Source organism: Streptomyces lanatus, assembly GCF_014655715.1.
Taxonomy (GTDB): Bacteria; Actinomycetota; Actinomycetes; order Streptomycetales; family Streptomycetaceae; genus Streptomyces; species Streptomyces lanatus.
In genome coordinates this window covers 1-47,136 of the sequence record NZ_BNBM01000032.1, presented here as the reverse complement: position 1 = coordinate 47,136, position 47,136 = coordinate 1, and the positions used below count along the sequence as shown (strand labels likewise).

Genomic DNA, 47,136 nt, shown 5'->3' with positions numbered 1-47,136 from the left:
GGCCTCGCGACCTGCCTGATCACCCACCGGCACGTCCAACGCCTTTGTTAGGACCTCTAAGGCCGGAATCGACTGAGGCCGGCCGACTGGAGGCCGATCCCGACAGACAGTGCCCGTCCGTTCGCCCGATCGCGACGGCTGGACACTGGCCCTCAGGTCTGCGGCGTCGAGCCGCTGGCTTGTTCACCGTTAGCTGCCTCGGCCGCGGACTCCTTACCTGTTCTTTGCCAGTGCGAGGTCCCTAGTGCTCTGCCAGAACCGAGAAGTGAGACAGACATGACCAGTAGAGAAGCGAGCCCGACGGATGAAGTTCATGTCGAGGTCGCGGACAACCCCGACGGACGCTTCTACGAGTTGCGCTACGGGGACCAGGCAGCAGGCCTGCTCGTCTATGAGACGGCCGGCTCGCGACGTGTGCTGACCCACACGACCATCCGGGACGAATACCGTGGTCAGGGCTGGTCCAAGCTCCTGATTCGTTTCGCTCTCGACGACCTCGCCGCCAAGGGAGCGACGATCACCAACTACTGCCCGGTGGTCGACCGGTTCATCGAGGCAAATCCCGGATACGAGCAGCTGATCGACCCCGACCACCCTGGCAACTGGGGCCGGTCCCGGGGCTAGGAGTGCGGCGAGACAGCCCCCGCCGCCTGCTCGCCACTTGGCTCCAGCCCGGTGGTTGGCCGCCCGGGTGACTATGCCGGATAGACGCCTCGTCGACACCACGCGGCTTGAATGACCCGCATCCGCCGCGCCGTCATCGAGGCGTCGGCATCGAGATGCCGCCGGGATCCGATGGCATGGAGGCCATGATGACTTCACCAGATGATTTCTCGTCCTACCAGGAATCCAACCCACTGCGCTCGCAGGAGGAGTACGACGAGGACGAGCTGGGTGAGGACGTGCTGGACCGGGGCTACTCACCCGCCAACGCACCCCTCGCCGTAAACGACTGGGGCGTCACGGCGAGGGAGGGCGCCTCCCACGAGGACCTGACGCATCGGCTCAGGCGCGAAGTGCCGGACACCGGTGTACCGGACGAGGGTGACGGGCTGGGCGACACCATCGGCACGGACGGAGAGCTCATCGACGACCAGGTCGGCGACGAGCGCGCGGGGCGCCTCATCAGCTGGGACACCGACGTTCTCGTCGAAGGCTACGACGGCGACGACTACTGGGCGCGGGACGTAGGCATCGACAACGGCGCCGCCTCCGCCGAGGAGGCGGCTGTCCACGTGGTGCCTGACAGCCCCCAGGACTCCTGAAGGACCGCCTGCCCCCTCAGGGTCGTAAATACGCCGGAAACCTTTTCCGTGAATTCTCGCGGTACACGCCTGGCGAAAAGCAGAAACGGCGACTTCGCGTAGACGGCCTGTAGATGGTGCTGTGTTTGGCTTATCCGTACGAGATGACCTGGGGATTGAGAGCCATGCACTCTGCGGATAAGGTTCGAGGGCAACTGGATCCGGAGTCCGCTGCCTGGGTAGACGCGCTCGAACGCGGCCGTGGGCCGCAGTACGAGCAGGCCTGCGCGCGGCTGCATGAAGTGCTGGTGCGGATAGCCATGGACGAAGTGTTTCGCCGGGGTCCACGTTACCGAATTTCCGGACCCGAGCTGAACGACATCGCCCACCAGGCGGCTGCCGACGCTCTGATGAAGATCGTGCAGAAAGTTCAGGAATTTCGCGGTGATGCCAGGTTCACTACGTGGGCATTTCGATTTGTCGTACTTGAAGTGTCCAGCAAACTGGGGCGGCATTTCTGGCGGGTTTCGAATGCCCGATTCGACTCGGAAGAATGGGCGCAAGTTCCCGACCGCTCCGGCATGGACCCTGTCAGCCACTGGCAGGCGCGAGAGCTGGGCGAGGCCGTACGCGACGCGGTCGAGACGGCACTGAGCGCCCATCAGCGGCAGGTCTTCACCGCCGTCGTCAACGGGGTCCCTCTGGAAACGCTCGCAAGCGAACTGGAGACGAACCGGAACGCCCTCTACAAGACAATGTTTGATGCCCGCAAGAAACTGCGAGCCAGACTGATAGCCGGTGGACACCTCAGCGGCGCAGCCTGATCCGGCAGCGACCACGCCGGCACCTGCACCGCTGACCTGGGGGCCCCACATCGCGGCCACACATCGCTGGGGCATCCGGTGGCCACCCCCGGGAGGACATGAGAGGCTGCAATGCCAGGAGCTCACCTTCCCGCTGCAACCCGGTAAGAAGTCGCCTCTTCAGGGCGCTCACCACTGAAAGGGCCCACAGCGGCCGCACTGGACGAAACAAGGACGGCGAGCATGGCGTTCATCTCGCGCGGGTTCCACGGCCGAAGGCCGTCGGCAGGCACGAAACTGCCGCCGGGGCAGTACGAGACGACTGGCTTCCCGGTGCTGTCCGCCGGGCCCACTCCCCGCATTCGAAAAGACGACTGGCAGCTGTCCGTGACCACGGAAACCGGAAAGCGGCATGTGTGGGACTGGGCAGGCCTGATGGCGCTCCCGGCAGACTCCCCGACCGTTGACCTGCACTGTGTGACGAAGTGGTCGAAGTTCGGCACCCAATGGCAAGGCGTGTCCCTGGACGTTCTGCTCGCGGACGTGGAAACGTCCGCGGAACACGTCCTGGTCACCTCGTACGGGGGCTACACCACGAACGTCCCCCTCGCCGACCTGGTCGACGGCAAGGCATGGATCGCCTACGGCTACGAAGGCGGCGATCTGGCTCCCGAACACGGTGGCCCGGCTCGGCTGCTTGTCCCGCACCTGTACCTGTGGAAGTCCGCGAAGTGGGTGAGCGGGATCGAGCTGCGGCAGAGTGACGTGCCCGGCTTCTGGGAGACCGCCGGCTATCACAACTACGGAGACCCATGGCGAGAGCAGCGGTACCAGGGAGACTAGGCGACCGGCTCCGGTGGCGGATCGCCGAGGTAGCAGGTCGGCGCGTCGAGTCGGCGACGGCCGTCACCCTGACACTGGAAATCCCGGACTGGCCCGGGCACCTGGCCGGCCAGCACGTGGACGTCAGGCTGACCGCGGAAGACGGCTACAGCACCCAGCGCAGTTATTCGATCGCCTCGGCCTCCAACGGCCGGAGCCTCGACCTGACAGTGCAGCGTACGTCCGGCGGGGAAGTGTCGCCCTACCTCGTGGACGAGCTGGTTCCGGGGGACCAACTGGAGCTGCGCGGCCCTGTCGGCGGCTGGTTCGTCTGGAGGCAGCAGCAGACGGAGCCGGTTCTGTTGGTGGCGGGCGGCTCAGGACTCGTACCTCTGATGTGCATGATCCGTACGCGGGAGGCTGCCGGGAGCCGTACTCCGTTCCGGTTGCTGTATGCGGTGCGGAGCCCGTCGGACCTGCTGTACGGCTCGGAGCTCCGCCAGGGGGCGCCGGGGCTGGATACGACGTATCTCTACAGCAGAGAGGCCCTGAAAGACTCAGCGCGCCCACCGGGGCGCATCACCCCCGAGGACTTGGCCCGCGGCGGCTGGCCTCCAGACTTCGAGCCGACCTGCTATGTCTGCGGGCCCACGGCGTTCGTCGAGAAAACGGCTGCCTACCTGGTGCTCCTGGGACATGCGCCTGAGCGAGTACGTACCGAGCGCTTCGGCTGACATTGGAGGTTGAGATGACGTCCGTAGAGCCGGGCGGCTCAGAAGTGAACGACACCGACGCCGGGTATGTCGACGGCAACGCGCTGGCAGGGCCCTTGTCCGAAGTCTTCGCCGTCGATGTCACCACCGCGACGAGCCGGTGCGCCAACTGCGGTTGCACAGGCCCCCTTGCTCGCCTGCGCGTGTACAAGCATGCACCGGGCCTTGTAGCACGCTGCCAGCAGTGCGGGAGTGTCATGCTGCGTGCGACGCGGACGAGGGACGCGGTATGGCTCGACATGAGTGGCGCGGTCTCGCTGGCAATTCCAGTGGGAGAGACCTGAGTTCCCGCGTGCCGCTGGCCTGAGGTATTCGCAGAGGAACGTCGCCAGACTTCGTCTGATTACGCGGCAACTTACACGGCAACTCCCGGGAGCAGCCCAGTTGCTCCCGGGAGTTGCCGTGGTGCTCTTTCAAGGGAGCAGCTTTTCCACGCCGGCCGCGCCCTCTTCGTCGAGAAGGCGGCGTGCTTCTTCCAGCCTTTCCGGTGTGATCTCGTGACCCGATGCCAGAACTACGTCTTCCGGGTCGGGCAAGTGTTCCGCGCCGGTGTGGAGGACCACATCTGGGGTTGGCTCTCCCCACTCATCGTCTTCAGCGCCTTCAGACATTGCGTCTCCTTTGTTCGAACGGTCATGCAACTTCACTGATCGCGCGGACCCTCATGCTGATTCGCGGACCAGGCGAAAGCCTCTGCCAGGTCCTTCAAGGCCGCTGCGACCGCTCCATGATCCTTGTGCTCCTTCTGCTGCCGCGCTTGGGACGCGATGGCCTCGAAAAGCGCCACTTGAGCGTTTCCTTGCGGCGTAGAGTCGGCATTGCCCACGATGTTCTCCAAACTCCCGTCCAGGCACAGAATTCAGACTTGGCCTCACGCTGGCTCGCTGTTGCAACCGACGCACCGGGAAGGGGCGAGTCAACGCCGGGCCGATCAATACGTTGCTTCTCGGAGAATGGTATTGCTGCTGTGATCTACGGCTCATCTATGCGAGATCGGCGTCCATAGATAGGTAGCCGCGCCGACGTCTACTGCAGCGACAGCCACTCACTCTGCAACGCCGGCCCCTCGAACGCACCGCGCCTCGTCGACGTGCCGCCGGCAAACGTCGTTCTCGGCGGAATCCCCGCCTCTTTACGGAGTCGTCCATTTCGACGAGCCTGCCCGGCTGCCCCGAATGTTCGAGGTTGAAGAAGGCAGTCCTGTCGCTGGCGAGTGCAGCTTGCGAGCGCCGATGCCGGCTCATCCATCAGCAACACCTCGGGCGGACCATGTAGTCCGGAGCGTACGAGCGGGCTCAGCCTGTGGGCAACTGCCGTGGCGATGGGGCGGGGCCGGACTGATTCCTCGCAGAATTCCACCGCGACCAGCGGAAACGGATGGGGTGGACCGCAGAACCGGTGGACGTCTCGGCGTGAAGGGTTCCTCTTCTGCTCACCGCAAGAACACTCCGCTGGAGCTCGTCATCAGGTTCTCGGGTGCTCGTCGGCGGTTGGCCGACGCCCCAACGCCTCATGTTGTCGGCCGAGTCCGCATAGCGCTTCGAGTCGGTTGCGAAGTGTCTCTGCGAGGCTGGATAGTGGACTCTAGGGACCCGTTAGGGACGGGCGCGCCTGCTGGTTTGGCCTGCCGTGGCACAGACAGACGGTGAGGTGCCCGTGCGAAGGGGCGATGGTCGGCTGCCCCACCGTCGATCGGTGCATCAAGCGGCGCACAAGGTATGCCGACGTCCATCGATCCGAGTCACCCGGGCATCTGGTTCGGCTCCGCGGCCGGCGCCCCCCGGCCTGACTTCCCCAGTTGCGCCGAGATCTCGCCGAAGTTCACGCCTGAAGGAGAACGCACACACATGTTCAAGCGCATATTGGTCGCGGTCGATTCGAGCCCTTCCCGTCTGGCTTCCGTACGTATGGCTGGTGACTTGGCCCGGCTGACCGGTGCCCGCGTTCGCGTTCTGCATGTCGTCGCGGCCACCACCACGTTCGACACCGTGGTGCGCCTGGAGGATGACGCCGAAGCCAGGGCGATCACCGATGAGGCCGTCGCCGTTCTGCGAGGCGAGGGCATCGAGGCGGACGGCACACTCGCCAACGGCTTGCTCAACGAAGTGCCGGCACTCATAACGGAAGCAGCCGAGCAGTTCCCGGCGGATCTCATCGTCCTCAGCCCGCACCACCGCGGAGCCGTCGCCGCCCTCTTCAATCCCCGCGTGAGCGACGCCGTCACCCACGCCAGCCACGCGGCCGTCCTCCTCGCCCCGGAGGGACCCGAGACCGCGAGCAGCTGAACCAGGTCGCGGCGAACGCACGAACCCGTCTGCTCCACGAACCGGCCCGGCCCCGCACGCCGCGAGACCGGGCAGCCCGGTTTCCTCAACGGACCTCTCAGTCCAACCTGAGTCACAAGGCCGCTGCAATGTGACTAGGTAAGCGTCATACTTGGACTCTAGAGTCCGAAAACCGTGGCCGTCCGAGTATGCGGCGTAACTACAAATTGGAGAGTGAGCCGATGAGCAGCGAGGAACAGGTGCCGGAAACCGAGCAGCTGATCGACAACACTGATCAAGGTCGCTTTGAGCTCTACCGCGACGGTGACCTGGTCGGCTGGCTGTACTACACCCACTTGAGGCCCAACCGGTATGCCCTCAAGCACACTGAAGTCGAGTCGAGCCATCAAGGTCAGGGGGTTGGGGGCGCGCTCGTACGGCGTGTGCTCGACGAGGTCCGCACCCGTGAGGGCACAATCACCGCGATCTGCCCATTTGTGGTCGGCTACCTCTCGCGAACAACCGCCTACGCCGATCTGGTCGACACTCGACACCCGGGCTACTCCGATCGTGCTGCTGCCGAGTCGGCGCTGGCGAACGGTCGCTGAACTACCGGGTGGCACTTAGTAGTCCCCTTGGACGAACACCGATCCCGAGTAGCCTCGCCAAGTGTGGTGAGTGCGAGCCCCGATGAGCTCACGCCTCCTTGACCGCTCACGTGGCATCAAGACAAGGGTAAGAAGTGGATCCCCGCCCGGCACTAACCCCTAAGCCGACACGCGCAAGCTGGCTCTGACTGCACGAATTGGGCGTCCGACTGAAGCCTGCCGGCTCAGCCGGAGATCGCAGATGCGGCCCAAGTGAACGTGATTAGGGGAAAGACTGATGAAGGCAATGGTTGGGCGGACCGTCGTGGCCGAGGCTGAAAGCGAGGCCGTCGTCAGTATCGAGGGCAACGTCTACTTCCCACCGGATGCGGTCGCAGTCGGCGCGCTGCGCCACAGTCCGACCCCTTATACCTGTCCCTGGAAGGGAAGGGCGCAGTATCACGACGTCGTGGCAGGCGAGACGATCCTCAGGGACGGGGCTTGGTCTTATCCGAACATCAAGGAGTCGGCGGCAACTCGTGTCGGCTACGACTTCAGCGGCTACGTCGCGTTCGATGCACGCCAAGTCAGGATCGAGAACTGATGACCACTTGTCGGGACCATCGATCGCCGCTGTGGAGATTAACCTGGAGTACGCCGACCTCATTGGTCTTAAGTGCTCGAGAGCGGCTAAAGGCTGCACCCGTTGCCTTGGACTCACCGATTGACTCCCCGACAGAAAGTGTGACAACGATGATTAACTTCGAGACCGAGGCGTCCGCCCGTGAAGAAAACAACGCAGCGCTCATCGCCGCTTTGGATGAGGCAGGTCGTAGCGAGATGGATTCCAGCTGGGCGCTGGATGTACTCAACGACGCGGAGCATGGCCGCTGGATCGCCGCTCTCGGTGATGACGCGATCGGCGAGCTCTCGTACCGTTTCGTAGGCGGCCGCGTCGTGCTGCTGACGACCTGGGTCGACCCCGCCTACCGCAAACACCGGGTGGCTACGGAACTCGTCTCACGCGTGTTGGACGAGATCCGCGAGAGCGGGAAGAAGATCACCATCATCTGCCCGGTCGTCGGTGAGTTCATCGACCGCAACCCGCAGTACACCGACCTCATCGACAAGGTCCATCCCGGCGTCGGCGCCTACCCCAAGCATGAATCCGCGGAAGGCGGCGATGACAAGGAACTCACCGCGATCGAGCGAGACCTTGCGTAGATCCCGCAGAGCGACGGCAGGTTGCCGCGGCGTCAACTTCTTCCGCCAGGACGCGGCAAGCGGCAACACGCGGTCCTCTGAAGGGGGTCATCCAGGCGGGCCCCGACGCGGTGAGCACATCAGCAACTGCATGATCATTCCGCCGGCCCATGGTCTTCCTGCCCGAATGCGCTGCGGCAGCGTTCAACATGCTCGGTCACCCGGCAACACGTGCCGAACGCATTGGTTGTCGACCTACGAGCAGAGGGAATCATGCGTGAGATCGTGATCATCGGGGGCGGCTATGCAGGCTTTTACACCGCATGGCGCCTGGAGAAGTCACTTCGCAAGGGCGAGGCACGGGTCACGGTCGTCGACCCGCGTCCCTATATGACCTACCAGCCCTTCCTCCCCGAGGTGGCGGCGGGGTCGGTCGAGGCACGTCATGCCGCTGTGTCGTTGCGACGGCATCTGCGCCGTACCCGGCTGATTGCCGGACGCGTGACCGGGATCCGGAGTGCGGTTCGGACGGTCCAGATCCGACCTGTGCAGGGCGCGGAATACGAACTGCACTATGACGTCCTTGTGGTCACGACCGGTGCCGTGACGCGTACGTTCCCCATTCCCGGGCTCGCGCAGCAGGCGATCGGTCTGAAGCACGTGGAAGAGGCGGTCGCCGTTCGCGATCGGTTGATGACCAATTTCGACCAGGCCGCATCACTGCCCCCGGGCATCGAGCGGCGCAAGCTGCTTACCGTGACGGTCGTGGGCGGCGGGTTCTCCGGTGTCGAGGGCTTCGGCGAGCTGCTGTCGCTGGCGACAGCGATGCTCAGGTCCTACCCGGAGTTGGTCATGGACGATCTGTCCTTCCACCTGGTCGAGGCCCAGGGCCGGATTCTGCCCGAGGTGGGGGACAAGCCCGGTGCCTGGGTGGTGGGCTCGTTGGAACGACGTGGTGCGCGTGTGCATCTGAACACTCAGCTCGTCTCCGCCGAAGGCGGACACGTCGTGCTCTCCAGCGGAGAGGAGTTCGACTCCGCGCTGATCGTCTGGACCGCGGGCAATGCCGCCAACCCGGTCGTGCACAACCACACGGATCTGCCGGTCGACGAGCGGGGCCTGCTCGTGGTCCGAGCCGATCTTCGCGTGGGCACGGACAGCCAGCCCGTGACGGATGTGTGGGCGGCCGGCGACGATGCGGCCGTCCCTGACCTGGCGTCGCCGGTGCCGGGAGCACACACGGTGCCCAACGCTCAACACGCGGTACGGCAGGGCAAGCGGCTCGCGAAGAACATCGTGGCCGACCTGCGGGGCGGCCGAGTCCGCCCCTACCGCCACGACAGCCTGGGGGTGGCAGCGACGCTGGGGATGGGGCGCGGCATCTTCCAGTACAAGCGCATCGTGATCAAGGGATTTCCCGCCTGGCTTTTGCACCGGGGCTATCACGTCCTGGCCGTGCCGACCTGGGAGCGGAAGGTTCGTGTTCTCGCCGTCTGATTCACGGCCGCCCTGTTCGGGAGGGACCTCGTGTCCTTGCTCTCCGTGCAGCACCCACGGGAGGCGTTTGTCACGAACGGTGACCTGGAGCGCGAGGACGCGAGCCGTTCGATCGACAAGGTCACCTGAGCAAAGGCTCCGATTTCCGCCAGTCGGGCCGCAGCCCGGCGAACCAGCCGACAGGACAAGTCGCAAGAGGCGACGCAACGATCGTGTCGCGAAGGACGTGTCCCTCGTAGTGGATTCGAGGGAACTCGGTGAGTCGAAGGCAACCCTTCCGAAGCCCTTACCGAAGCCGCGCAGGAATCCGACTCACTACGTCACCTACACCATGTCGATTTCGTCAGGTAATAGACGCCCTATGCAGTCGCCTCAGCCCTGGTGAAAGACAGCCCCGGCGCTTTGTCGGCGGATAGCCGTGCCACGTCGCTTGCCCGAAAGGTGACGACGAGGGCGTCCTCCAAGGCGGCGGAAGGAGCCTCATGGACAGCCCATCACAGCAGCAGCGCATCGTGGTCGGAATCAACGGATCACTCAACAGCCTCGTCGCACTGCAGAGGGCCGGCACCGAGGCGCGGCTCACCGGACGCCGGCTCCTGGCAGTCCTGGTCTGGCGGCCCTGCGACACGGACCCACCTTCCGGGACCAATCGATCACCGCTCAAGGGCACCAGAACCGCAGCCATGGGCCTGCTGAAGGACATATTGAACGATGTCTTCACCGCCACCGATGACGCCGTTCCCATCAGTGGGCTCGTTATCTCCGGCACCGCAGGCCGAACCCTCGTTCAGATCGCCAACAAGGAAACCGACCTGCTGGTCATCGGCGGAGGGCACCACGGGAGACTCCGCCGCTGGCGATCCCCCGTCGCCCACTACGGCCTCACCCACGCCACCTGCCCGGTCCTCGCCGTCCCACCGCCTACACTCCAGCTCGACCTCGAAGCCCTCACCCGCAAGAAGCGACTCGGCCTGGTCTGAGGTGGGTGAGCCGGCTGATCACGAGGAGCGCACCGGCGGCGAGCAGCCGTAGTCAGTGCTCGATGCTGTGCGTGATCTCTTCCTCGTTGTGCCGCACCTCTTCCCTGGTCGGCTTGGCGACCTGTGCTGACGGCTCGAAATAGCCGCGAGACAGACGCGTCCTGAGCCGCTCGCGGCGGGAGAGCTGGTGCGGTATGCCGTTGGCGTCCTCGGCTGGCCCGGGGTCGAGGGGCTTGTACTGCTCGTGGACGGTCAGGGTGCGGCGTTCCGCGGGGGAGAGCGGCTGGTGCACCTCGACGTACTCGCCGTGGGGCAGACGACGAATGGTGCCCGTCTCCTTGCCGTGGAGGACCTTCTCCTTGTCGCGGCTCTGGAGAGCGAGGCAAATGCGTTTGGTGATGAGGAACGCCGCCAGGGGGACCACGAACAGCGCGATGCGGATGAACCATGTGACGGTGTTGATGGAGAGGTGGAAGCGGGTGGCGAAAAGGTCGTTCCCGCCGCCGATCAGGAGGAGGAAGTACACGCTGAGCCAAGCGACACCGAGACCGGTACGCACTGGCCGGTTCCGCGGCCTGTCAAGGAGATGGTGCTCGCGCTTGTCGCCGGTGATCCAGCTTTCGAAGAAGGGGTAGAGACCGATGGCCAGCAGGATGGTCGGGAACACGATCAGGGGGATCAGCACACCGAGGTTGAGGGTGTGTCCAGCCATGTTGATTTCCCACCCCGGCATCATGCGGATGAGACCTTCGGAGAACCCCATGTACCAGTCCGGCTGGGCGTTCGTCGACACCTGGTCGGGGCGGTAAGGACCGTAGGTCCACACGGGGTTGATGGAGGCGATGGCCGACATGGCGGCGATCACCGAGGCGACGAGGAAGAAGAAGCCGCTGGTTTTGGCGAGGTAGACGGGCAGGAAAGGCGTGCCTACGACGTTGCGGTTGGTCTTGCCGGGGCCGGGCCACTGAGTGTGCTTGTGGTAGACGAGCAGGAGCATGTGGACGACTATCAGCGCGGCGATCAGAGCGGGGAGCAGCAGGATGTGTACCGAGTAGAGCCGCGGGACGATTTCGGTGCCGGGGAACTCTCCGCCGAAGAAGAACATAGCCAGGTTAGACGTCATCTCATTTGGATCGGTAGGCTATCGATCGTGGTCTCGATCGTTGAGCGACTGGTGCCGGATGAGTTGTGGGAGCTGTTCCAGCGGGTGGTCCCGGAGGCTCCGTCGCGGCCTCAGGGTGGCGGCCGACGCCGACACGGTGACCGGGAGGTGCTGGCCGCAATCGTGTTCGTGGCCACGTCGGGCTGCACCTGGCAGCAGTTGCCGTCCGCGTCGTTCGGCCCGTCGGGAGCGACGGCCCACCGGCGCTTTACCGAGTGGACGAAGGCCCGCGTGTGGGCCAAGCTCCACCGCCTGGTCCTCGACGAACTCGGCTCCCGCGGCGAGCTGGACTGGTCCCGCTGCGCGATCGACTCGGTGAACATGCGGGCACTGAAAAGGGGGAGCTGACAGGTCCGAATCCTGTGGATCGGGGCAAGTACGGCTCGAAGATCCACCTGATCACCGAGCGGACCGGTCTGCCCCTGTCGGTCGGGATCTCCGGGGCGAACCTGCACGACAGCCAGGCGCTGATCCCGCTGGTGAAGGGGATACCCCCGATCCGCTCCCGGCGCGGACGCCGTCGGCGCAGGCCGCAAAAGCTCCACGCCGATAAGGGGTACGACTACGACCACCTGCGGCGATGGTTACGCGGACGCGGCATCAGGCACCGCATCGCACGCAGGGGCATCGAGTCCTCGACCCGACTGGGACGCCACCGTTGGACCATAGAACGCAATATGTCCTGGCTCGCTGGATGCCGCCGGCTGCATCGCCGCTACGAGCGCAAAGCCGAGCACTTCCTGGCCTTCACCAGCATCGCCTGCACCCTCATCTGCTACCGCAGATTCACCAAATGAGATGGTGACTAAGTGCCGATGATGGGCACGGAGAGGATGGCGCCTTCCACGAAGCGAAGTCCCGTGCCGGAGAGCAGGTCGTCGGGGAGGGAGTAGCCGACGAATCCCTCGAACATGCCCAGGACCAGCATGGTCCAGCCGAACATCCAGTTCACTTCGCGGGGCTTGCGGAATGAGCCCGTGAAGAAGTGGCGCATCATGTGGATGAACATGCCCGCGACCATGATGAGGGCGGCCCAGTGGTGCATCTGGCGGATGAGCAGGCCGCCGCGCACGTCGAAGGAGATGTCGAGGGTGGAGGCGAAGGCCTCAGATGTGGTGATGCCGTTGAGTGGCTTGTAACTGCCTTGGTAGACGATCTCGTTCATCGACGGATGGAAGAAGAACGTCAGGTAGATCCCGGTCAGGACCAGCACGACGAAACTCCACAAACACACTTCGCCCAGCATGAACGACCAGTGGTCAGGAAAGATCTTCCGCATGTTGGCCTTGGCGATGGCATATAGGCCAAGCCGGGAATCCGCCCAGTCTGCCAGTCGCTCTCCCCGAGGCGAGTCGCGTTGGTCTCTGAGATTGGTGATCGTCACCTTGAGCTCTTCTCTCCGGACTGTGTGATCAGTTCAGGGCCGGGAAGTCTGGTTGGTTACGAGGGGCATCCCGAACAGCCATGTCGTTTACGGCAATTGCCCCCGAACTGCCGCCAGATCCAAACGGCGCATTGTTGACGCCTGGGTGAGTTTCAGCTGTCGTCTACAGCGGCAACCCCCGACCACCGGCGGATACGGCCATCAGGCACGAAAAAGGGAGGCATCTCAGCTATGCCAGGCATGTCATTTCTGCGGGTGCATAACCACCCACAGACGATCGATGAGTGCCGAATCCTCGAAGCGCAAGGTTCAGCAGGAGCCGGCGCTCGTTGAATAGGGGCGTCAGTGGATCGACGCAGGCTCCGGGGTCGGCCTTGCCGCCAGTTGGCCGGCAAACCACGGCCACTGTGCGGTCCGGCCCGAGCGACGCGTCGTAGGTTTCTGTCTCCGCGTCCTTGGCCACATGGATGTCGAGGTTTGTGTACTTACCCTGTCCACGTCATGACAGCGTCACGGAACAGATGGTTCTTACTCGTACGAATTGCTGTCCTTGTCAGCGGCTGATCTTGGTCGACCCCGGCTCCTACAACTGCTTACCAAGCGCAGCCGCGTGCTGCTGCATCACCGGGGCGAATCGGTCACGGAGTTCATCGACGGTCACACGGGAACTCGACGCGCTGACCGAGATGGCGGCGACGAGCCGACCGGACGGATCGTGGACCGGTACGGCGATGGAGAGCAACCCGACTTCGAGTTCCTCGGAGGTGATGGCCATGGCGGTGGCTCGGGCAGCCCGGACGCGATCTTCGACCGCGGTTGCCGTGGTCGGGGTCTTCGGGGTGCGGGCGGGAAACGGAGCGGCGGCGAGGTAGTCGGCCAATTCGGTCGAGTCCAGGGCGCCGAGCAGAACCTGTCCCGTGGAGGAGGCGTAGAGGGGGAGCCGTGCGCCGACACGTATGCCGGTGTTGATGATCCGGCTGCCTTCACTTCGTGCGATGAACAGTGATTCGTTGTCGTACCGCACGGCCATTGAGGCGGACTCGTCGATCGCGTCGCGGATGGCGGCGAGGTGTGGCTGAGCGAGTTGGGGAAGCGGAGCGGACTCGCTGTACGCGGCGCCGATGCGCAGTATGCGAGGCGTCGGGGCGAAGAACTTCCCGTCGAAGGTGACGTAGCCGAGCTCGGTGAGGGTGGTCAAGCAGCGGCGTGCCGCGGCCCGGCTCAGGCCGGTGGCGCGGGATGCGTCGCTGATGGTGAGCCGGGGCGCACCGTCCCCGAACGCTTCGAGGATCGCAAGTCCTTTGGCGAGTCCTGCCATTCCTTCAACAGCCATGTGTCCCCCTCTTGACAGGTGTGGCCACTGGCAAATCTACTGGCGAAACGTTCGGAAAACAATCATATGTTCGCTTACCGAACGCAGGCTGTCAAGTACCTGGAGGTGGAGGCATGAGTGCACGGAGCACGGGGGTGGGTGTGCCGGCGCGGGCCGGGGTCCAGGAGCGCAGTTGGCCCGAGTCTCTGACCGAGGTGCCGTACTGGGTCTTTCAGGCCGAGGACGTATACCGGGCCGAGCAGGAACGGATCTTTCACGGACCGACGTGGAACTACCTCTGCCTCGAGGCCGAGTTGGCTGAACCAGGCGACTTCTGCGCCACCTTCATCGGCGAGCAGCCCGTGCTCGTGACCCGTGACCACGACGGCCAGATCTACGCATTCGAGAACCGGTGCGCCCATCGAGGCTCCCTGATCGCCATGGAGCACTACGGCCACACCAGGGACTTCACCTGCGTCTACCACGCCTGGACGTACAACCTGCAAGGCGACCTCACCGGCGTCGCCTTCGAAGAAGGCATCAACGGCAAGGGCGGTATGCCGCCGGAGTTCTGCAAGGCCGCGCACAGCCCGCGGCGGCTACGGCTGGCCAGTGTGCACGGTCTGGTCTTCGGCAGCCTGGACAACGACGTGCCGCACATCGAGGAGTACCTCGGCCAGGAGATCCTCGACCGGATCGAGCGGGTCCTCGGCGGCCGCAAGCCGGTCGTGCTGGGCCGGTTCACCCAGAGCCTGCCGAACAACTGGAAGCTGTACATGGAGAACGTCAAGGACTCCTACCACGCCAGCATCCTGCACCTGTTCTTCACCACCTTCGGGCTCAACAAGCTGAGCCAGAAGGGCGGCATCATCGTCTCGGAGGACGGCGGCCACCATGTGAGTTGGTCGGCCATCGACCGAGAGGCGGAGGCTGGGGAGCACTACAAGGACCAGAAGATCCGCTCCGAATCCGAGTACCAGCTCCAAGACCCTTCCCTGGTGGACGGCTTCAGCGAAGTCGGGGACGACATCACGCTTCAGATCCTGTCGGTCTCACCCGGCTTCGTACTCCAGCAGATCCAGAACTCCGTCGCCGTACGCCAGGTGCTGCCGACCGGGGTCGACTCGACCGACCTCCATTGGACCTACCTCGGCTTCGAGGACGACACCGAGGAGCAGCAGTTGATCCGCCTCAAGCAGTCCAACCTGGTGGGTCCGGCCGGCTACGTCTCCATGGAGGACGGCGCCATCGGCGGCTTCGTGCAGCGCGGCATCGCAGGGGCCGGTCAGGAGTTCGCGACCGTCCAGATGGGCGGCGACCAGGCGGTATCCAGCGAAAGCCGGGTTACCGAGGCCTCGATCCGCGGCTTCTGGAAGGTCTACCGCGAGGCCATGGGCTTCGCTGTCGGTGCGGGCAGGGGAGTGCATGCCTGATGGACGCACACAACCTGATCAGCCGGGCCCAGGGACGCTACGTCCACACCATCGACGACGGGTTGATCGAGGACTGGCCGGAGTTCTTCGCGGACGACGCCTTCTACAAGGTCACCACCGCGGACAACCACCGGCGCGGACTGCCGGCCGGGATCATCTGGGCGCACAACAAGGCAATGCTCAAGGACCGGGTCTCCGCGCTCAAGGAGGCCAACATCTACGAGCCGCACACCTACCGGCACATGCTCGGCCAGCCTTCAGTACTGGAGGAGAGCGAGGCCGGTGCGACGAGCGAGACGTCATTCCTCGTCATCCGCATCATGGGGAACGGGCCGACCGATGTGTTCGCCAGCGGACGCTACCTCGACGAGTATGTCTTCGACGACGGCAGGGCTCTGATCAAGAAGCGGATCGTCGTCTGCGACAGCTCCCGTATCGACACACTGCTGGTGCTGCCGCTGTGACCGGGATGCCCAGGCTGCTGCTCACCATCGGCGATCCGAACGGCATCGGGCCGGAGATCGCCGTCGCGGCAGTCGCTGAACTCGGTGACCGGGCGCCGGTCGTGGTGGGCGACCGCCATGTCCTCGAACCGTACGCCGAACGCGAGGGGCTCTCGCTCCGCACGGCACAACCGGGTGCGGCCGCCGAGCGCGGCGTGTGCGACCTGGTCGACGTCGGTGCCCTGGCCCCTGGTGACCTGGCCGTTGGTCAGGTGACCGCGCCCGCTGGCTTCGCCACCATCGCGTATGTCACCGCGGCGGTACGGCTCGCGATGGACGGTGATTACGCCGGTGTGGTCGCCTGCCCGCATTCGGAGACCGCCGTCCACCGGGCCAGGATCGCCTTCGCCGGCTACCCGCCGCTGATCGCGGAGCTAACGGGCACTCCGCTCAAGAAGGTCTTCCTGATGCTGGTCGGCGGCGGTCTGCGGATCGCGCACGTCACACTGCACGAGCGGCTGGCCCATTCGCTGGCGCGACTCACTCCCGAGCTGGTCACCGACGCCGGGCTGGCACTGCACAGGGCGCTGCGCGACATCGGCATCGCCGATCCCCGGATCGGCGTCTTCGGGATCAACCCGCACGCCGGCGAGGACGGCCTGTTCGGCGACGACGACAGGCTGATCACCGAGCCCGCGGTAGCCGCCCTGCGCGAGCGCGGCGTCACCGCCGAGGGCCCGACCGGAGCCGACATCCTGCTCGGTGGCGGCCGCGACCACGACGCGTACCTGGCGATGTACCACGACCAGGGCCACATCCCGGTGAAGGTCCTGGCGGGACGTACCGCGGCGGCGGTCACCATCGGTGCCGGTGCGCCGTTCTCCAGCGTGGGCCACGGTCCGGCCTTCGACATCGCCGGGCGGGGCAGTGCCGACCCGGGCGCCGTACTCGCAGCTCTCCGGCTGCTTGCTCCCGATTCTTCAGGAGGGGCGAGGTGACCTACACCGTCAGCGTCCGTGACTCCGACATCGCCTTCAGCTGCGAGCAGGGGCAGAACGTCCTGGACGCCGCCGAGCGGGCCGGCTGGACGATCCCGTACTCCTGCCGCAAAGGCGTGTGCGACACCTGCCTCGGCTCGGTGACCGCGGGCCCGCTGGACATGCCGGGCAGCGGATCCGTCCGCGGACCGGCCGAGGTCCGCCTCTGCCGGGCGCAGCCCACCGGCGACATCGAGATCGCGCCGCGCCGGATCACGGCGCGGACCCCACCGGTGCGCAAGCGGCTGACCACGACGGTGCACCGTCGCCGCCAAGTCGCTCCTGGCGTCACCGTGCTCGACCTGCGTTACCCCATCGGCCGGCGGACACCCTTCCTGGCCGGCCAGTTCCTCAACGTCATCCTCGACGGCAGCGATACCCGGTCGTACTCGCTGGCCAATGCACCCCAGCACAACAACCTCGCCCAACTGCACGTCCGGCACGAACCCAACGGCGTGTTCTCCGCCCGGATCCTGCAACGGCTGGAGTTCCACGCCACCGTGGAGATCGAGGCGCCCTTCGGTGAGTTCTTCGTCGAGGACGGCGACGGCCCGGTCCTTCTGCTCGCCACCGGCACCGGATTCGCACCCATGCAGTCGATCGTCCTCGACCACATCGCCCGGCGACTGACCCGCCCGCTCCACCTGTACTGGGGCGCCCGCACTCTCGACGACCTCTACGCCCGCACTTCTCTCCAAGCCTGGACCCGGCGCTACCCCTGGTTCCGGTTCACCCCCGTGCTCTCCCGACCACACGCCGGCTGGGAAGGCACCACCGGTTGGGTACAAGCAGCCGCGATCGCGGACCACCCCGACCTGAGCGACCACCACATCTACGCCTGTGGCAGTGAGGCAATGACCCGAACCGCCGGCGAGGAGCTGGCGCGCGAGCACGGTATGGCTCCGGACCGGTTCCACTCCGATGCGTTCGTCTCGGCCGTGGCCGCCCCTGTCAGCGTCGAGTAACCGTTCTCCACCTGGAGGGCATTATGTCCGAAACCACTTCATCTCGGTCCGCCACCGTATCCGGCTCGAAGCCGATCCGGCTTCCTGGCTTCATCGACGAACGCCGACTGGGCGGTTTCCAGCTGCGTACCGTCCTACTGTGCGCACTGGTCATGCTGCTCGATGGGTTCGATACCCAGGCGATCAACTACATGGCTCCGGCCATCACCCAGGACTGGGACGTGTCCAAGGGCACCATGGCTACGATCTTCTCAGCCGCGCTGGTCGGCCTGATGATCGGCTACCTACTGCTGGCTCCGCTCTCCGACAAGCTCGGCCACAAACGGCTGGTCATGGCGGGAGTCGCGCTCTTCTCGCTCTCGACGCTGGTCTCGGTGGGGGCGCAGAGCCCTGACCAACTCATGATCATGCGGTTCATCACCGGAATCGGCCTCGGCGCGGCCACCCCGAGCACCATCGCACTCACCGCCGAGTACAGCCCCAAGCGATTGCGGGCCAGCCTGGTTCTGGCGATCTACTGCGGCTTCTCACTCGGATTCGTGGCCGCCAACTACGCCGCCGGCTGGCTCATCCCCGCCTACGGCTGGCGCTCGGTCTTCGTCGCGGGTGCCGTGCTGCCCCTGGCCATGCTCCCCGTACTGGCCTGGCGACTGCCCGAGTCGATCTCCTATCTGCTGCGCCGCGGCCAGAACGCCAAGGCATACGCCCACCTCCGACGGATCGACCGGATGCTTCCCGAGACGGGCGAGGCGCACATCGAGGCGGAGAGCGCCGACCCGGGCAAGCGGGTCAAGGTCACCGAGCTGCTCACCGGCCGTCAACTACTCGGCACAGTCCTGCTGTGGGTGGTCTTCGCGATCAACTTGGCGATGTTCTACGGCCTCCAGAGCTGGATGCCGACCATCCTCAGTGAACGCGGGTACTCCGCCGGCACCTTGGCGACCGCCGCGTCCATGACGACCATCGGCGGCATCGTGATCGCCTTCGTGATCGGGCCCGCGATGGACCGGCTCGGCGCTTACGGCTCCTTGAGCACGCTCTACTTCGTCGGTTGCGGCTTCCTGGTCCTCATGGGCCTGGTGCTGGGCTCGCCGGTCTGGATGGTCCTGGCGGCCATCTTCTTGATCGGCTGCACCATCAGCGGCGGGCAGAAGAGCGTCATCGCGCTCGCTGCGGCCTTGTATCCGGAAGAAGTACGCTCCACGGGCGTCGGCTGGGCGCTGGGCATCGGCCGCGTCGGTGGAATCGTCGGCCCGATGATCGTCGGAGGCATGCTGGCCGGCGGCATTGGCCACGAGCAGCTCTTCATGATCCTCGTAGCCCCTGCCGCACTGTGCGGTCTGATCGTCTTGTACCTCGGACACCGCGCGAAACGGCTCGAGCTGGCCTGATGCCGGGAAACGGCCCTGCGAGAGTCGGGGGAGGCTGTACAGACCTGTGTTCGCTGGCAGCTCCACGGTGCTGGGCGCGAGCTCGGGTCTGTCCGGCCGATGTGGGGTAGACGGGTATGAGATGTTCCGGCGGGGTCCGCCCCAGGCCGCCGACGCTCGGTGTCTCGTTCCGCGAGCTGGAGCGCAGACGCGGCTTGCGCCGCATTCAGGCCGGGTCATGTCAGGGCCACCATCTGATGGGCGCCCGCTTGACCGCGGACACCTCGAAGAGCAGCTCGACTTCGTCACCCACGATCCACTCGCCCGCGTGGACCACCGGGCCCCACAGGGATCCCCATTCCGACCGCCTCAGCACAGAGCGCCCTAGGAACCCCACGCGCTCGTCGCCCTGCGGGCCGTGTGTACGGCCCCGGTATTCGCAGTCGACGCCGAGAGGCATCGTCATGTTCTTGACCCGCAGGCTTCCCGCGAGACGGCAGAGGTTCGTATCCACGGCCTCGGCCGAAGAGGACCAGAACGACATGAGCGGATACTGCTCGGCGTCGAGGAGAGCAGCGCTGCACAGGTCCGCGTCCCTGTCCTTCTGGCCGGTGTCGATACTCGACGACGTCACGTACAAAGCGAGCGCCGTCCTCTCGGGCCGCTCGCTGTCGAGGAAGAGCGTGCCCGCGAACCGTCGGAACGCTCCGCGCGTGCTGGTCGCCATGCGGTTCCGGGCACTGAAACTGACATTGCTGTAGGCCGGGTCGATGAAGTAGGCCGCGGCGTCCGCTGCGATTGGCGGGCCGATCAACCGGCCGCCCTGTCCGCTGGTCATACCGGCCTCCATCCGCTTTGCCCCCCAGGGGTCTCTATGCGGTTAGCGGCGCATTACTCCCCAGCCTTACCAGCAGGTCTACGAGAGCCGTAGCGCCGGGACATCCAGTTTCCTCACCCTTCAGTCCACCGCCCCGGCTCGTCGCCTCACTTCCCGGTACGGCGGGCCGGAGACGGCGGCGAGGGCACCTCGCCCCGACCACGGTGACCCGGCAGCCTTGCGCTTCAGGCCATGCACGCATGGTCCGGCGCTGGACATCGCATGTTGCGAGGTAAGGAAGCGGCGGGGCGTGACACGAATGCCTAGAAGGACAGCCACGTCGCCTGGGAGGTAGGCATGTCGGAGTACCACAAGGACGCTGAGCGCATCGCCCAGCTCACAGAACAGCAGTACCGCGTGACCCAGCAGGACGAGACGGAGCCCGCCTTCGCCAACGCCTTCTGGGACAACAAGGTCCCTGGCATCTACGTGGACATCGTGTCAGGGGAGCCCCTGTTCTCCTCGGCGGACAAGTACGACAGCCGCACAGGGTGGCCCAGCTTCACGAAACCCCTGGAGTCCGGCCACGTCGTCGAGCGGTCCGACACCAGCCACGGAATGGTCCGTGTCGAAGTCCGGTCGGGGAAAGGGGACAGCCACCTCGGGCACCTGTTCCCGGATGGTCCAAGGGACAAGGGCGGACTGCGGTACTGCATCAACTCGGCCTCCCTGCGCTTCATCCCTGTTGAGGAACTGGAGAGGGAGGGCTACGGCCAGTACCTGAGCATGTTCAATACGCCGGAAGGCGGCGCGGTCGAAACCGAGTGAGCGGGCGGCCACCAGTGGCAAAGGGCTACTTTGGGTCGGACCGATCCGCCAAGGCATCCACGTCGCTCGTCGCGACACGCGTACTGGGCTCCCGTGCCACCTCGGGCACTCCGCTGGAAGGGGCAGGGCACATGACCGATGAGACGTCGGCACCGACACCGCAGCCGGTTCTTAGTCCCCTAACAAGCGCGGCCATCTTCCTCGTCGCCACGATCGACCCTGGCGGCGAAGCGGTTACCCGGGGCGTGCTGTCCGACTTGAACTCCCTGCAACGGGCTGCGGGCTTCCGCGCCGAGCCCGAGGGCAGGCTCAGCTGCGTCACCGGAATCGGATCGCACGCATGGAGTCGCCTTTTCGCCGGGCCCCGCCCCGCGGAACTGCACCCCTTCCGTGAACTGAACGGGCCTGTGCACCGCGCGGTGTCGACACCGGGCGACCTGCTCTTCCATATCCGCGCTTCGCGCCTGGACCTGTGTTTCGCCCTCGCCACGGAGATCATGACCCGGCTGGGGACAGCGGTGACCGTGCGCGACGAAGTACACGGCTTCCAGTACTTCGACAAACGTGACCTGCTCGGCTTCGTCGACGGCACGGAGAACCCCACCGGCGCCGCGGCGAGCAACGCGGTCCTGATCGGGGATGAGGACGCAGAGTTCGCCGGCGGGAGTTACGTGATCGTGCAGAAGTACGTGCACGACCTGGCCGGCTGGAACGCGTTGCCTGTCGAGGCACAGGAGAAGATCATCGGCAGGACGAAACTGTCGGACATCGAGCTGGACGACAACAGCCAGCCGTCGGATTCGCACGTCGCCCTCACTACGATCACCGACCCCGACGGCACGGAACGCGAGATCCTCCGCGACAACATGCCCTTCGGCACTGTTGGCCGCGGCGAGTTCGGCACCTACTTCATCGGCTATGCCCGCACCCCGACGGTGACGGAGGCGATGCTGGAACGGATGTTCCTGGGTACTGCGGACGCCTCTCACGATCGGATCCTGGACTTCTCCACGCCTGTCACCGGATGCCTGTTCCACGTCCCCACGGCTGACTTCCTGGATGACCTGCCTGCACCACCCGGCGTGGAATCGGGGAAAGCAGCCACCGATCAACACGCCGCCGCCACCGCAACACCCGACAGCCAACCCCGGTTCCCCGACACGTCGTTGGGGATCGGCAGTCTGAAGCGGAGCACACCCGATGGACAATCTGCACCGTGAACTGGCTCCCCTCTCCGCTGCCGCGTGGAGCGATCTGGAGGAAGAGATCCGACGCACCTTCAAACGGCACGCGGCGGCACGACGCATCGTCGACGTCCCGAAGCCGTGCGGAGTCGAGTTGGGGGGTGTGACCATAGGGCACCTCGACAGGGTGGACGCCCCCGCCGATGGCGTGATCGCCCACACGCGCCGCTTCCAGCCCATGGTCGAGCTGCGTGTCCCGTTCACCGTCGACCGCCGCCAGGTCGACGACGTCGCTCGAGGCCAAGGACGCCGACTGGCAGCCGGCCAAGGACGCCGCCCGGCGGCTTGCCTTCGCCGAGGACCGGGCCGTCTTCGAAGGGTATGCGGCCGCCGCCATCGCCGGCCTGCGCGAGAGCTCCTCAAACTCACCCGTGACGCTGCCCTCCGACGTCCGCGACTACCCGGACGCGATCAGCCAGGCGGTCTCTGCCCTGCGACTGGCAGGTGTCGACGGCGCCTACTCTCTAGCCCTGAGCGCGGAAACGTACACGGCGGTCAGTGAGACTTCAGACCACGGCTACCCGATCATCAAGCACATCGCCAGGCTGCTGGACGGAGACATTGTCTGGGCGCCCGCCATCGACGGCGCCTTCCCGCTCTCCACCCGCGGCGGCGACTTCGAGATGCACCTTGGCCAGGACGTGTCGATCGGCTACCTCTCCCACGATGCGACCAGCGTCCCCCTGTACTTGGAGGAGACCTTCACCTTCCTGGTCCACTCCAGCGAAGCGGTTGCGGCCTTCGTGTCGCAGCCGACCGATGCCTGACTGGGAGTAAATGCCGATCGGTGGAAGCAGGTCCGCATCGGCGGGGACCACTGCGGTCTGGAGCAGAGGCTCCCGCCATGACGATCCCGTTCCACGCCGAGAGTGGGTACTCACCGAGGGTCGAATGTTCAGGACTGGTCGGTCCTTGGTCCTGACGTGGACCGAAGAATCGGGCGATCGCTCTCGCCAGCGCCCCAACCCGCAGAAGGAGTTGAGGCACCGCAGGTGTCGCTGCTGCCGCTCGAGCAACGAGGATGCCCGCAGCGCCTCATCCCCACGTGGGGTTGCCGTAGCATCACCAGCCACCTGCGCACGAGCGATCCGTTGCGGCGCCCGGGGTGAGAAACAATGAGGACTGGGCCGGGGATGATCAGCGGGCCGAGCACCGTCAGTCTGCGCTGGAGTTCGCCGGCTCCAGTACGAATACCGGAATCTCCCGGTCGGTGTTGCGCTGGTACTCCGCGTACGGCGGGTAAGCGGCGACCGCCCGCTCCCACCACTGGGCCTTCTCGGCTCCGGTGACCTCACGTGCCCGCATGTCCTGATTGACCGGGCCGTCCTGCAACTCGACGTGCGGATCGGCCTTGACGTTGAAGTACCAGACCGGATGCTTCGGCGCACCGCCTTGCGAGGCGACCACCGCGTACATGCCCTCGTGCGCCACCCGCATCAGCGGTGTCTTGCGGATCTTGCCACTCTTCGCACCCCGGGTCGTCAGGATGATGACCGGCAGCCTGATGTCGGGCGAGGTGTTCCCCTTCGACCCGCCGGAACTCTCGTACAGCTCCACCTGATCGCGTACCCACTGCTCCGGGCTCGGCTCGTACTCACCTTCGAGAGGCATGGATCCGTCTCCTTCATCGTTGCCATGCATGCCCAGGTACCGGGGTAACACCGGCGGCTGCACGCTGCTCTCTTGTTGGCTCTTCAGACCTCTTCAGAAGTGAGCGCCCGGGAGAAGGAACTTCTTACCGCGCCGGTTCCGCTTCGACAGACACATTCGGTGTGGTCGTCAGGCTGCGTGCGGGGTCCTGTACTCACGGCTCTGAGACAGCGGGGTGATGTGCCCCGACTTGTATGGAGCCGCGTCGCTGGGTTTCACGCTACAGGCGGTTGCTGCAGCTCGTACTGGACTGGGGTGAGCAATCCCAGGGCGGAGTGCCTGCGTTGCCGGTTGTGGAAGATCTCGAGGTACTCGAACAGTGCGGTGGAGAGCTCCATCCGGGTTCGCCAGCGTCGGCGGTTGAGGAGTTCTGTCTGTACTCGTCCCAGAAGGACTCCATCAGCGCGTTGTCCGCGCAGTCGCCGATCGAGCCCATCGAGGCCACCAGCCCGCTGGACCTGGCGCGCTCGGTGAAGGCCCAGGAGCTGAACTGCACCCCGTGATCGGAATGGATGATGGTGGCGCCCGGCCGTGGGCGGCGGTTGCCGATCGCCATGCTCAGCGCATTGGTGGCCAGAGCGGCGGTGGCTGAGGCGTCGATGGACCAGCCGACGACTCGTCGTGAGTGGACGTCCAGGACGACAGCGCAGTAGACCTTGCCTTCCCGGGTGGGGTGTTCAGTGATGTCGGTGACCCACAGCTGGTCTCTCGCGGTGCGGCGGAAGTTCCTCTCCACCAGGTCGCTCGCCGACGGGGTCTCGTGCCGTGGCCGGGGCCGCCGGTTGCCGGGCAGCCCGTGGATCTGGGCGCGTTGCATGAGCAGTTCCACCGTGCCGTGGCTGACGTGAATGCCTAACCCGAGGTCCAGCTCAGCATGGATACGGCGGAATCCATACGTTCCGCGCGAGTCGGTGTGAATGCTCGTGATGGCTTCGGTCAGCCACGCGTGTCTGACCGAGCGGGCCGAGGGCGGTCGGCTGCGCCAGGCGTAGTAGCCGGACTCTGCCACGTGCAGGACCCGGGAGGCCAGCTGGACCGGTAGGCCCTCGCCGGCCATCACGTCGATGGCTTCGAACCGCCTCTTGGGGAGGTTGTCTCGCCGAGGAGCTCAGCAGCTCTGCGGTGGATCTTCACCTCCGCTTCCAGCTCGGCGATCCGCCGTCGCGCGGCGGCCAGTTCGGCATTCTCAGCGGTCGTGGTGCCGGGCAGCTGACCAGTGTCGATCAATCGCTGACGGCGCCACACATAGATCGTCTGCTCGCTGATTCCCAGGAGTTGGGCGACTTCAGCGACCTTGCGGCCGGACTCGACCAAGTCCAGGACCTTGCGACGGAACTCGGGAGGATAACTACGGGGCATGACTGCCTCCGGATGCTGCTGGACGGTCAATTCTCCAGCAACCTGACTCCATCAGACCCGGGGCACATCAGGGTCCACACCGTAGTCGGTACATATCAGTCTGGGCATATAGGGATGGATTCGTGGGGGGGTGCAGGAGGCGGAGACGGAGGCGGCTCGGCACGGCCAGAGGTAAGAAGTTGGTCTTTCCGGGCGCTCACTCATTGACTGGCGGCCGGCTCCGGTCGTCAGGCGAACCAACCAGGTCCGGGAGCGCGATCCGACGGTACTTCCCTCGAACCCGTTCCAGGCATGGAGGGTGACAGGGCCGGTCGCTTCACCGTCCAGAACGAACCGAGAACGATCCCTGCTGCCGACGGGAAACATCTCCGTCGATTGTGAACCGAACTATGCAGAAAAGGAGTTCGCTCATGGCTGTGCGCCTCGCGGTCATCTACTACAGCGCCACCGGGAATGTCCACCAGCTGGCGGAAGCGCTCGCGAAGGGTGGGGAAGGCCGAGAAGCTGAAGTTCGCCTCCTACGTGTTCCCGAGCTGGCGCCTGACACAGCCATAGACGCCAACCCGGCCTGGCGAACTCACGTTGACACCATGAAGGACTCGGTCCGCGAGGCGACCTTGGAGGACCTGGAGTGGGCGTCGGCGTACGCGTTCGGCACACCGACCCGGTATGGAAACGTGTCGGCCCAGCTCAAACAGTTCATCGACTCGACCGGAGCACTGTGGCAGGCCGGCGTGTTCCACAACAAGCCCGTCACGAGTTTCACCTCGGCGACGAATCGTCACGGTGGCCAGGAGTCGACGCTGCTGTCCCTCAACAACGTCTTCTACCACTGGGGTTGCATCATCGTTCCCCCCGGCTACACCAATCCGGTGCTGTTCGGGGCCGGCGGCAATCCCTATGGGACGAGCTGGCCGAGCGGCGGAGGCGAAGGGCCCGATCAGGCAACCCTGGACGCGGCCAACTATCAGGGTCGGCACCTTGTGGAGATCGCGGAGCGGTTGCGCGGCTAAGCGTTTACGTAGAGCACCTGCCGGCCCCCGTAACGGCGGCGTCCCCCGCCTTGCGGTCGTACCGGAGCCGCCGGAACTACCCGCTGGAACAACTCCCACAACTTGTCTGGTACCAGACGCTCCACCATGGCCACCACGGCGGTCAGCCTAGTGATCAAGCCAGTTGAGACGACATCTAACTGAGCGTTTGGTCCTGTCTCGGTCGAGTTGGTGTCGATTCCAGAGCCCTGCAGTGCCAGAGCCGCTGTGCTTGATGGGACAGTCGACGCGTCGGCGATGCCTGGGAGTTGTTTCGTTCCGGCTGCTCCTGTCTGCTCCCAACACGCCCCCGAGCGCCGCCTTTTGACCGGTGGCGGGGCCGGTCGCGGTCGGCTACTTCGCAAACATGACTCCGCACGGCCCCTATCCCAGCGACCCGTCGGACGCGCGCTGGGAACTGATCAAGCCCCTCCTGACGTCCTGGCGGGACCAGCGCCGCGCCCGTGCGCTGGACATCGGCCGACCACCCGAACGCGACCTGCGCCAGATCACGAACGCCATCATGTACGTGGACCGCACCGGCATCCCCTGGCGCTACCTCCCGCACGACTTCGCCCCGTGGGCCACGGTGTACGGGTACTTCGCCAAGTGGCAGCAGGACGGCGTCTTCGAGCAGCTCACCGGCCTGCTGCGGCGTCTGGTCCGCGAAGCCGAGGGCCGTGACGCCGAGCCGTCGGCCTGCGTGCTGGACTCCCAGACCATCAAGACCTCCGCCAACGTGCCCCGCCGAGCAGAGCACCGACGCCGGAAAGCGGATCATCGGGCGCAAGCGCCACCTCGGCTGCGACACCCTCGGCCTGCTGCTGACCGTGCTAGTCACCGCCGCCAGTGTCTCCGACACCGCGGCCGGCGTGACCCTGCTGTCCCGCATCGCCGCCGCCCACCCGCACATCACGAAGGCCTGGGTGGACGCCCGCTACCGCACCACCGCCATCGACCACGGCGCCCGCCTCGGCATCGACGTCCACCCCGTCCACCGGCCGCCCGGTACCCGCGGGTTCACGATCATCCCGAGACGGTGGACCATCGAGCGCAGCATCGGATGGCTCATGCACCACCGACGGCTCGCCCGCGACTACGAACGCCACCCGCACCGCTCCGAAGCCATGATCCACCTCGCCAAGATCGACCTCATGGCCCACAGACTCACCGGCGAAGCCACCCCGAACTGGCGCGGAACCTGACCCGGGACCAAACACGAAACACCGGACCAAACGCTCAGTAAGAACGTGGGTGTCACTGTCACACCGTTGAGGTCTGTCGACTAGAGCGGCCACCTTGATTGACCACGGCCCTGGGCCGTCACCACCCCTATTTAGTGATTCTTACGAGTAAGAATCACCTGCTCTGCGGCGCTGTCATGGCATGGACAGAGACAAGTACACAGACCTCGACATCCATGTGGCGAAGGACACCAAGGCGGAGACATACGACGCGTGGCTCGGGCCGGAGCGCATCGGGACCCTGGTCTACCAGTTGACGGCCGGCAGGGTCGCGATGATCTCGATCGCAGTGGAACCGGAGTACCAGCATCATGGTGTGTCCGCGGAGCTGATTGCCAGCGCGCTCGATGATGTCGCCGATTCTGGAGCAAAGGTGACGATCATCTGCCCGGTAGTCCGATCATTCATCGACGAGCATCCCGAGTATGCCGGTGTCGTCGACCCTAACCGCCCAGGTATCCGGACACGCCGCTGACGTCTGGGTGGTGTGGACGTGGTCAGGACAGCGGCGCAAACGCTGCTTCCATGCCATAGCGATTGGTCGTTGGTCGTGGACCTTCCATCCGAACCTCGAGATCGGTATGGAGACCTGGACCACCGGCGTCAGCAACGACCGCGACTCTCCGCTGGCGGGCTGACCGAGGATCCGCCAACGAGGATCCCCTCGTACTCACCGGCAAGCAGATGGAACGGGTGCGTCGGATCGGTGGTCCGCCAACGGGGATGGCGCAACGCATGAGGCAGGCAAGGCGAGCCTCGCCGAGGGCCCGGATGGGCGTCGCCGTCTTTCGTCTCGGGGATGTTGTGCGCGCTGTTGGGGACCGGGTCGCACGGCTGCTCAAGTCGTTGGATGCGCAAGGCAATTCGCGAGTGATGCATGACAGTGCATGGCAGGGCGGCCGTTGCCTTCGAAGGGTACGTGAGGAGTTCACCGCCTGTCCTGCGGCGAGGTGCGCGCGCCGGGCGCCCTGTTGGTGGTGCACCGGGCGGCGAGCGGGTAGTGGACACGGTGGCTGGGGTGTGGCGGGCCGCTGGAGCGGTCAGGGGTGACCTTGGGCAGGCTGCCCCTACCAGCGAAGTTCCCGTCCGCCACCTTGCGAAGGCAGACAAGGACAGGCTCGGAGCCCCGGACCGCGTAGTTGAGGATCAACGCCGCCTGCACTGGCCGACAGCACGTGAGACTGCGGCGTACAGCCTCAGAGGTCGGCGTTTTGGGGCTCCCCTTCGGCTTCCGACGTGGCCGCCGGCGCGGGAGCGATGTAGAAGACGGACCTACCTTGCTTGGTGCGCTCCGCCTGGCTCTTGGCCACGAGCCCTTCGAGTGTGATCCGCACGACCTTGGTCGTGATCTGGCGTTCGGGGTGGGCCTCGTCGAGTGCGGCAGAGATGTCCGCTGCGGAGCGCGGTTCCTTCAGTTCGAGGAGGTGACGGCGGATCAGCTCGACCAAGGTGGGCTGGGCCGCCGTCTTGGTACCGGCGGTCTTTGCCTTGGGCTCCTTGGGCGCTGCCGTTTTCGCTGCGGCGGTGGACGTCCGGGCCTTTGGCTTCCTGCCGCCTACGGTGCCGGCTTTCTGGCGGGGGGAAGGCACCGTGGCGCTCTCGGCCTCCGCCGCGGGCTGGGCCGGCGCCTGGGTGACACCGAGCGCCTGTTGCACGTTCAAAAGTACCGTGTGGTCGTGCTGCACTGCGGCAAGCTGCTCCTGTAGAGACGCGATCTCCGCACTGATGCGTTCCTGCTCCTTCACATTGCGCTCGAGGTCGTTGGTCACCTGGGTGACGTACTGCGAAGTGAGTTCAGTGGTGGGAGCTGTTGTCTCGGGCATGGGCCTTATCTTTCCTCGGCGAATGGACGATGCGCAGGGCTGTGTCGCATGTGCGTGACGCCCTCCTGGGCGAGGTATCGACGGCCCGGCAGGGGGACCGCCGTGCCGCAAGATGCCTCGGCGTACAGATGGTACGGATAAACAGCGCTGGTTGTTCGTGCCAGCCGGCTTCTTCTTACTCTTGAGACAGTTTCACGACTCTTGTGATTGAAGTCCACGACGCAGCAGGGGGGAGCGTGGCCAGCCCTGAGGTTACGGCAGTTCCCAGGACAGCTCGTCGGTCGCGCCGTTGTGCTGCCATGCCTCAGGATGTAGATGCGCATCAGTGCGTTCAAGCCAAGTCTGGAGCGCGGCAACGGGCGCGGCGTCCGGGCAGCTGGCCCAGCATCGCGGCATCGAGCAGCCGCCCCGTCGCTTACAACGGCGTCGTTGCGTAGAGCACCGCTTCCGCTGCGAGACCGCCCGTTGTCCGGTAGACGCCAGGGAGATTTGTGAGAGACGGACCGGTAGACGCGCAGGTCATGCGGCGGTAGACGAGCTAGGACACAACTCCAGTGGTTTGACCGGGTAAGGCGCTCGTGGCTCCTCACGGCGTTCCCTGGCGTGGGTGTTGCAGCGAGGTGCTTCAGACACCCCATCCACCCTGTCTCTACTACGTGTCGACAAGCAGGTCATCCGCCATGCCCCGTTTCTTGTCAGCGGATTACTATCAAGGCGAGCTAAGGGACTCCGGCCTGCGGGCGTAGCGGGTGGGCCTGAGCACGAAGACAGCCGGGCGCACTTCGCGCCAAAGTCAGGCGACAACATCGGACGACACACAGGTTCGTACTCAATGCCGCGGTCCCCAATACGCCCTGTTCCGTCCCCGGAAGGTGCGACCGACATGACCAGTGCTCTGAAGGGCCTATCGGACGCCGGCGTGTCCGTATGGCTCGACACCCTTTCACGTGGCCGAATCGTGTCAGGCAGCTTGGCGGAGCTGGCGAGCAAGCAGTACGTGGTAGGTGTCACGACCAATCCGACGATCTTCAACGACGCCATCTCGCATGGGCCGGAGTATCAGACCCAGATGTCCGAGCTGGCAGCCCGGGGAGTGACTGCTGGGGAGGCCGTCCGCACCATCACCGCCGCGGACGCGCGCGCCGCTGCTGACGTCCTGCGTCCTGCATTCCTCGCCTCCGCCAGTGGCCAGGACGGTCGTGTCTCCATCGAGGTCGACCCGCGCTTCGCCTACGACACTGTGGCGACGGTCGCAGAGGCGCGGCACCTGACCTGGTTGGTGGACCGCCCCAATACGTACATCAAGATCCCGGCGACCGAGGCAGGACTTCCTGCCATCACCGAGATCACAGCTCAGGGCATCAGCGTCAACGTGACCCTTGTCTTCTCGCTGGAACGCTACCGGCTGGTCGCAGACGCCTACTTGTCAGGGTTGGAGGGAGCCAGGGAAGCCGGGCGGGACCTGTCGCAGATCTCCTCGGTCGCCTCGTTCTTCGTGTCCCGCGTGGACACAGAGGTGGACAAGCGCCTCGACGCCCTCGCTACGCCAGAGGCAAAAGCCCTTCGAGGCCGGGCAGCGCTCGCGAACGCCCGACTGGCTTATCAGGCTTTCGAAGGGATCTTCTCTGGGCAGCGCTGGGAGGGGCTTCAGCAAGCAGGAGCAAATAAGCAGCGGCCGCTGTGGGCCTCCACAGGAGTAAAGGACAGCTCCTACGAACCCACCAAGTACGTCGCCGGGCTGATAGCGCCGAATACGGTGAACACCATGCCGGAGGCGACCCTGCTCGCCGTCGAAAACCGAGGCCTCACCGTAGGCGACAGCGTCCGCGGTGCATACGAACAAGCTCGGGCCGACCTCGATGCGATTGCCCGCCTCGGCATTTCCTACGAAGAAGTCGTTCAGCAGCTGGAGCACGAGGGCGTCGCAAAGTTCCAGGAGTCCTGGAACACTCTGCTCGCCACGACCGAGGCACAGCTGGCACCGCCTGCGCACGGACGGCCAGGCCGGCGATGAGACACCCGTCACCGGGCGTGCCCGGTCACCAGCGGCGTCCTTCCGATGGGCGTTCCCACCGGTTCCTCCTGCGGAGCGGGATTCAGTGCGTTCGAGAGTTCGGAAGCCGGCGTCTGAGAGATTCACAGCCCTCTTCTGTGCTGCTGCGACGGCAGTCCCGGGCGTGCGAGGTCGCACCGTGCTGACCTGGCGTGAGAAGGCAGCTTGCCGGGGTTGCGAGACTGACCTGTTCTTCCCCGTCGGTCCTCAAGGACCAGGCCGCCGTCAGGCCGAGGAGGCGAAGGCTGTCTGCGGTACGTGCTCCGTCCGTCAGCAGTGCGCCGACTGGGCTCTCGACACGGCGCAGCAGTACGGGATATGGGGCGGGATGGACGAGGCAGAGCTGGCCGAGGCGGGGAGAAGTGCTTCGCGCTCCCGCCCGCGGCGCACCCCCAGCCCGACAACATCCTGAAGCGGCACTCGCGACCCTGTCGGTAAGACGGCGTGGCGGACTGACACTAACCGCGTGCACGACAACACCGGTCGCTGTGCGCACCTGCAACGACTCGTGAACCGCTCACAGAGGGAGTAAGAAAATGAGCGACACCATGCAGTCGGCCGAAGATCTGGCCATCCTCGAACAGCTCAACCTCGACTACGTTCGCGCCGACCAGGCCAGCGATGCCAAGCGCTTCAGCGAGCTCCTCGCTGAAGACTTCGTCGTGCAGACTCCGGGGATCACTCGCAACCGTGCCGAGTTCCTCGAATTCATCGCTCAGCCACGGCCCTTCAAGGATCTCGCGGTGCACGACGTCAAGATCCGCATCCTCAGTGATGTTGCTCTGATCCACGGCCGCTCGACCTACACCATGCTCGCCGATGGAGTCGAGCAGGAAGCGCTGTACACGGACGCCTACCAGAAGCGCGACGGCACCTGGGTCTGTGTCTCGGCCTGTGCGATCGCTCCCGGCACCTGACCCCGTCCCGCGTGGGGGGTCCTGGCCGTGAGACATCCGTTCACTCGGATTGGGACCCCGCAGAAACCCAGGGGTGGCTCACGACAAGAGAAAGACGTGGCTCGATGCACAATGCGGCACCAGTGACCAGCCCTGCCCGCGGCGTCAGAACGCTCCGGCTGGCCTTCTTCTCCGCGGTGGTTTCCTTGGTGGCCGCGTTTGCCGCGGTGGGCTCCACGATCCCGCTGTTCAACGTCTACCGGGCCGAGGACGGATTCACCAACGCCGGCATATCGATAACAGTCGTCGCCTACTCCGCCGCCACCCTCACCACACTGCTGTTCCTGGGGCGAGTGTCCAATCATCTGGGCCGGCGACCCATTTCAATCGCCAGCCTTGGCCTGCTCCTGCTGGGCTGCCTTCTGCTGTTGAGAGTTCACGACATTGGTGTCCTGATCGCCGGTCGGCTCATCATGGGCCTCGGCGCCGGGCTGGCCAGCAGCAGCCTCACCTCCTACATAGTCGACTCCGCACCGAGCAGGCCGGCCTGGTTGGCCTCCGTCGCCTCCAGCCAGACAGTCATGCTCGGCCTCGCTGTCGGTGCTATCGCCTCCGGGGCCCTGGTCCAGTTCGGCCCCTGGCCACGCGACCTGATCTACTTGGTTGTCATCTGCCTCCTCCTTCTGGCCATGGCACTCATCGCCATCAGTCCGGAAACCGCAACTCCGACGCCGGGCGCCTGGCGATCACTGCGACCCCGGGTCGGCGTACCAGCCCGGGTCAGACGTCTGCTCCCGGTCGCGGCAGCGGTGTTCCTGGCCACCTGGGCGGCCGGGGCCTTCTACCAGGCGTTCGTGCCCGCGCTGGTCGAAGATCAACTCCACACCCGCAGCACACTCATCCTTGGAGTGGTATTCGCCGCCTACATGGGTCCCAGTGCTCTCGGCGCCCCCCTTGGCGGCCGGTTCACACCCGCGAGAGCCCAACGCCTCGGCATGATCGCCTTCCTGGCCGGAATGATCGGCATCATCACAGCGATCGCCACGGGCACACTGGTGCTGTTCATCACCGCAACCGTCGTCGCCGGAGCGAGTCAAGGCATCGCCATCAGTGCCGCCACCCGCGGCTTGCTGCACGGTAGTTCCCTGGCCGACCGGGCACCGATCTTCAGCGCGATCTACCTACTCTCCTACAGCGGTGCGACGATCCCTGCCCTGATCGCCGGCCAACTCTCCAGCTCCTTCTCGCTGCCACAGATCGCCCTCGGATACGGCGGACTCGCCCTCGTCGCCACCTTGTTCACCGTCTTCGGTGCCCGGAACCCGCAGCAGATGCGACCGCGATCAGACAGCACGGTGGTCGGCTAGACGAACCACCCTTGAATCGGCGATGGTGATCGTCGAGTTCTACGGGCGAACGCGGATGACCGTCTTTCCCCTGGCCCGCTTGGGCGGGTTGAAGGCGGCGACGGCGTCGTCGAAGGTCGCGATGTTGCCGATGTTCGTCCGGAGCCGCCCATCACGCACCCGCCGGACGACCTCACTCAGTTGGGCGCGATCGGGCATCACAACGAAGTCGACGGCCAGGCCCTCGGCCGGCCGTGCCTCGGGTACCCCGGCGACGGTCACCAGCGTTCCTCCGATTCGGACCAGACCCGCGGACTGCCTGCCGATGTCTCCACCGAAGACATCGAAAACGAGATCGACTCCGCCGATGTCCTTGAGTGAGTCGTTCTCGAGGTCTACGAACTCCTGCGCGCCGAAGTCGAGCGCCGTCTGACGACCGCCGGCGCGCCCGGTGCCGATGACATAGGCGCCGGCCTCGCGGGCGAGTTGGGCTGCCATCGAACCGACAGTGCCGGCCGCACCGTGCACGAGGACGCTCTGTCCCGCCCGGAGCCGTCCGTGCTCGAACAGTCCCTGCCACGCGGTCAGGCCCGACATCACGAGGCCCGCCCCCGTGGTGAAGTCGACGTCACCCGGAAGCGGTGCGAGGTTACGGGCCTCGACGACTACGTATTCCGCCAGCGTGCCGTCGCGGGTCCAGTCCGTAAGGCCGAACACCCGCTCTCCCACCGACGGGCCGGCCGTGCCGTAGCTGAGGGCGGTGACGACTCCGGCAAGTTCGTGTCCGGGGATCGAAGGCGTCCGGTCACGGCCGAGGCGATCGATCCAGGTCGAGGGCCACTCCAACTCGTCCCAAGTGAATCCCGACGCATGAACCTGAACGACGACGTCGCCGTAGTTCGCACCCTCGAGACTGGCGAGCCTCGCCACGTCCGGGTCCGGCCGCTCCACCAGACTCATCCCAGCCGTGCCGGCAGCCTTGTCCGTCACCACGATTGCTTTCATTTGATGCCTCTCTGTACCGGTCCTCGCCCACACGGCACTTTGGGTCTGCGACTATCCGTGGCGCCGGACTCCGATGTCTTACCACGCGGATCAGTGGAAATTGATGTGGAGTGGGTGTCCGTGTCGAATGATCTGCATGCGCCCGCCTGGTCGATGATGCCGAGGCCGCCCGGACATGTTCACTACTGCCTCATCGCGACGTATTTTATGGACCTTATCGTCCAGTTTTCCGACCGCGGACCTCAAGGGAGACTGTTTCGGCATCAGTGTTGAGGCAGCTTTGCGGGCGGCGATCACCCGGTTGCCAAGTCTCTCCGTCAAGCTGGATAGTGGACTCTTGGGACCCTTCTGGAGTCGGCATGTGCCCGTTGGTCCGGCTTGCCGTGGTGCAGACAGGGGATGAGGTTTTGTGCGAAGGGGTGAGGTCATGGCCGAGGTCTTGTTCGATGACAGCGCACGGCGTGTCCAGGTCGTTGACGATCCGGAGGCTCGCCAATATGTGCTCTACGTGGACGGAACGCAGGCGGGAACCCTGTCGTACCGCATCGTCGGGGAGCGGCGAGTTCTGGGCCATACCGAGGTCGACGAAACGTATCGTGGCCGGGGATTTGCCCAGATCCTCATCCAGGTGGTCCTGGACGACCTGCGGGAGAGGCAACAGAAGGCCACGGTCTACTGCCCTGCCGTCGATCGGTTCATCAAGCAGCACGTGAAGTACGCGGACGTCATTGATCCCAGCCACCCGGGCATCTGGTTCGCCTCCGAGGCCGGCAGCCCCACGGCCTGACCTCTGTCGGGCGCGTATGTCCCGAGGGCGCGGTTCGCCGCTCGTGCGTTGGCGTGCACACCCGTGCTCCCGGCCCCAGACCGGGGGCGTCGCGGTAAGAACACGGGAGGCGCACGACGCAGAAACCAAGACGCCACTGCGCTATCCGGGAGGCAGAGATGCCGGAATACCGCAAGAAACCCTGAGCGCATCGCACAGCTCACGGACCAGCAGTACCGCATGACCCAGCGGGACGATACCGAGCCCTGCGCTTCATCCCGCAGAGGAACTCGAGCGGGAGGGCTACGGCCAGTATCTGCACATGTTCGACGCGCTGAAGGAGGGCACCGCCGGAACCTGACGGCCTGCCGGCTTCAGCACCGCGGCCCCCTGCCTCCCTCCACCCCGTCGCACAAGGCTTCAGGGCGGGATCGACGTCTCCCACCGGGTCCCTCTCCGCACGCATCCGATCGAGCCGGCGCCGCGGAATCCGCGGTGCCTGACAGGAGGACACACAGTGATCACGAAACTCGGTGGCGTATCCGCCGAAGACGACGCCCCTGTGCCACCCGACCAGATCCCGGCCGCTGTCACCGCCGGCCTCCTCGTCTACACCGACGGCGCGACGCAGTCCTTCGACCCCGACGGGGCCACCCGCTACGTCGAAGGCGGACGCGAGTCGGAGGGCACGTGGTCCGTCGACGAGAACGGTCGCTTCTGCTCGTTCTGGCCGCCCTCCTTCCGTGCCTCGTACGACCTCCGATGGATGGTGGACGAGGGAAGGGTCGTCGGCCTCCGGTTCTCGGATCTCGGGAGTGGGACCCTCTTCGAAGGGCGCTATCAATAGCCATTGACCTGCCGGAGCCCGCGACATGGATGGGAAGCCGGGGTAGCCGTTCGGATTGCCGACATGTACGGCCCGCCCCGGACCTCGACGGGCTCGTGTCCCGGCGGAGCCCATTCCTCGCGGGCCCGCCCGGCGGCTGGCGCGGCTTTGGTGTCGAACGGCGGCGGGTGTGACCGATCGGACATCACGTTGAGCGAGGAAGACTGCCTTGAAGGACACAGGAGACAGGCCCATGAGGGCTGACCGGGCGGGCAGTGGGGGTAGGAGGCCGCCAATAACGTCCACACCCGTGTCGGAATTCTGGGCTGTTTCGGGAATCACCCCTGACGCGATTCGAGCTGTCCGAGGTGCGCGTCATGCCCTGGCCGAAGCCGTGCGTGAAGCTGTCCGCACCGGTCACCTGGCCCCGGGAACACGACTGCCCTCCTCCCGCCGGCTCGCCACCGACCTCGGCCTTGCCCGCAACACGGTGGCCGACGCCTATGCCGACCTCGTTGCCGAGGGTTGGCTTGCCGCCCGCAGTGGCTCGGGCACACTCGTGGCAGGCAGGATGATCACTCGGCCGATCTCGGCGCGCTCGGTCGCCGATCGATCCGGCGCCACTTGCGAGGACCTGATTCCGGCGAGCCCCGACCTCGCGGCCTTTCCTCGCGTGGCCTGGCTGAAGGCCACACGCCGCGCCCTGGCCGCCGCCCCCGACGACGCGCTCGGCTACGGCGATCCCCGCGGTCGGCCAGAACTACGGGTCGCAATCGCAGACCATCTCGCCCGAAGCCGGGGTGTGTGCGTGAGCGCGGAAGACGTACTGATCTGTGCCGGCGTCTCCCACGGCCTGCAAATCATGAGCAAGGTTCTGGCCGGACGAGGGGCCAGGAACGTCGCCGTCGAGTCCTACGGTCTGGCAGGGCACTGGAGCCTGCTGGAAGTTGCCGGGCTCCAGACCCTCCCGCTCCCCTTCGATGTGCACGGCACCGACCCGGTACCACCCGACGGCACCGACGCGGTCCTGCTCACGCCGGCCCATCAGTTCCCCGTCGGCACGACCCTGCAACGCGATCGCCGGACGGCCGTCGTGGACTGGGCCGGACGGACCGGCGGGCTGGTCGTGGAGGATGACTATGACGGTGAGCTCCGGTACGACCGCCAGTCTGTCGGAGCGCTCCAAGGACTCGACCCCGAGAGCGTGGTCTATCTGGGTACCGCCAGCCAGACCCTTGCTCCTGGCCTGCGGCTGGCCTGGATGGCGCTACCTCCCAGGCTCGTTGGGGATGCCGTGGCGGCCAAGGGGCAGATCGACTCGTGCGACGTGTTCAGCCAGTTGACGATGGCGGAATTCATCACCTCCGGCGCCTACGACCATCATGTACGTGCCGCACGTCGACGCTACCGGGATCGACGAGACGCTCTCATCACGGCCCTGGCCCAGCACGCCCCAAGGGTGCGCGCCATTGGGACATCGGCCGGCCTGCAAACCGTGCTCGGTTTGCCGCCCGGGACCGGGCAGCGGGTCCTTCAGTCGGCCGCCCGGCAAGGTCTCAGAGTGGCTGACCTGTCCCGGTACCGCCATGAACGGGCCATGAGCGCCATGGCCGATGCCCTGGTCGTGGGATACGGGACGCCTTCAGACGCCGCGTGGCCTCAGGAACTCTCCGCACTTGTGAGGATCCTTTCCTGACGCCCCCTGAGCACTCCCCGAATCTGTCCTGCCGTGTAAGACCACTGCCCAGCCATCGGCACTCGACTCCGCAAAAGCGAGGTGAGCCATGACGCAGTCATCGCCCCAATTTCCGCACATCGTGGTGCACGCCCCGGCGCTGGATGGCTCCCGTCGCGTTACCGAGGGTGATGTGATCCTGGGAGTTGCCTCCCATCTGGATGACGTCATCGAGATCCTCCGACTCGCCGACCTCGATCGGATCGAAGTCGAGGAGAGTGACCTCATCGAGTGGCAGGGGGGTGGGCCCGATGAGTGGCCGGGACTTTCCGACTACCCGCAGGATTGAGCCGCGGCTTGAATGCGGATCACAACGCCGCGCATTGGACCGGGAAGCGCCAGGACATCTACCGCCTGTCTACCCGGTGTCGGACGCGCAGGCCCCGAACAGGAGCATGGCAACGTTCAGTTGCCACCCGGCCAGGCTGGCGATATCGGCCGATGAATCCGGCGTCTACCAGAGGTCTACCAGCCTTCCGCGAGCGTCGTGGGACAGTCAAGACTGGCCGCCTCACCGGCACTCGCAAGGGAGACGACCCTGTGGCGCTTGGCCTGCCTGCCCTGATACGGGCTTGTCTCTTCGACCTCGACGGCGTCATCACCGACACGGCCTCCGTGCATGCTGCCGCGTGGAAGGAGACGTTCGACGCGTTCCTGCGAAAGCGGGAGGGCGACGGATTCCGCCCGTTCTCCGTGGACGCGGACTACCGCGAGTTCGTCGATGGACGGCCGAGAGCCGACGGCGTGCGGTGCTTCCTGGCTTCACGCGGCATGGAACTGCCCGACGGTAGTCCCGACAACCCCCCGGGCCTGGACACGGTGCACGGCCTGGGTCACTGGAAGACGGACCTGTACGAGGCCAGGATCCGCTCGCAGGGAGTCGGGGTCTACCAGGACACCATGGCCTACCTCGTGGCGGCCCGTGAGCAGGGGCTGCTCACAGCCGTCGTCACATCCAGCGCCAACTGCCGCGAGGTCCTGAGGGCCGCGCATGCGGAGACACTCTTCGACGCGTGGATCGACGGTGTCGTGGCCGCGAAACGGAGTTTGCGGGGCAAGCCCCACCCCGACACCTTCCTGGCGGCGGCCCGTGACCTGGGGCAGCACCCCTCCGAGTGTGCTGTCTTCGAGGACGCGCAGGCAGGCATGGACGCCGGCCGGTCGGGGCACTTCGGGTGGGTGGTCGGCGTCGACCGGACGGGCCAGGCCGACGGCCTGTACGCGCATGGCGCCGATACGGTCGTCAGCGACCTGAGTGACCTTGCAGGTACTCCCGATCGGCGGAACCGGACGTGATCAGCCATCCGTCCTACGCCGTCGAGCCGTGGGTACTGCGGGAGACCGCGCTGGACCTCGGCCTGCTTGCCCAGAGCGAGTCCGTCTTCGCGTTGTCGAACGGGCACATCGGCTGGCGCGGCAACCTGGAAGAGGGCGAACCGCACGGACTGCCCGGCACCTACCTCAATGGCGTCCATGAAATACACGCCCTGCCGTACGCGGAAGTGGGCTATGGATACCCCGAGTCGGGTCAGACGATCGTCAACGTCACCAACGGCAAGATCGTCCGGCTGCTGGTGGACGACGAGCCCTTCGATCTGCGCTACGGCCGGCTGCATTCCCATGAAAGGGTGCTGGACCTGCGCTCCGGGCTGCTGCACCGCACCTGCGAGTGGACCTCGCCGGCCGGCCGCCGGGTCAGGGTGCGGTCTTCCCGCCTGGTGTCCCTGACGCAGCGATCCGTCGCAGCAATCCTCTACGAGGTAGAGCCGTTGGAGTGCGACGTACGCGTCGTGGTGCAGTCCGAACTGGTCGCGAACGAGGAGCTGCCCCAGTCCGGGGGCGACCCCCGGGCCGCGCAGGCGCCGCGGTCGCCGCTCGAGTCACTGGAGCACGCATCCGAGGGCAGCAGGCTGAGGCTGCTCCACCGCACCCGCCGCAGCGGGCTGCGAGTTGCCGCCGCGGTCGGCCATACAGTGAGCGGCCCGGAGGGTACCCAGCTCCGCAGCGAGAGCAGCGGCGATGTCGCCCGGCTGACAGCGACATCGACGCTCAGAGCGGGGGAGCGGCTCAGATTGGAGAAACTGGTCGCGTACGGCTGGTCGGCCACCCGTACGCTGCCGGGCCTGCGCGACCAGGTCGACGCCGCCCTCGCCGCGGCTGACAGCGCAGGGTGGCGAGGGCTGGTAGCCGAGCAGCGCCAGTACCTCGACAGGTTCTGGTCCCGTGCGGATGTCGAGGTCGACGGCGACGCGGAGATCCAGCAGGCCGTCCGCTTCGCGACCTTCCATGTGTTGCAGGCAGGCGCCCGCGCGGAGGAACGCGCCCTGCCCGCCAAGGGACTGACCGGCTCTGGGTACGACGGTCACACGTTCTGGGACACCGAGAGTTTCGTGCTGCCGATGCTGACCTACACCGAGCCCTCGGCCGTGCGCGCGGCCCTGCGGTGGCGCCGGTCGACGCTCCCGGCCGCCCGGCAACGGGCAACCCAACTCAGGCTGCGGGGCGCCGCTTTCCCATGGCGGACGATCGAGGGCGCCGAGTGCTCGGCCTACTGGCCGGCCGGCAGCGCCGCCTTCCATGTGAACGCCGACATCGCGGACGCGGTCGTACGCTACGTGTCCGCCACCGGCGACGAGGAGTTCGACCAGGACTGCGGGCTGGAGCTGCTCGTGGAGACGGCGCGCATGTGGAGGTCCCTGGGGCACCACGACCGCCTTGGGCGGTTCCACATCGACGGTGTCACGGGGCCGGACGAGTACACCGCGGTCAAGAACGACAACACGTACACGAACCTGATGGCGGCCGCGAACCTGACGGCCGCGGCTGACGCCGTCGCCCGGTACCCGGACCGTGCCGCTCGACTCGGGGTGGACGACGAGGAGGCCGCCGCCTGGCGGGACGCTGCCGACGCCGTGCATGTGCCGTACAGCAGCGAACTGCGCGTCCACGAGCAGCACGAGGGCTTCACGCGCCTCGAACCGTGGGACTTCGCCGGTACCAGCCCGGATCAGTATCCGCTGCTGCTGCACTTCCCCTACTACGACCTCTACCGCAAGCAGGTGGTCAAGCAGGCGGACCTGGTCCTGGCGATGTTCACACGCGGGGAGTTCTTCGACGCGGAGCACAAGGCACGGAACTTCGCCTACTACGAGCCGCTGACGGTGCGCGACTCCTCTCTGTCGGCCTGCTGCCAGGCCGTCATGGCCGCAGAGGTCGGCCACTTGGGCCTCGCTTACCAGTACCTGCACGAAGCGGCCCTCATGGACCTGGAGGATCTGGAGATGAACACCCGCGACGGACTCCACATGGCCTCCCTCGCGGGGACGTGGATGGCACTGGTCGCCGGGTTCGGCGGAATGCGGCCCCGAGGCGACTCTCTCGGCTTCGCGCCCAAACTGCCGGAGGCGATCAGTCGACTGGCGTTCAGGCTGGAGGTCAGGGGCCGCAGGCTGCGGGTCGAGATCGAGCACTCCCGCGTCACCTACACGCTCCTGGAGGGAGCACCGCTGGAGCTGTGGCATTTCGGCGAGCCGGTCACCGTCTCCACCGATGCGCAGCGCAGCCTCCGGCTCGAACGCCAGCCGCACCGGACTCCGCCCGGCCAGCCGCCCGGGCGGGAGCCCCGTAGCCATGACAGCAGTGTTGGAGCGTCTCAGGGGCGGACATCCAGCTGGACGGAAATGACGACCAGTAGAACGGAAATGACGATATGAACCCGGAGTGCAGTTGACCGACGTCTTGCGTGCAGTCATGGACGAGCTGACGTCCGATCCGTCCAACGCGTGGGCACGCGACCTCGGCTACCGTCCCGTGTGGGCCGGGTCGCCGTCCGCGCGGATCGCGATCATCGGCCAGGCGCCGGGGAGGCGTGCCCAGGAAAGCGGCATACCGTGGGATGACGCCAGCGGCCTGCGTTTGCGCTCGTGGCTCGGTGTGCGGGACGACGAGTTCTACAATCCCGAACTGTTCGCCATCGTGCCGATGGATTTCTACTTCCCGGGCAAGGGCGTCAAGGGTGATCTGCCCCCGCGCAGGGACTTCGCGCCTCGGTGGCATCCACGGATCTTCGCCGGAATGCCGGACATCACTCTCCGAGTGCTCATTGGCGCCCACGCGCAGCGGTTCTATCTCGCGGGCCGGGCCAAGGCGAACCTTACTGAGACCGTACGGTCCTATGACGAATACTTCCCTACCGACTTCCCGCTGGTGCACCCGTCACCGCTGAACTACGGCTGGCACGCGAGGAACACCTGGTTCACGGCCGAGGTCGTACCTGAATTGGCCCGCCAGGTTTCGATCGTGCTGGGAACGTTGTGAGTATCCGGCCCGGACGTCCCCGTCAGCCGGATTGAGCGAAAAGGACAAAGAACTACTGTGAAAGCGTGTGGAGTTTCCGGGGTGGAGAAGGACGTCACCCTGCTGCAGTTGCCCGAGCCGTCGTCTCCTGGCCCCGGCCAGGTTCTGCTGACGGTCGAGGCGGCCGGTGTCGGTCCTTGGGATCGACTGCTGAACAACGCCGGGTGGGACGTTGGGCTGCGCCCGCCGGCCGCGCTGGGAGTGGAGGGTGCGGGCAAGGTGTTGGCCGTCGGCGCGGGCGTCGACGGGTTCGCCGTGGGCGACCGGGTACTCGCGCACGAGGCGCCGCTGCCCGGGGGAAGCGGGTTCTGGGCCGAACGCGTTCTGATCACCGCGGCGCACGCGGCGGCCTGCCCCGCAGGACTGGACTCTCTCGAAGCCGCGGCACTGCCCGTCAACGGGCTCACCGCGTTGCAGGCCCTGGAGAAGCTGAGCCTCACCCGAGGGCAGCGGCTCCTGATCACCAACGGAAGCGGGGCCACCGGAGCGCTGGCCATCCAGCTCGCCGCAGCCAAGGGCATCGAGGTGACCGCGACAGCGTCCGCTGCCGCCGCCGAGCGTCTGCTCGGTCTGGGAGCGACCGAGATCGTCGACTACCACGATCCGGACTGGTCGGCCAAGGTGCGCGGCGGGTTCGATGCCGCACTGATCATCGCTGCCGGCACAGCGGACGCCGCCCTGCCTCTGCTGCGGGACGGCGGCCGCCTGTGTTCCGTGACGTCGGACGCGCCTGCTGAAGTACGAGGTATCACGAGTTGGAACCTCTACGTCGAGCCGAACGCGGCCCAGCTCGCTCAGCTGGCGGAGCAGGTGGCTGCGGGAGCCTTGAAACTCGCGCCGGAGCCCCTGCCGTTGAGCGAAGGACCTGAGGCGTTCGCCCGGGTGGTCACCGGAGGGGCCGGCGGCAAGAAGATCGTGCTCATCTGCACATGATTTCAACCGAGACGGTGATCGCGTGCTCGTCGCGCTCGGCCGTCCACCGGGCGGGAGCTGTGGGCTCAGTCGGCGATGTGGCCGACGACTTGGGGGATTTCGAACAGGTTGCCAGTGTCTCCGGTGTGCAGGAACGCGACGTTGCTGTCGGCGGGGATCCGCCCGCTGCGCGCGTGGTCGAGCATTCCTGCGAGTCCCTTGCCCGTGTAGACCGGGCCGACGAAGACGCCCTCGGCTCGGGCCAGCTCGCGGATGGCAGTTGTGCTTTCGGCGGACGCGACGGCGTACTCCTCGCCGATGAAGCGCTGGTCGATGTCGATCTCGGCACGGATCGTCGCGTCGTCGGGTACGGGCGCGCCCAAGGTGGCCAGCACCGCCTTGGTCCGTTCGACAATCACGCCGGGGTTCATCCGGTCTTCGTCGTTGACCCTCTGGATGGAGATCGACCGGAACTTCACCGGGTGCCCCAGACTCAGCTTGGCTGCCAGCAGTCCCGGCAGCGCGGTCCCGGTGCCGATCGTGTGGTAGACGTAGTCGAGTTCCACGCCTGCGGCATCGGACTGTTCAAGCATTTCCCGGAACGTCAGGGCGTGCGCGATGAAACCGTCGGGGTGCGCACCACCGGTTCCGACAACGAGGACCTTGTGTCCCTGCGCCTCGAGTTCGGCCTTGCGCGTCTCGATGGCGTCGCTGATCCGCGCGGCCTCGTTCGAAGAATGCCATTCGTTGCCGCTGACGTTGATGACGTGGGTTTCGACACCCATCGTCTTGTTGAGCAGATAGTTGCCGCGGAACTCGCCGAGTTCACCGTGCCGGGGCACGTTCCGCGTGAGAACCAGGATGGGCGTGATTCGTGCGCTCAGGCAGGCGGCGGCGAATTGCAGACCCGAGTTGGTCAGGTATGCGCCCTGGGTGATGACGTGTGTCACTCCGTTCTCGAGGGCCCGCCCCAGGATGAACTCGGCCAGGCGCATCTTGCTCCCGCTGATCGCGCTGGGGCCTGCCAGGTCCTCGCGCTTCATGAAGAAGTTGATGCCGTACGCCGCCGACAGATTGGGCAAGGCGTGAAACGGAGTGGGGTAGAAGCCGATCCGGCGGCGGGGGAGTTTGTTGACCGCGGTGTCGAATTGCGTGAAGTCCATGCGTCCAGCGTCAGTCACCCCGCTGGATTAGCGCAAGCAATGATATCTTCATCATCGATAAGCTATCCTTAACTTCATGTCTTGGTTGTTCGATCCGCGGCACCTGGTGACCCTTGCGGCCGTCGTGCGGCTCGGCTCGTTCGCCGCTGCCGCGGAGGAGCTGGGCTACACCCAGTCCGCGGTCTCGCAGCAGATCGCGGAGCTGGAACGACGGGTCGGTGCCCGAGTCGTGGTCCGACGGCCCGTCCGTGCGACCGAGGCCGGGCAGGTTCTTCTCGACACCGAGGCCGCGATCAGCATGTCGATGAGTCGCGCTGCCACCGAGCTCGCGGCGCTCGCGGACGGAACTGGCGGCGAGGTACGGCTCGGCGCGTTCATCTCGGCGGCAGCCTCCATCGTCCCTCCCGCGCTCGCCCGCCTGCGTGCCACCCATCCGGCAGTGCACATCACACTCCGTGAACTCGAGCAGCGCGAAACGCATACGCTGCTGTTCCGGGGAGAGATCGACCTGGCCATCACGTTCGACTACGAACACGCTCCCGGGCCAGTGCCTGCCGGGCTCAGGCAGGACCACCTCCTGGACGATCCGATCATGGTCGTCCTTCCCGCCGGTCATCCCCTGGCCGGAGCCGACAGTGTCACCCCGGCCGATCTGCCGTCGGACGCATGGATCAACACCGCCGTCGACTTCCGCGACTTGGCGGCGTCACCCGTCAGCGGCGACCGGGGAAGCGGACATCGCTTGGACTTCGACGGCATGGACTTCCGTACTGCGCTCAATCTCGTCGCGGCGGGCCTCGGCGTCGCCCTGCTGCCGCGGTTGTTGCTGCTGGACGCTCCACCGAGCGTCGTCGTTCTACCCATGCGGCAGCCCACGGTCGTCCGGCGTCTCTACACCTGCCGGCTCGATACGAGAGGCGTGACCGCATCGATCAGGCGGCTGGAGATGTACCTGCGGGAGGCAGTGGCGGAACTCTGAAGTACCGCACCGATCCTCCAAGTCCAAGACAGAACCATTGAGATCGGCACCCTCCGTCGTCTCGTGAGGCGCGCCTCCACGGTCGCAAAGGAGGCAGCCAGCCGGGCCGGGTTCGGCCCGCTCCCCGGGGACGAGGGAGCGGGCCGGAGCGATGGCGACGATGCCCTAGGGGCGAGTCGCTGAAGGAACCGCCCACCGCTCAGGGCTGGTTCCTACGCCTCTCTGTGGCGGGGAGCCGGCCACGGCACAGAGAAGGGCGACACTCGTCGCAACCGCGGGCACAGCCAACCACCGTCGTGTGGACCGACTGTCTACCTCATATCGACGCCTGCCCGGTCCCGATCACGGGCGTCGCGCACTGTGGCGGACAGACTGGCGATGTCGTACACGCCGTAGTGCCGGAGCCCGTTGACGAAGAACGTGGGCGTCCCTGCCACGCCGCTGAGGTCCGCCGACTCCACATCCTCCGCCAACCGGGATGCGCCCGTTCGGCAGCAGGGCGCCCTGGTGGGTAAGGAGCAGATCGTGCACCTGCCCGATCGTTCCCAACATGGTGGGGGAGGTGCTTGGGGGTGTGGTCCCGCGGTATGGACGGCTGCGCCCCGGGCCCGGGCAGAGTTGGCCCCGCGACCGGCCGGCCGGCGAACCTCCCCCACGCGCCCCATCGACGGCCCGGGATTTCCCGCGCGCGGCTTCCGTCACTCCTGGATACCTGAAGGACGCGCAGCGGGCGCGGCCTTGGCATCTGCACGGCGTGCCTGTTCCTGTTGGGGCACCGGTCCGGCCTGCCCAGTGCCCCATCAGGCCCGTCCCGGGTGCAGGAGCATCTCGGGGACGGACCCCGACGGGGAGTAGACGCGGAATCGACGCCGGTAGGCCTTTCTTGGTGTTGGTGCGACCACGCCCCACTGCCACAGGACGGACAGGACGGAGACGGGCTCGTGCGGGTCATCCGTACCCGGACATGCGGCGGCTCGTCCGCTTCGTCGAGGCGGATTGCGACCGACGGCTGCGATCCGCTGTCCGAGAACCAACACGACGACCGGGAGGAACACATGATCGACGTTGCCGAGGACTTCGATCTCGTTGTCCTGGGGGGCGGCAGCGCTGGATACGCTGCGGCTCTGCGCGGGGCGCAGCTGGGACTGCGTACCGCGATGATCGAGAGACACAGGCTGGGCGGCACCTGTCTGCACAACGGATGCATCCCCACCAAGGCCCTGCTGCACGCTGCCGAGGTCGCCGACCGGACCCGCGACGCACAGTTCTTCGGCGTGATGGCCACGTTCGAGAGCATCGACATGCCCGCGGTGCAGCGCTACAAGGACAAGACGGTCGACAGCCTGTGCAGGGGACTGACGAGTCTGGTCAAGGCACGGGACATCACCTACATCGAGGGCGAGGGCCGACTGTCCTCCCCCACCTCCGTCGACGTGAACGGCCGGCGCGTCCAGGGCCGCCATGTCCTGCTGGCGACCGGCTCCGTGCCGAAGTCGCTGCCGGGCCTGGAGATCGACGGCGACCGGATCATCTCCTCCGACCACGCCCTCGTCCTGGCCCGCGTGCCGAAGTCCGCGATCATCCTGGGCGGCGGCGTCATCGGCGTCGAGTTCGCCTCGGCGTGGAAGTCCTTCGGCTCCGACGTCACCGTCATCGAGGGCCTGAAGCACCTCGTCCCGGTCGAGGACGAGAACTCCTCCAAGCTTCTTGAGCGCGCGTTCCGCAAGCGCGGCATCAAGTTCAACCTGGGCACCTTCTTCTCCAAGGCCGAGTACACCGCCGACGGCGTCAAGGTCACCCTGGCCGACGGCAAGGAGTTCGAGG

43 protein-coding genes and 9 pseudogenes are annotated in these 47,136 nt (G+C 66.1%); 38 read left to right on the top strand and 14 right to left on the bottom strand.

All coding sequences use genetic code 11. From position 1 onward, the window contains the following. Window positions 1–276: 276 nt before the first annotated feature. The 6 genes from IE325_RS45275 to IE325_RS46590 all read left to right on the top strand — a co-directional run bounded on the left by IE325_RS45275 (window position 277) and on the right by IE325_RS46590 (window position 3,926). A complete protein-coding gene (locus IE325_RS45275) occupies window positions 277–624 on the top strand; it encodes a GNAT family N-acetyltransferase (RefSeq protein WP_190076070.1) in 348 nt (115 codons plus the stop codon). A 188-nt stretch (window positions 625–812) separates the two neighbouring features. Continuing rightward, window positions 813–1,265: a DUF5709 domain-containing protein gene (locus IE325_RS45270; RefSeq protein WP_190076069.1), complete on the top strand. Its 453-nt coding sequence runs from the start codon at window positions 813–815 to the stop codon at window positions 1,263–1,265. A gap of 164 nt (window positions 1,266–1,429) precedes the next feature. Next, window positions 1,430–2,068 (top strand): sigma-70 family RNA polymerase sigma factor, encoded by a 639-nt coding sequence (locus IE325_RS45265; protein ID WP_190076068.1) that lies wholly within the window; start codon window positions 1,430–1,432, stop codon window positions 2,066–2,068. A 222-nt stretch (window positions 2,069–2,290) separates the two neighbouring features. Further along, complete coding sequence (locus IE325_RS45260; protein ID WP_190076067.1) at window positions 2,291–2,890, top strand: sulfite oxidase-like oxidoreductase; 600 nt, start codon at window positions 2,291–2,293, stop codon at window positions 2,888–2,890. Further along, window positions 2,860–3,603 carry a ferredoxin reductase gene (locus IE325_RS45255; protein WP_190076066.1) on the top strand — a complete coding sequence of 248 codons (744 nt, stop codon included), beginning with the start codon at window positions 2,860–2,862 and terminating at the stop codon, window positions 3,601–3,603. The genes IE325_RS45260 and IE325_RS45255 overlap by 31 nt, the downstream gene beginning before the upstream one ends. 14 nt (window positions 3,604–3,617) lie before the next feature. Beyond that, window positions 3,618–3,926: a DUF6510 family protein gene (locus IE325_RS46590; protein WP_229912550.1), complete on the top strand. Its 309-nt coding sequence runs from the start codon at window positions 3,618–3,620 to the stop codon at window positions 3,924–3,926. A gap of 129 nt (window positions 3,927–4,055) precedes the next feature. Here IE325_RS46590 and IE325_RS45250 read toward each other — a convergent pair whose 3' ends face one another. The 3 genes and pseudogenes from IE325_RS45250 to pstB form a co-directional block, all read right to left on the bottom strand. Beyond that, on the bottom strand, window positions 4,056–4,253 hold the full coding sequence (locus IE325_RS45250; RefSeq protein ID WP_190076065.1) for a hypothetical protein: 198 nt from the start codon (window positions 4,251–4,253) through the stop codon (window positions 4,056–4,058). Between the two features lie 32 nt (window positions 4,254–4,285). Further along, window positions 4,286–4,468, bottom strand: coding sequence for a hypothetical protein (locus tag IE325_RS45245; RefSeq protein WP_190076064.1), 183 nt, complete (start codon window positions 4,466–4,468; stop codon window positions 4,286–4,288). Between the two features lie 310 nt (window positions 4,469–4,778). Next, a pseudogene (gene pstB, locus IE325_RS46585) lies at window positions 4,779–4,877 on the bottom strand (phosphate ABC transporter ATP-binding protein); the annotation flags it as partial. Window positions 4,878–5,360: 483 nt separating this feature from the next. On the opposite strand from pstB, the gene IE325_RS45240 reads away from it, so the two are divergent. The 6 genes and pseudogenes from IE325_RS45240 to IE325_RS45215 all read left to right on the top strand — a co-directional run bounded on the left by IE325_RS45240 (window position 5,361) and on the right by IE325_RS45215 (window position 10,173). After that, window positions 5,361–5,927: a universal stress protein gene (locus IE325_RS45240; protein WP_308437726.1), complete on the top strand. Its 567-nt coding sequence runs from the start codon at window positions 5,361–5,363 to the stop codon at window positions 5,925–5,927. 188 nt (window positions 5,928–6,115) lie between these two features. Further along, window positions 6,116–6,514: a GNAT family N-acetyltransferase gene (locus IE325_RS45235; protein WP_268256409.1), complete on the top strand. Its 399-nt coding sequence runs from the start codon at window positions 6,116–6,118 to the stop codon at window positions 6,512–6,514. A 277-nt stretch (window positions 6,515–6,791) separates the two neighbouring features. Beyond that, window positions 6,792–7,097 carry a DUF427 domain-containing protein gene (locus tag IE325_RS45230; protein WP_190076062.1) on the top strand — a complete coding sequence of 102 codons (306 nt, stop codon included), beginning with the start codon at window positions 6,792–6,794 and terminating at the stop codon, window positions 7,095–7,097. Window positions 7,098–7,246: 149 nt separating this feature from the next. After that, the gene (locus IE325_RS45225) at window positions 7,247–7,717 is read left to right on the top strand and encodes a GNAT family N-acetyltransferase (RefSeq protein ID WP_190076061.1); all 471 of its coding nucleotides are present in this window, start codon (window positions 7,247–7,249) and stop codon (window positions 7,715–7,717) included. Window positions 7,718–7,969: 252 nt separating this feature from the next. Next, window positions 7,970–9,322, top strand: a pseudogene (locus tag IE325_RS45220) (NAD(P)/FAD-dependent oxidoreductase). Between the two features lie 353 nt (window positions 9,323–9,675). Beyond that, window positions 9,676–10,173 (top strand): universal stress protein, encoded by a 498-nt coding sequence (locus IE325_RS45215; protein WP_190076060.1) that lies wholly within the window; start codon window positions 9,676–9,678, stop codon window positions 10,171–10,173. A gap of 52 nt (window positions 10,174–10,225) precedes the next feature. Here IE325_RS45215 and IE325_RS45210 read toward each other — a convergent pair. Further along, window positions 10,226–11,284 (bottom strand): annotated as a pseudogene (locus IE325_RS45210) (cytochrome b N-terminal domain-containing protein); the annotation flags it as partial. A gap of 48 nt (window positions 11,285–11,332) precedes the next feature. Here IE325_RS45210 and IE325_RS45205 point away from each other — a divergent pair. Beyond that, window positions 11,333–12,132 (top strand): IS5 family transposase gene (locus tag IE325_RS45205; protein ID WP_229912556.1). Its coding sequence is split into 2 segments (ribosomal slippage): window positions 11,333–11,668 and window positions 11,671–12,132, totalling 798 coding nucleotides; the frame shifts between segments, so codons are not numbered across the junction. Window positions 12,133–12,143: 11 nt separating this feature from the next. Here IE325_RS45205 and IE325_RS45200 read toward each other — a convergent pair. Both IE325_RS45200 and IE325_RS45195 read right to left on the bottom strand, forming a co-directional pair. Further along, window positions 12,144–12,719: pseudogene (locus IE325_RS45200) on the bottom strand (cytochrome b); the annotation flags it as partial. Between the two features lie 583 nt (window positions 12,720–13,302). Next, window positions 13,303–14,052, bottom strand: a complete 750-nt coding sequence (locus IE325_RS45195) for an IclR family transcriptional regulator domain-containing protein (RefSeq protein ID WP_190076059.1) — start codon at window positions 14,050–14,052, stop codon at window positions 13,303–13,305. A gap of 113 nt (window positions 14,053–14,165) precedes the next feature. On the opposite strand from IE325_RS45195, the gene IE325_RS45190 reads away from it, so the two are divergent. Genes IE325_RS45190 through IE325_RS45170 form a run of 5 tightly spaced genes read left to right on the top strand, consistent with a single transcriptional unit; the run spans window position 14,166 to window position 19,300 of the window. Beyond that, window positions 14,166–15,464, top strand: a complete 1,299-nt coding sequence (locus IE325_RS45190; protein ID WP_190076058.1) for an aromatic ring-hydroxylating dioxygenase subunit alpha — start codon at window positions 14,166–14,168, stop codon at window positions 15,462–15,464. Then, complete coding sequence (locus IE325_RS45185) at window positions 15,464–15,928, top strand: aromatic-ring-hydroxylating dioxygenase subunit beta (protein ID WP_190076057.1); 465 nt, start codon at window positions 15,464–15,466, stop codon at window positions 15,926–15,928. The genes IE325_RS45190 and IE325_RS45185 overlap by 1 nt, the downstream gene beginning before the upstream one ends. Window positions 15,929–15,933: 5 nt before the next feature. Then, complete coding sequence (locus IE325_RS45180) at window positions 15,934–16,905, top strand: PdxA family dehydrogenase (protein ID WP_229912555.1); 972 nt, start codon at window positions 15,934–15,936, stop codon at window positions 16,903–16,905. After that, the gene (locus IE325_RS45175; RefSeq protein WP_190076055.1) at window positions 16,902–17,909 is read left to right on the top strand and encodes a 2Fe-2S iron-sulfur cluster-binding protein; all 1,008 of its coding nucleotides are present in this window, start codon (window positions 16,902–16,904) and stop codon (window positions 17,907–17,909) included. Before IE325_RS45180 ends, IE325_RS45175 begins: the two co-directional genes overlap by 4 nt. Window positions 17,910–17,932: 23 nt before the next feature. Continuing rightward, the gene (locus IE325_RS45170) at window positions 17,933–19,300 is read left to right on the top strand and encodes an MFS transporter (protein ID WP_190076054.1); all 1,368 of its coding nucleotides are present in this window, start codon (window positions 17,933–17,935) and stop codon (window positions 19,298–19,300) included. Window positions 19,301–19,520: 220 nt separating this feature from the next. Here IE325_RS45170 and IE325_RS45165 read toward each other — a convergent pair whose 3' ends face one another. Further along, the gene (locus tag IE325_RS45165) at window positions 19,521–20,117 is read right to left on the bottom strand and encodes a YceI family protein (RefSeq protein ID WP_190076053.1); all 597 of its coding nucleotides are present in this window, start codon (window positions 20,115–20,117) and stop codon (window positions 19,521–19,523) included. Window positions 20,118–20,453: 336 nt separating this feature from the next. Between IE325_RS45165 and msrB the strand changes: the two genes are divergently transcribed. From msrB to IE325_RS45150, 3 genes and pseudogenes are all read left to right on the top strand, one after another. Continuing rightward, window positions 20,454–20,924 carry a peptide-methionine (R)-S-oxide reductase MsrB gene (gene msrB / locus IE325_RS45160; protein WP_190076052.1) on the top strand — a complete coding sequence of 157 codons (471 nt, stop codon included), beginning with the start codon at window positions 20,454–20,456 and terminating at the stop codon, window positions 20,922–20,924. Between the two features lie 131 nt (window positions 20,925–21,055). After that, a complete protein-coding gene (locus IE325_RS45155; RefSeq protein ID WP_190076051.1) occupies window positions 21,056–22,144 on the top strand; it encodes a Dyp-type peroxidase in 1,089 nt (362 codons plus the stop codon). After that, a pseudogene (locus IE325_RS45150) lies at window positions 22,125–22,935 on the top strand (family 1 encapsulin nanocompartment shell protein). Before IE325_RS45155 ends, IE325_RS45150 begins: the two are co-directional and overlap by 20 nt. 388 nt (window positions 22,936–23,323) lie before the next feature. Here the strand turns inward: IE325_RS45150 and IE325_RS45145 are convergent. Both IE325_RS45145 and IE325_RS45140 read right to left on the bottom strand, forming a co-directional pair. Next, window positions 23,324–23,779 carry a nitroreductase family deazaflavin-dependent oxidoreductase gene (locus tag IE325_RS45145; protein WP_190076050.1) on the bottom strand — a complete coding sequence of 152 codons (456 nt, stop codon included), beginning with the start codon at window positions 23,777–23,779 and terminating at the stop codon, window positions 23,324–23,326. Window positions 23,780–24,033: 254 nt separating this feature from the next. Continuing rightward, window positions 24,034–25,177: pseudogene (locus IE325_RS45140) on the bottom strand (IS3 family transposase). 410 nt (window positions 25,178–25,587) lie between these two features. Between IE325_RS45140 and wrbA the strand changes: the two are divergent. Beyond that, complete coding sequence (wrbA, locus tag IE325_RS45130; RefSeq protein WP_190076047.1) at window positions 25,588–26,190, top strand: NAD(P)H:quinone oxidoreductase; 603 nt, start codon at window positions 25,588–25,590, stop codon at window positions 26,188–26,190. An 11-nt stretch (window positions 26,191–26,201) separates the two neighbouring features. Here wrbA and IE325_RS45125 read toward each other — a convergent pair. Continuing rightward, window positions 26,202–26,318, bottom strand: a pseudogene (locus tag IE325_RS45125) (IS5/IS1182 family transposase); the annotation flags it as partial. Between the two features lie 257 nt (window positions 26,319–26,575). On the opposite strand from IE325_RS45125, the pseudogene IE325_RS45120 reads away from it, so the two are divergent. Then, a pseudogene (locus tag IE325_RS45120) lies at window positions 26,576–27,413 on the top strand (IS5 family transposase). 181 nt (window positions 27,414–27,594) lie between these two features. Next, entirely contained in the window at window positions 27,595–27,927 is a 333-nt protein-coding gene (locus tag IE325_RS45115) for a GNAT family N-acetyltransferase (RefSeq protein ID WP_190076046.1), read from the top strand. Window positions 27,928–28,648: 721 nt separating this feature from the next. Here IE325_RS45115 and IE325_RS45110 read toward each other — a convergent pair. Next, window positions 28,649–29,275 (bottom strand): hypothetical protein, encoded by a 627-nt coding sequence (locus tag IE325_RS45110; RefSeq protein WP_190076045.1) that lies wholly within the window; start codon window positions 29,273–29,275, stop codon window positions 28,649–28,651. 883 nt (window positions 29,276–30,158) lie between these two features. On the opposite strand from IE325_RS45110, the gene tal reads away from it, so the two are divergent. The 4 genes from tal to IE325_RS45090 all read left to right on the top strand — a co-directional run bounded on the left by tal (window position 30,159) and on the right by IE325_RS45090 (window position 33,591). Beyond that, a complete protein-coding gene (tal, locus tag IE325_RS45105; RefSeq protein ID WP_190076044.1) occupies window positions 30,159–31,289 on the top strand; it encodes a transaldolase in 1,131 nt (376 codons plus the stop codon). A gap of 85 nt (window positions 31,290–31,374) precedes the next feature. After that, the gene (locus IE325_RS45100; RefSeq protein WP_308437725.1) at window positions 31,375–31,740 is read left to right on the top strand and encodes a WhiB family transcriptional regulator; all 366 of its coding nucleotides are present in this window, start codon (window positions 31,375–31,377) and stop codon (window positions 31,738–31,740) included. Window positions 31,741–31,864: 124 nt separating this feature from the next. Beyond that, window positions 31,865–32,245, top strand: coding sequence for a nuclear transport factor 2 family protein (locus IE325_RS45095; RefSeq protein WP_190076043.1), 381 nt, complete (start codon window positions 31,865–31,867; stop codon window positions 32,243–32,245). 122 nt (window positions 32,246–32,367) lie between these two features. After that, entirely contained in the window at window positions 32,368–33,591 is a 1,224-nt protein-coding gene (locus IE325_RS45090; RefSeq protein ID WP_229912548.1) for an MFS transporter, read from the top strand. Between the two features lie 39 nt (window positions 33,592–33,630). Here IE325_RS45090 and IE325_RS45085 read toward each other — a convergent pair whose 3' ends face one another. After that, entirely contained in the window at window positions 33,631–34,575 is a 945-nt protein-coding gene (locus tag IE325_RS45085; RefSeq protein ID WP_190076071.1) for an NADP-dependent oxidoreductase, read from the bottom strand. Window positions 34,576–35,002: 427 nt separating this feature from the next. Between IE325_RS45085 and IE325_RS45080 the strand changes: the two genes are divergently transcribed. The 8 genes from IE325_RS45080 to IE325_RS45045 all read left to right on the top strand — a co-directional run bounded on the left by IE325_RS45080 (window position 35,003) and on the right by IE325_RS45045 (window position 43,191). Continuing rightward, complete coding sequence (locus IE325_RS45080; protein ID WP_190076041.1) at window positions 35,003–35,362, top strand: GNAT family N-acetyltransferase; 360 nt, start codon at window positions 35,003–35,005, stop codon at window positions 35,360–35,362. A 496-nt stretch (window positions 35,363–35,858) separates the two neighbouring features. Further along, entirely contained in the window at window positions 35,859–36,188 is a 330-nt protein-coding gene (locus IE325_RS45075) for a hypothetical protein (RefSeq protein WP_190076040.1), read from the top strand. 289 nt (window positions 36,189–36,477) lie between these two features. Beyond that, on the top strand, window positions 36,478–37,863 hold the full coding sequence (gene pdxR, locus IE325_RS45070) for a MocR-like pyridoxine biosynthesis transcription factor PdxR (protein ID WP_373315363.1): 1,386 nt from the start codon (window positions 36,478–36,480) through the stop codon (window positions 37,861–37,863). A gap of 88 nt (window positions 37,864–37,951) precedes the next feature. Next, window positions 37,952–38,191: a hypothetical protein gene (locus IE325_RS45065; RefSeq protein WP_190076038.1), complete on the top strand. Its 240-nt coding sequence runs from the start codon at window positions 37,952–37,954 to the stop codon at window positions 38,189–38,191. A gap of 251 nt (window positions 38,192–38,442) precedes the next feature. After that, complete coding sequence (locus tag IE325_RS45060) at window positions 38,443–39,198, top strand: HAD family hydrolase (protein ID WP_229912547.1); 756 nt, start codon at window positions 38,443–38,445, stop codon at window positions 39,196–39,198. Further along, window positions 39,195–41,615, top strand: a complete 2,421-nt coding sequence (locus IE325_RS45055; RefSeq protein ID WP_190076036.1) for a glycoside hydrolase family 65 protein — start codon at window positions 39,195–39,197, stop codon at window positions 41,613–41,615. The genes IE325_RS45060 and IE325_RS45055 overlap by 4 nt, the downstream gene beginning before the upstream one ends. A gap of 37 nt (window positions 41,616–41,652) precedes the next feature. Continuing rightward, window positions 41,653–42,219 carry a uracil-DNA glycosylase family protein gene (locus tag IE325_RS45050; RefSeq protein ID WP_190076035.1) on the top strand — a complete coding sequence of 189 codons (567 nt, stop codon included), beginning with the start codon at window positions 41,653–41,655 and terminating at the stop codon, window positions 42,217–42,219. A gap of 81 nt (window positions 42,220–42,300) precedes the next feature. Next, the gene (locus IE325_RS45045) at window positions 42,301–43,191 is read left to right on the top strand and encodes an NADP-dependent oxidoreductase (RefSeq protein WP_190076034.1); all 891 of its coding nucleotides are present in this window, start codon (window positions 42,301–42,303) and stop codon (window positions 43,189–43,191) included. Between the two features lie 65 nt (window positions 43,192–43,256). Here the strand turns inward: IE325_RS45045 and IE325_RS45040 are convergent, their stop codons facing one another. Then, entirely contained in the window at window positions 43,257–44,333 is a 1,077-nt protein-coding gene (locus tag IE325_RS45040; RefSeq protein WP_190076033.1) for a 1-aminocyclopropane-1-carboxylate deaminase/D-cysteine desulfhydrase, read from the bottom strand. A gap of 76 nt (window positions 44,334–44,409) precedes the next feature. Here IE325_RS45040 and IE325_RS45035 point away from each other — a divergent pair, with 76 nt between their 5' ends. Further along, on the top strand, window positions 44,410–45,312 hold the full coding sequence (locus IE325_RS45035) for a LysR family transcriptional regulator (RefSeq protein ID WP_190076032.1): 903 nt from the start codon (window positions 44,410–44,412) through the stop codon (window positions 45,310–45,312). A gap of 311 nt (window positions 45,313–45,623) precedes the next feature. Here IE325_RS45035 and IE325_RS46575 read toward each other — a convergent pair. After that, window positions 45,624–45,797: pseudogene (locus tag IE325_RS46575) on the bottom strand (DsbA family protein); the annotation flags it as partial. Between the two features lie 570 nt (window positions 45,798–46,367). Between IE325_RS46575 and IE325_RS45030 the strand changes: the two are divergent. Further along, window positions 46,368–47,136: FAD-dependent oxidoreductase (locus IE325_RS45030; protein WP_190076031.1), on the top strand; the 769-nt coding region annotated here is incomplete at its 3' end.

Coding starts and splice junctions, on each gene's coding strand:
- IE325_RS45240 (WP_308437726.1), top strand. CDS start 5,361: ATGCCGACGTCCATCGATCCGAGTCACCCGGGCATCTGGTTCGGCTCC.
- IE325_RS45165 (WP_190076053.1), bottom strand. CDS start 20,117: ATGACCAGCGGACAGGGCGGCCGGTTGATCGGCCCGCCAATCGCAGCG.
- IE325_RS45270 (WP_190076069.1), top strand. CDS start 813: ATGACTTCACCAGATGATTTCTCGTCCTACCAGGAATCCAACCCACTG.
- IE325_RS45225 (WP_190076061.1), top strand. CDS start 7,247: ATGATTAACTTCGAGACCGAGGCGTCCGCCCGTGAAGAAAACAACGCA.
- IE325_RS45170 (WP_190076054.1), top strand. CDS start 17,933: ATGTCCGAAACCACTTCATCTCGGTCCGCCACCGTATCCGGCTCGAAG.
- IE325_RS45180 (WP_229912555.1), top strand. CDS start 15,934: ATGCCCAGGCTGCTGCTCACCATCGGCGATCCGAACGGCATCGGGCCG.
- IE325_RS45050 (WP_190076035.1), top strand. CDS start 41,653: ATGGACGAGCTGACGTCCGATCCGTCCAACGCGTGGGCACGCGACCTC.
- IE325_RS45190 (WP_190076058.1), top strand. CDS start 14,166: ATGAGTGCACGGAGCACGGGGGTGGGTGTGCCGGCGCGGGCCGGGGTC.
- IE325_RS45230 (WP_190076062.1), top strand. CDS start 6,792: ATGAAGGCAATGGTTGGGCGGACCGTCGTGGCCGAGGCTGAAAGCGAG.
- IE325_RS45110 (WP_190076045.1), bottom strand. CDS start 29,275: ATGCCCGAGACAACAGCTCCCACCACTGAACTCACTTCGCAGTACGTC.
- IE325_RS45085 (WP_190076071.1), bottom strand. CDS start 34,575: ATGAAAGCAATCGTGGTGACGGACAAGGCTGCCGGCACGGCTGGGATG.
- IE325_RS45185 (WP_190076057.1), top strand. CDS start 15,464: ATGGACGCACACAACCTGATCAGCCGGGCCCAGGGACGCTACGTCCAC.
- IE325_RS45215 (WP_190076060.1), top strand. CDS start 9,676: ATGGACAGCCCATCACAGCAGCAGCGCATCGTGGTCGGAATCAACGGA.
- IE325_RS45195 (WP_190076059.1), bottom strand. CDS start 14,052: ATGGCTGTTGAAGGAATGGCAGGACTCGCCAAAGGACTTGCGATCCTC.
- IE325_RS45035 (WP_190076032.1), top strand. CDS start 44,410: ATGTCTTGGTTGTTCGATCCGCGGCACCTGGTGACCCTTGCGGCCGTC.
- IE325_RS45095 (WP_190076043.1), top strand. CDS start 31,865: ATGAGCGACACCATGCAGTCGGCCGAAGATCTGGCCATCCTCGAACAG.
- IE325_RS45250 (WP_190076065.1), bottom strand. CDS start 4,253: ATGTCTGAAGGCGCTGAAGACGATGAGTGGGGAGAGCCAACCCCAGAT.
- IE325_RS45260 (WP_190076067.1), top strand. CDS start 2,291: ATGGCGTTCATCTCGCGCGGGTTCCACGGCCGAAGGCCGTCGGCAGGC.
- IE325_RS45155 (WP_190076051.1), top strand. CDS start 21,056: ATGACCGATGAGACGTCGGCACCGACACCGCAGCCGGTTCTTAGTCCC.
- IE325_RS45255 (WP_190076066.1), top strand. CDS start 2,860: ATGGCGAGAGCAGCGGTACCAGGGAGACTAGGCGACCGGCTCCGGTGG.
- IE325_RS45080 (WP_190076041.1), top strand. CDS start 35,003: ATGGCCGAGGTCTTGTTCGATGACAGCGCACGGCGTGTCCAGGTCGTT.
- tal (WP_190076044.1), top strand. CDS start 30,159: ATGACCAGTGCTCTGAAGGGCCTATCGGACGCCGGCGTGTCCGTATGG.
- IE325_RS45235 (WP_268256409.1), top strand. CDS start 6,116: ATGCGGCGTAACTACAAATTGGAGAGTGAGCCGATGAGCAGCGAGGAA.
- IE325_RS45275 (WP_190076070.1), top strand. CDS start 277: ATGACCAGTAGAGAAGCGAGCCCGACGGATGAAGTTCATGTCGAGGTC.
- IE325_RS45145 (WP_190076050.1), bottom strand. CDS start 23,779: ATGCCTCTCGAAGGTGAGTACGAGCCGAGCCCGGAGCAGTGGGTACGC.
- IE325_RS45115 (WP_190076046.1), top strand. CDS start 27,595: ATGGACAGAGACAAGTACACAGACCTCGACATCCATGTGGCGAAGGAC.
- wrbA (WP_190076047.1), top strand. CDS start 25,588: ATGGCTGTGCGCCTCGCGGTCATCTACTACAGCGCCACCGGGAATGTC.
- IE325_RS45265 (WP_190076068.1), top strand. CDS start 1,430: ATGCACTCTGCGGATAAGGTTCGAGGGCAACTGGATCCGGAGTCCGCT.
- msrB (WP_190076052.1), top strand. CDS start 20,454: ATGTCGGAGTACCACAAGGACGCTGAGCGCATCGCCCAGCTCACAGAA.
- IE325_RS45065 (WP_190076038.1), top strand. CDS start 37,952: ATGACGCAGTCATCGCCCCAATTTCCGCACATCGTGGTGCACGCCCCG.
- IE325_RS45040 (WP_190076033.1), bottom strand. CDS start 44,333: ATGGACTTCACGCAATTCGACACCGCGGTCAACAAACTCCCCCGCCGC.
- IE325_RS46590 (WP_229912550.1), top strand. CDS start 3,618: ATGACGTCCGTAGAGCCGGGCGGCTCAGAAGTGAACGACACCGACGCC.